This is a genomic window from Klebsiella pneumoniae complex sp. WS1778 (genome assembly GCF_049472055.1).
GTDB classification, from domain to species: domain Bacteria; phylum Pseudomonadota; class Gammaproteobacteria; order Enterobacterales; family Enterobacteriaceae; genus Klebsiella; species Klebsiella quasipneumoniae.
In genome coordinates, this window is record NZ_JBKGTJ010000001.1 from 1684668 (window position 1) to 1742338 (window position 57671).

Annotated in this window: 49 protein-coding genes and 1 tRNA gene (2 of these 50 cut by a window edge); 26 read left to right on the top strand and 24 right to left on the bottom strand. The window is 58.6% G+C overall.

Annotation, left to right across the window (positions count from 1 at the left end):
- From cirA to yieE, 3 genes are all read right to left on the bottom strand, one after another.
- Positions 1–1522 carry the 5' portion of a catecholate siderophore receptor CirA gene (gene cirA / locus ACLEXF_RS08480; RefSeq protein WP_023318747.1) on the bottom strand. Its footprint begins 452 nt before the window's first position, so only the first 1522 of its 1974 coding nucleotides appear in the window; the start codon lies at positions 1520–1522; its stop codon lies off the left edge, out of view.
- Positions 1523–1822: 300 nt separating this feature from the next.
- Positions 1823–3292, bottom strand: coding sequence for an amino acid permease (locus ACLEXF_RS08485; protein ID WP_004201637.1), 1470 nt, complete (start codon positions 3290–3292; stop codon positions 1823–1825).
- Positions 3293–3473: 181 nt separating this feature from the next.
- The gene (gene yieE / locus ACLEXF_RS08490) at positions 3474–4340 is read right to left on the bottom strand and encodes a DNA-binding transcriptional regulator YeiE (RefSeq protein WP_004201638.1); all 867 of its coding nucleotides are present in this window, start codon (positions 4338–4340) and stop codon (positions 3474–3476) included.
- A 265-nt stretch (positions 4341–4605) separates the two neighbouring features.
- Here yieE and ACLEXF_RS08495 point away from each other — a divergent pair, with 265 nt between their 5' ends.
- Together ACLEXF_RS08495 and nfo are read left to right on the top strand one after the other, a co-directional pair.
- Entirely contained in the window at positions 4606–5655 is a 1050-nt protein-coding gene (locus ACLEXF_RS08495) for a YeiH family protein (protein ID WP_064189967.1), read from the top strand.
- 71 nt (positions 5656–5726) lie between these two features.
- On the top strand, positions 5727–6581 hold the full coding sequence (gene nfo / locus ACLEXF_RS08500; protein WP_023318749.1) for a deoxyribonuclease IV: 855 nt from the start codon (positions 5727–5729) through the stop codon (positions 6579–6581).
- 53 nt (positions 6582–6634) lie between these two features.
- Here the strand turns inward: nfo and fruA are convergent, their stop codons facing one another.
- The 3 genes from fruA to fruB are packed head-to-tail and all read right to left on the bottom strand — an operon-like array spanning position 6635 to position 10415.
- Positions 6635–8329, bottom strand: coding sequence for a PTS fructose transporter subunit IIBC (fruA, locus tag ACLEXF_RS08505; protein WP_004201641.1), 1695 nt, complete (start codon positions 8327–8329; stop codon positions 6635–6637).
- A 16-nt stretch (positions 8330–8345) separates the two neighbouring features.
- Complete coding sequence (gene fruK / locus ACLEXF_RS08510) at positions 8346–9284, bottom strand: 1-phosphofructokinase (protein WP_002912941.1); 939 nt, start codon at positions 9282–9284, stop codon at positions 8346–8348.
- Entirely contained in the window at positions 9285–10415 is a 1131-nt protein-coding gene (gene fruB, locus ACLEXF_RS08515; RefSeq protein WP_043520320.1) for a fused PTS fructose transporter subunit IIA/HPr protein, read from the bottom strand.
- A 336-nt stretch (positions 10416–10751) separates the two neighbouring features.
- Here fruB and setB point away from each other — a divergent pair, with 336 nt between their 5' ends.
- A complete protein-coding gene (gene setB / locus ACLEXF_RS08520) occupies positions 10752–11933 on the top strand; it encodes a sugar efflux transporter SetB (RefSeq protein ID WP_064178383.1) in 1182 nt (393 codons plus the stop codon).
- 34 nt (positions 11934–11967) lie between these two features.
- Here setB and ACLEXF_RS08525 read toward each other — a convergent pair whose 3' ends face one another.
- Together ACLEXF_RS08525 and ACLEXF_RS08530 are read right to left on the bottom strand one after the other, a co-directional pair.
- Positions 11968–13104, bottom strand: a complete 1137-nt coding sequence (locus ACLEXF_RS08525) for an HlyD family secretion protein (RefSeq protein WP_004201644.1) — start codon at positions 13102–13104, stop codon at positions 11968–11970.
- A gap of 1 nt (position 13105) precedes the next feature.
- Complete coding sequence (locus tag ACLEXF_RS08530) at positions 13106–13450, bottom strand: DUF3302 domain-containing protein (RefSeq protein WP_049093647.1); 345 nt, start codon at positions 13448–13450, stop codon at positions 13106–13108.
- 213 nt (positions 13451–13663) lie between these two features.
- Here ACLEXF_RS08530 and ACLEXF_RS08535 point away from each other — a divergent pair, with 213 nt between their 5' ends.
- Positions 13664–14596: a LysR family transcriptional regulator gene (locus ACLEXF_RS08535; RefSeq protein WP_049004214.1), complete on the top strand. Its 933-nt coding sequence runs from the start codon at positions 13664–13666 to the stop codon at positions 14594–14596.
- A 2-nt stretch (positions 14597–14598) separates the two neighbouring features.
- Here ACLEXF_RS08535 and ACLEXF_RS08540 read toward each other — a convergent pair whose 3' ends face one another.
- Entirely contained in the window at positions 14599–14853 is a 255-nt protein-coding gene (locus ACLEXF_RS08540; protein ID WP_004201647.1) for a YkgJ family cysteine cluster protein, read from the bottom strand.
- A gap of 147 nt (positions 14854–15000) precedes the next feature.
- Here ACLEXF_RS08540 and yeiP point away from each other — a divergent pair, with 147 nt between their 5' ends.
- Positions 15001–15573, top strand: coding sequence for an elongation factor P-like protein YeiP (gene yeiP, locus ACLEXF_RS08545; RefSeq protein WP_002912951.1), 573 nt, complete (start codon positions 15001–15003; stop codon positions 15571–15573).
- 71 nt (positions 15574–15644) lie between these two features.
- Here yeiP and uxuA read toward each other — a convergent pair whose 3' ends face one another.
- On the bottom strand, positions 15645–16835 hold the full coding sequence (gene uxuA, locus ACLEXF_RS08550; protein WP_407259687.1) for a mannonate dehydratase: 1191 nt from the start codon (positions 16833–16835) through the stop codon (positions 15645–15647).
- A gap of 207 nt (positions 16836–17042) precedes the next feature.
- On the opposite strand from uxuA, the gene ACLEXF_RS08555 reads away from it, so the two are divergent.
- From ACLEXF_RS08555 to yejF, 9 genes are all read left to right on the top strand, one after another.
- The gene (locus tag ACLEXF_RS08555) at positions 17043–18509 is read left to right on the top strand and encodes a mannitol dehydrogenase family protein (protein ID WP_048295214.1); all 1467 of its coding nucleotides are present in this window, start codon (positions 17043–17045) and stop codon (positions 18507–18509) included.
- Between the two features lie 120 nt (positions 18510–18629).
- The gene (locus ACLEXF_RS08560; RefSeq protein WP_048295215.1) at positions 18630–19607 is read left to right on the top strand and encodes a CobW family GTP-binding protein; all 978 of its coding nucleotides are present in this window, start codon (positions 18630–18632) and stop codon (positions 19605–19607) included.
- 37 nt (positions 19608–19644) lie between these two features.
- The gene (locus ACLEXF_RS08565) at positions 19645–20358 is read left to right on the top strand and encodes a phosphatase PAP2 family protein (RefSeq protein WP_004201651.1); all 714 of its coding nucleotides are present in this window, start codon (positions 19645–19647) and stop codon (positions 20356–20358) included.
- 426 nt (positions 20359–20784) lie between these two features.
- A complete protein-coding gene (mepS, locus tag ACLEXF_RS08570; protein WP_004201653.1) occupies positions 20785–21354 on the top strand; it encodes a bifunctional murein DD-endopeptidase/murein LD-carboxypeptidase in 570 nt (189 codons plus the stop codon).
- A gap of 187 nt (positions 21355–21541) precedes the next feature.
- A complete protein-coding gene (locus ACLEXF_RS08575) occupies positions 21542–23104 on the top strand; it encodes a cyclic di-GMP phosphodiesterase (RefSeq protein WP_064178380.1) in 1563 nt (520 codons plus the stop codon).
- A gap of 68 nt (positions 23105–23172) precedes the next feature.
- Positions 23173–24978 carry an extracellular solute-binding protein gene (locus tag ACLEXF_RS08580; RefSeq protein WP_126494208.1) on the top strand — a complete coding sequence of 602 codons (1806 nt, stop codon included), beginning with the start codon at positions 23173–23175 and terminating at the stop codon, positions 24976–24978.
- A 9-nt stretch (positions 24979–24987) separates the two neighbouring features.
- Positions 24988–26082, top strand: coding sequence for a microcin C ABC transporter permease YejB (locus ACLEXF_RS08585; protein ID WP_004201658.1), 1095 nt, complete (start codon positions 24988–24990; stop codon positions 26080–26082).
- The gene (locus ACLEXF_RS08590) at positions 26082–27107 is read left to right on the top strand and encodes a microcin C ABC transporter permease (protein ID WP_017899313.1); all 1026 of its coding nucleotides are present in this window, start codon (positions 26082–26084) and stop codon (positions 27105–27107) included. The genes ACLEXF_RS08585 and ACLEXF_RS08590 overlap by 1 nt, the downstream gene beginning before the upstream one ends.
- Position 27108: 1 nt before the next feature.
- A complete protein-coding gene (gene yejF / locus ACLEXF_RS08595; RefSeq protein ID WP_407259686.1) occupies positions 27109–28698 on the top strand; it encodes a microcin C ABC transporter ATP-binding protein YejF in 1590 nt (529 codons plus the stop codon).
- Between the two features lie 3 nt (positions 28699–28701).
- On the opposite strand, the gene ACLEXF_RS08600 is transcribed toward yejF, so the two are convergent.
- From ACLEXF_RS08600 to rsuA, 3 genes are all read right to left on the bottom strand, one after another.
- Positions 28702–29046 carry a YejG family protein gene (locus ACLEXF_RS08600; protein ID WP_002912974.1) on the bottom strand — a complete coding sequence of 115 codons (345 nt, stop codon included), beginning with the start codon at positions 29044–29046 and terminating at the stop codon, positions 28702–28704.
- Positions 29047–29376: 330 nt separating this feature from the next.
- Positions 29377–30573, bottom strand: a complete 1197-nt coding sequence (locus ACLEXF_RS08605; protein ID WP_276417419.1) for a Bcr/CflA family multidrug efflux MFS transporter — start codon at positions 30571–30573, stop codon at positions 29377–29379.
- Complete coding sequence (rsuA, locus tag ACLEXF_RS08610) at positions 30570–31289, bottom strand: 16S rRNA pseudouridine(516) synthase RsuA (RefSeq protein WP_276417420.1); 720 nt, start codon at positions 31287–31289, stop codon at positions 30570–30572. Before rsuA ends, ACLEXF_RS08605 begins: the two co-directional genes overlap by 4 nt.
- Before the next feature lie 147 nt (positions 31290–31436).
- Between rsuA and ACLEXF_RS08615 the strand changes: the two genes are divergently transcribed.
- Positions 31437–33194, top strand: coding sequence for a DEAD/DEAH box helicase (locus ACLEXF_RS08615; protein WP_017899311.1), 1758 nt, complete (start codon positions 31437–31439; stop codon positions 33192–33194).
- A 136-nt stretch (positions 33195–33330) separates the two neighbouring features.
- Complete coding sequence (gene rplY, locus ACLEXF_RS08620; RefSeq protein WP_004201664.1) at positions 33331–33615, top strand: 50S ribosomal protein L25; 285 nt, start codon at positions 33331–33333, stop codon at positions 33613–33615.
- Between the two features lie 58 nt (positions 33616–33673).
- Here the strand turns inward: rplY and ACLEXF_RS08625 are convergent, their stop codons facing one another.
- Positions 33674–34561, bottom strand: coding sequence for a LysR family transcriptional regulator (locus ACLEXF_RS08625; protein WP_065697564.1), 888 nt, complete (start codon positions 34559–34561; stop codon positions 33674–33676).
- 103 nt (positions 34562–34664) lie between these two features.
- Between ACLEXF_RS08625 and ACLEXF_RS08630 the strand changes: the two genes are divergently transcribed.
- Positions 34665–35951: a serine hydrolase domain-containing protein gene (locus tag ACLEXF_RS08630; protein ID WP_064178374.1), complete on the top strand. Its 1287-nt coding sequence runs from the start codon at positions 34665–34667 to the stop codon at positions 35949–35951.
- A 20-nt stretch (positions 35952–35971) separates the two neighbouring features.
- On the opposite strand, the gene ACLEXF_RS08635 is transcribed toward ACLEXF_RS08630, so the two are convergent.
- Positions 35972–36583: an NUDIX domain-containing protein gene (locus ACLEXF_RS08635; RefSeq protein ID WP_423265754.1), complete on the bottom strand. Its 612-nt coding sequence runs from the start codon at positions 36581–36583 to the stop codon at positions 35972–35974.
- Between the two features lie 81 nt (positions 36584–36664).
- On the opposite strand from ACLEXF_RS08635, the gene ACLEXF_RS08640 reads away from it, so the two are divergent.
- Positions 36665–37432 (top strand): DeoR/GlpR family DNA-binding transcription regulator, encoded by a 768-nt coding sequence (locus ACLEXF_RS08640; protein ID WP_004201668.1) that lies wholly within the window; start codon positions 36665–36667, stop codon positions 37430–37432.
- Between the two features lie 14 nt (positions 37433–37446).
- Here ACLEXF_RS08640 and yejK read toward each other — a convergent pair whose 3' ends face one another.
- The gene (yejK, locus tag ACLEXF_RS08645; RefSeq protein ID WP_004144267.1) at positions 37447–38454 is read right to left on the bottom strand and encodes a nucleoid-associated protein YejK; all 1008 of its coding nucleotides are present in this window, start codon (positions 38452–38454) and stop codon (positions 37447–37449) included.
- A 186-nt stretch (positions 38455–38640) separates the two neighbouring features.
- Between yejK and ACLEXF_RS08650 the strand changes: the two genes are divergently transcribed.
- The 5 genes from ACLEXF_RS08650 to eco all read left to right on the top strand — a co-directional run bounded on the left by ACLEXF_RS08650 (position 38641) and on the right by eco (position 42760).
- Positions 38641–38868, top strand: coding sequence for a YejL family protein (locus ACLEXF_RS08650; protein ID WP_004195346.1), 228 nt, complete (start codon positions 38641–38643; stop codon positions 38866–38868).
- 18 nt (positions 38869–38886) lie between these two features.
- Complete coding sequence (gene yejM / locus ACLEXF_RS08655; RefSeq protein ID WP_004201669.1) at positions 38887–40647, top strand: LPS biosynthesis-modulating metalloenzyme YejM; 1761 nt, start codon at positions 38887–38889, stop codon at positions 40645–40647.
- Positions 40648–40723: 76 nt separating this feature from the next.
- A tRNA-Pro gene (locus ACLEXF_RS08660) sits at positions 40724–40800 on the top strand.
- A 185-nt stretch (positions 40801–40985) separates the two neighbouring features.
- Positions 40986–42095 carry an AI-2E family transporter gene (locus ACLEXF_RS08665; protein WP_004201670.1) on the top strand — a complete coding sequence of 370 codons (1110 nt, stop codon included), beginning with the start codon at positions 40986–40988 and terminating at the stop codon, positions 42093–42095.
- Positions 42096–42268: 173 nt separating this feature from the next.
- Positions 42269–42760 (top strand): serine protease inhibitor ecotin, encoded by a 492-nt coding sequence (gene eco / locus ACLEXF_RS08670; protein WP_004201671.1) that lies wholly within the window; start codon positions 42269–42271, stop codon positions 42758–42760.
- Between the two features lie 55 nt (positions 42761–42815).
- On the opposite strand, the gene mqo is transcribed toward eco, so the two are convergent.
- Positions 42816–44450, bottom strand: a complete 1635-nt coding sequence (mqo, locus tag ACLEXF_RS08675) for a malate dehydrogenase (quinone) (protein WP_017899305.1) — start codon at positions 44448–44450, stop codon at positions 42816–42818.
- A gap of 280 nt (positions 44451–44730) precedes the next feature.
- On the opposite strand from mqo, the gene ACLEXF_RS08680 reads away from it, so the two are divergent.
- Positions 44731–45969 carry a SulP family inorganic anion transporter gene (locus tag ACLEXF_RS08680; RefSeq protein ID WP_064150957.1) on the top strand — a complete coding sequence of 413 codons (1239 nt, stop codon included), beginning with the start codon at positions 44731–44733 and terminating at the stop codon, positions 45967–45969.
- Here ACLEXF_RS08680 and mgtE read toward each other — a convergent pair.
- The 6 genes from mgtE to ompK36 all read right to left on the bottom strand — a co-directional run bounded on the left by mgtE (position 45932) and on the right by ompK36 (position 53300).
- On the bottom strand, positions 45932–47368 hold the full coding sequence (mgtE, locus tag ACLEXF_RS08685) for a magnesium transporter (RefSeq protein ID WP_004201674.1): 1437 nt from the start codon (positions 47366–47368) through the stop codon (positions 45932–45934). The genes ACLEXF_RS08680 and mgtE overlap by 38 nt on opposite strands.
- Positions 47369–47516: 148 nt before the next feature.
- Positions 47517–49160: a multidrug ABC transporter permease/ATP-binding protein gene (locus tag ACLEXF_RS08690; RefSeq protein ID WP_043520285.1), complete on the bottom strand. Its 1644-nt coding sequence runs from the start codon at positions 49158–49160 to the stop codon at positions 47517–47519.
- Positions 49161–49234: 74 nt separating this feature from the next.
- The gene (gene alkB, locus ACLEXF_RS08695) at positions 49235–49888 is read right to left on the bottom strand and encodes a DNA oxidative demethylase AlkB (protein WP_023318764.1); all 654 of its coding nucleotides are present in this window, start codon (positions 49886–49888) and stop codon (positions 49235–49237) included.
- Positions 49888–50952 carry a bifunctional DNA-binding transcriptional regulator/O6-methylguanine-DNA methyltransferase Ada gene (ada, locus tag ACLEXF_RS08700; protein WP_407259685.1) on the bottom strand — a complete coding sequence of 355 codons (1065 nt, stop codon included), beginning with the start codon at positions 50950–50952 and terminating at the stop codon, positions 49888–49890. The genes alkB and ada overlap by 1 nt, the downstream gene beginning before the upstream one ends.
- A 73-nt stretch (positions 50953–51025) precedes the next feature.
- On the bottom strand, positions 51026–52078 hold the full coding sequence (apbE, locus tag ACLEXF_RS08705) for an FAD:protein FMN transferase ApbE (RefSeq protein WP_049116721.1): 1053 nt from the start codon (positions 52076–52078) through the stop codon (positions 51026–51028).
- Positions 52079–52181: 103 nt separating this feature from the next.
- The gene (gene ompK36, locus ACLEXF_RS08710) at positions 52182–53300 is read right to left on the bottom strand and encodes a porin OmpK36 (protein ID WP_004149145.1); all 1119 of its coding nucleotides are present in this window, start codon (positions 53298–53300) and stop codon (positions 52182–52184) included.
- A gap of 772 nt (positions 53301–54072) precedes the next feature.
- On the opposite strand from ompK36, the gene rcsD reads away from it, so the two are divergent.
- Both rcsD and rcsB read left to right on the top strand, forming a co-directional pair.
- Positions 54073–56730 (top strand): phosphotransferase RcsD, encoded by a 2658-nt coding sequence (rcsD, locus tag ACLEXF_RS08715; RefSeq protein ID WP_423265755.1) that lies wholly within the window; start codon positions 54073–54075, stop codon positions 56728–56730.
- Between the two features lie 15 nt (positions 56731–56745).
- Positions 56746–57396, top strand: coding sequence for a response regulator transcription factor RcsB (gene rcsB, locus ACLEXF_RS08720; protein WP_004201684.1), 651 nt, complete (start codon positions 56746–56748; stop codon positions 57394–57396).
- Between the two features lie 45 nt (positions 57397–57441).
- Here the strand turns inward: rcsB and rcsC are convergent, their stop codons facing one another.
- Positions 57442–57671, bottom strand: the end of a protein-coding gene (rcsC, locus tag ACLEXF_RS08725; RefSeq protein ID WP_017899297.1) for a two-component system sensor histidine kinase RcsC. Its footprint extends 2611 nt past the window's final position; the window shows 230 of its 2841 coding nt (coding positions 2612–2841); the start codon falls outside the window, past its right edge; the stop codon is at positions 57442–57444.

The following is a 57671-nucleotide window of genomic DNA, read 5'->3' on the forward strand; positions in this document are numbered from 1 at the left end:
CGTTGACGGTTTTCCAGCCGACAAAGTTCGGGTAGCCCGGCGCTTCGCTGGCGCTGGAGGTGCGCAGAACATCGATCATGTCGTCGACATTATTCTGGAAGGTGGTGATGCTGCCTTCGACATTTTCAAGCCAGCCCTCTTCCCCGCGGTAGTAGAGACCGAGCTCGAAGCTTTCGCTGGTTTCCGGTTTTAGATCCGGGTTACCAACGATGCTGCACGAGCCGCGGCAGGAGTTGGTGGTCCAGTCGGGATTAAGCTGCAGCAGGGACGGGGCTTTAAACGCCGTCGCCCAGCCGCCTTTAACGGTGACGGTATCGGTGGCGTTATACACCAGATAGGCGCGCGGGCTCCAGTGATCGCCATAGGTCTGATGGTCGTCCATACGAATGCCGGTGGTCAGCGCCAGCGGCTCGATGATGCGCCATTCGTCTTCAATAAACAGGGCGTACTGGCTGGCCGACGTTGACTGACCGCCGCTGCTCAGGTTGACCGGATCTTTCAGCTTGTCGTGGCGCCATTCGCCGCCGAAGGTCACCAGCTGGTTAATCATGTCCAGCGGCAGAACGTACTTGCCGTCGATGGCATTGCTTTCCGAAGTGATGGTCCCATTCTGCCCCGGATTTTTGTTATCCACCTTTTCGCCGTAGAACTTGAGCTCGCTGTTGCCCATATCCCAGCGGCCGTTATGGCTCAGGGAGTAGTTCTCACGCTCAAGGCGGTTGCGGTCAAGGGAATCGGAGTCGCGATCCTGGCGGTCAAAGCCATAGCCCGCGGTGAAATCGTGGCTGTCGTTCGGCGTCCAGGCGAATTCAACATTGCCATCGCGGCTGGTGAAGCCCTCGATGCGCGGCGTTTCGCCGGTGGCATTGCTGGAGGACTGCGGATCGTCCTTGGCGCGTTTCGCCAGGCTGCCGTAGGCCTTCATCCCGAGCACGCCGTCGATCAGCGGGCCGCTGGTGAAGAACTGGCCGTTCCAGGTATCCCCGCGGTCGCGGTGCTCCTGGATGGTGGTATCAGCACTCAGCGTCCCGGTCCATTTCTGGCCGATTTTTTTGGTAATAATGTTGACCACGCCGCCGAGCGCATCGGAGCCGTACAGGGAAGACATCGGGCCGCGCACCACTTCGATACGTTCGATGGCATCCACCGGGATCCAGTTAAGGTCGAAGTCGTTGTGGCGGAAGACGGCGTTCCGCGAGTTGACGCGCTTGCCGTCAACCAGGATCAGGGTATAGCTGCTGCTCAGACCGCGGATGCTGACGCCTTTGCGGTTATCCCCTTCGTTGGTGAGCTGGACCCCGGGCACATCGCGCAGTACGTCTTTCAGGTTCTGGACCGGCTTGCGCTGCAAATCCTGCTGAGTGATGACACTGATGCTCGCCGGCGCGTCTTTGACGCTCTGTTCAGTCGCCGAGGCGGTCACCACCAGCGTTTCTTCATTCACGTCGGCCAGGGCCGGAAACGCCAACGATACGACGGACGCAGACAATCCCGCCCGGATAAAAGGGTTTAACCTGAACATTCCAAATCTCCATGAGGTGTACAACCAAACAAACAAAAAAGGTGCTGCTCACACGCGCTGGCGGCCTGCCGCTCTGTCGGCGGTAGACTCGCTGTTTTCTTGTCGATGTGGCTGGTCGCCCGATGTCAGTCTGTACACATGGCAGAGACGGGGGAGTGGCTTCATCCGTAATGGTCGGAAATGATAAAGATAATGATTTCTATTATCAATATAATTATGAAGAATTGTGTCAGGCTGTAACTGCGCGGACATAAAAAAAGCCCTCTGTATCAGAGGGCTTATGCTGTATCACCGCCGGGATTAACGCTTAAAGCGGTCCGGGAAGGTCATATCGCTGTAACGAACGAAGCGGGTGCCTTTCGCCAGTTTGTAGCCAAACCAGATGACGAGGAACAGCGGAATACCGATGTAGGTCGCCGCCACACCGCCCCAGTCAATGGTGTCCTTGAGGAACGCTTCATAGTTCTGTCCCAGGGTGATGATGAGGCACAGCACGAAGGCGAAGATCGGCCCCAGCGGGAAGAACCCGGAACGATACGGCAGGTTATTGAGATCGTTACCCTGCAGGACGTAGCCGCGACGGAAACGGTAGTGGCTGATGGCAATCCCCAGCCAGGCGATAAAGCCCGTCATCCCGGAGGTGTTCAGCAGCCACAGGTACACCGTCTGGTTACCGAACATCGAAGTCAGGAAGCACAGCGCCGCGATAACGGTGGTCGCGTACAGGGCGTTGCGCGGCACGCCGCCACGCGACAGCTTCGAGAAGATGCGCGGCGCTTTGCCGTCGCAGGCCAGGGTATACAGCATACGCGTAGAGGCGTACATCCCCGAGTTACCCGCCGACAGAACGGCCGTCAGGATAACGGCGTTCATGATCGCCGCCGCCGACAGCAGACCGGCGTGCTGGAAGACCAGCGTGAACGGGCTGACGGAGATATCTTTAACGTCGTTGCGCAGCAGGCTCGGATCGGTATATGGAATGATCAGGCTGATAATCAGGATCGCGAAGACGTAAAACAGCAGGATACGCCAGAAGACCTGGCGCACCGCGCGCGGAATGTTCTTCTCCGGGTTCTCAGACTCACCGGCGGCAATACCGATAAGCTCGGTGCCCTGGAAGGAGAAGCCGACAATCATCGCCACGCCGATCATCGCCGAGAAGCCGCCGGCAAACGGCGCATCCGCGATCCCCCAGTTGCTCCAGCCGGCAGGCTGCGCCCCTTTGAAGATGCCGACAATCATCATCACGCCGACGATGATAAAGATAATGACGGTGGCCACTTTGATCAGCGAGAACCAGTATTCCGCCTCGCCAAAGCCGCGCACCGAGATCCAGTTCAGCAGGAACATAATGCCGAGGAACAAGGCGCTCCAAATCCAGCCCGGGGTGTCAGGGAACCAGTAGCTCATCACCAGCTGCGAGGCCACCAGATCAACGGCGATCGTTACCGCCCAGTTGTACCAGTAGTTCCAGCCCAGCGCGAAGCCAAAGCCCTCTTCAACATAATTCTGCCCGTAGGTGGCGAAGGAACCGGACACCGGCATAAACGCCGCCAGTTCGCCCAGGCTGGTCATCAGGAAATAGACCATCAGACCGATCAGAATATAAGACAGCAGCGCCCCGCCGGGACCTGCTTGCGAAATTGTTGCGCCAGAGGCAACAAAAAGACCCGTACCGATGGAACCGCCGATGGCGATCATGGTCAAGTGGCGCGCCTTCAGTTCACGACGTAGCGTGGGCGCTTCTGTGGTTTTAGTTTCCGAAACCATGTGATAATGCTATCCATCCAAAAAATGAGGCGCGATTGTAGCAGACGATCGGGGTTCCATCCGGTACAAATGCAAAGTTATAAGAGAGCTTCATGATCGACCGCAAATTATTAGTAAAGCACTAACCTGCGGAATTGCCAGCAAATTCCCCCCACCATTATCAGGCGATAAAGCCGGATCGCTACACCTGGCAATACTGCAGAAAACGTTGTAATGCTTTAGAAATATGCTTCTGCCGGTGGTGGATCCGCCATAGCGTGCGCGTCAGCCGGGGCAGCGGCACTTTCAGCTCCGCCAGCGTGCCGGAGGCCAGCTGTTCGGCAATCACCCGCCGCGATAAGCAGCTGATCCCCAGCCCATGGCGTACCGCGTGTTTGATCGCCTCCGAGTTGCCGAGCTCCATCCCCAGATGAAACGCCGGCAGATGCGACAGCAGAACGTAATCGACAATCTCCCGGGTGCCGGATCCATGCTCGCGCAGGATCCACGGCGCCTCGGCCAGTTGCTGCAGGGTCACCTCCCCCGCCAGCAGCGGCGAGTCAGGCGCGGCAAACACCACCAGCTCATCTTCGAGCCACGGCTCGGCAATAATATCGGCGGCATGACACGGCCCCTCGATCAGACCGAAATCCACCCGCAGGTCGGCAACGGCGTTGATCACGTCCAGGCTGTTGCCCACGCTCAGCTCAACCGGCAGATCCGGGAAGTCATGGCGATAGCGGGCGATGATCTCCGGCATAATATAGTTGCCGATGGTGCTGCTGGCGTAGACCCGAATCGCCCCGTTGTCGCCGCGAAACAGCTGCTCGATCTCCAGGGCCCGCTCCAGCAGCGCCAGGGCGCGCGGATAGAGCAACCGTCCATGCTCATTGACCACCAGCCGCTTGCCGACGCGGTCGAACAGCTGTACGCCGAGCTGCCCTTCCAGATCGGTCAGCGCGGCGCTGACCGCAGATTGCGAAAGCGCCAGCATCTGTGACGCCTGAGTGGTCGACCCACTCTTGTGGACTTCGGCGAACACTTCCAGCTGCCGCAGCGTAATATGCATAACCCACCCGTTGAGTAATCCAGTCTGAATAACCTTTCTTACTATGGTGACACAAATCGAGGCGGCTGATGGAAGGAAAATCCCCTTACGTCACAAAATCATCGTCTTGCTGACAAGAACAGCTCGCCTCCGCGCCTCACTCCCCTGCCCCATTGTCACCGGCGAAGCGGTCATTAACCACTTATTACGATTGATTATAAACATATAATCAATTTTATATTTAATCCCGCGCGGCGTAACCTTTAGGCAGACAAAGGAGAAGGTTATGACAGCACTCACTTTACCCACCAAACATCGTTCCCTGTGGCATTTTGTCCCAGGCCTGGCGCTGACCGCCGCCCTGACCGGCGCCGCCCTGTGGGCCGGTAGCTTTCCGGCCATTGCCGGGGCGGGCTTCAGCGCCTTGACCCTCGCTATCCTGTTCGGGATGGTCGTCGGTAACACGATCTATCCGAAAATCTGGCAACCCTGCGACGGCGGGGTGATCTTCGCCAAACAGCATCTGCTGCGCCTGGGGATCATCCTCTACGGCTTCCGCCTGACGTTCGCCCAGATTGCCGACGTCGGCGTGAGCGGTATTTTGATTGACGTTCTGACGCTCTCCAGCACCTTTTTCATCGCCTGCTTCCTGGGCCAGAAAGTGTTTGGGCTCGATAAGCACACCAGTTGGCTGATCGGCGCCGGCAGCAGCATCTGCGGCGCTGCAGCTGTGCTCGCCAGCGAGCCGGTGGTCAAAGCCGAAGCCAGTAAAGTGACCGTCGCCGTCGCCACGGTGGTGATCTTCGGTACCATCGCCATCTTCCTCTACCCGGCGATGTACCCGCTGCTGGCGCACTGGTTTACCCCGGAGACCTACGGCATCTATATGGGTTCCACCATGCATGAAGTGGCGCAGGTCGTCGCCGCCGGCCATGCGGTCAGCCCGGATGCGGAGAACGCCGCGGTTATCGCTAAAATGCTGCGTGTGATGATGCTGGCCCCGTTCCTGCTGTTCCTGGCGGCGCGTGTTAAACAGCTGACCCCGGCGGGTAACGGCGAGAAAAGCAAAATCACCATTCCGTGGTTTGCCATTATGTTCATCCTGGTGGCAGTGTTTAACTCCTTCCATCTGCTGCCGAAAGCGGTAGTGGATATGCTGGTGACGCTGGATACCGTCCTGCTGGCGATGGCCATGGCCGCTCTTGGGGTGACCACTCACGTCAGCGCGCTGAAAAAAGCCGGGGCGAAACCGCTGCTGATGGCGCTGATGCTGTTCGTCTGGTTGATTGTCGGCGGCGGGGCCATTAACGTCGCGATTCACAGCCTGATGGCATAAAGCACTACATCTTTCTCCAGTTAAGCCGCTATCATTACCCACCCCCCAGCGGCTTTAACTGGAGTTTTTTTATGAAATACGTAGGAGCGCACGTGAGCGCCTCAGGTGGACTGGCCAATGCCGCCATTCGCGCCGCCGAAATCGAAGCAACCGCCTTCGCCCTCTTCACCAAAAACCAGCGCCAGTGGCGCGCCGCGCCGCTCAGCGACGAGACCATCGCCGAATTCAAAGCCGCCTGTGAAAAGTATCACTTTGGCCCCGGGCAGATCCTGCCGCACGACAGCTACCTGATTAACCTCGGCCATCCGGTGGAAGAAGCGCTGGAAAAATCCCGTGATGCCTTCATCGATGAGATGACCCGCTGCCAGCAGCTGGGGCTGACGCTGCTCAACTTCCACCCCGGCAGCCATCTGCAGCAGATCCCGGAGGAGGAGTGCCTGGCGCGCATCGCCGAATCGATCAATATCGCGCTGGCCAAGACCGAAGGCGTCACCGCCGTGATCGAAAACACCGCCGGCCAGGGCAGCAACCTCGGCTTTAAGTTCGAGCATCTCGCGGCCATCATCGATGGCGTGGAAGATAAAACCCGTGTCGGCGTCTGCATCGATACCTGCCACGCCTTCGCCGCCGGCTACGACCTGCGCAGCGCCGAAGCCTGCGAGAAGACCTTTGCCGACTTCGAGCGTATCGTCGGCTTTCAGTATCTGCGCGGCATGCACCTCAACGATGCCAAGAGCGCCTTTGGCAGCCGGGTTGACCGTCACCATAGTCTGGGGGAAGGCAACATCGGCCACGACTGCTTCAGCTGGATCATGCAGGACAGCCGCTTCGACGGCATTCCGCTGATTCTGGAAACCATCAACCCGGATATCTGGGCGGAAGAGATAGCCTGGCTGCGGGCGCAGCAGATCGCCGAAGTGGCGTAAACAGAGACATAAAAAAAGGGCCGAACAGTCGGCCCTTTTTTATTGCGGAGAGATTATGCCGCTTTTTCGACTTCCGCTACCTGCGCTTCCGGGCGTTTCAGCACCGCGTAGGAGAGGCCCGCCACCAGCGTCCCGGCGACAATCGCCAGCAGGTAGCCCAGCACTGGCGTAATCGCCCCCGGGATCAGCAGAACAAACAGCCCGCCGTGCGGCGCCATCAGTTTTGCGCCAATTGCCATCGAGATAGCGCCGGTTACCGCGCCGCCGACGATACAGCAAGGCAGCACGCGCATCGGGTCACGGGCGGCAAAAGGAATCGCCCCTTCAGAGATAAAGCACAGGCCGAGAACCAGCGCGGCTTTGCCCCCTTCCCGCTGCCCTTTGTCGAACTTATTGCGGGCAACCAGCGTCGCGACACCCATCGCCAGCGGAGGCACCATACCGGCCGCCATGATCGCCGCCATCGGCGCGTAAGTCTGGGTACTCAGCAGGCCAACGCCGAAGGCATAGGCCGCTTTGTTCACCGGGCCGCCCATGTCGGTACACATCATCGCGCCAAGGATCGCGCCCAGCAGAACCGCGTTGGCGGTGCCCATGGTTTGCAGCCAGTGGGTCAGCCAGGCGAGGATACCGGCGACCGGTTTACCGATCAGGTAGATCATCGCCAGGCCCACGATCAGGCTGGAAACCAGCGGAATGATCAGGATTGGCTTCAGCGCTTCCATACTCTGCGGCAGTTTCAGCTTAGTGCTGATGGCTTTCGCCACGTAACCGGCAAGGAAACCGGCGATGATCCCGCCGATAAAGCCGGAGCCGCCGCTGACCGCCAGCATACCGCCGATAAGACCCGGGGTCAGACCCGGACGGTCGGCAATAGAGAAGGCGATAAAGCCCGCCAGCACCGGCACCATCAGCGCGAAGGCCGAGCCGCCGCCGATTTGCATCAGCGCCGCCGCCAGGGTGTCTTTTACTTCAAACGCTTTGATCCCGAAGGCAAAGGAGAGCGCGATACACAGGCCGCCCGCCACCACCATCGGCAGCATGTAGGAGACGCCAGTCAGCAGGTGGCGGTAGGCGCCCGCCGACTCTTTTTTACCTTCGCCAGCAGCCTGAGGTTTCCCGGAAGGCTGGTACGGTTTGGCTTCCACCACCGCTTTGTCCAGCTCCTGGGCGGTTTTCTTCAGCGCCAGACCGGTGGTAGTGCGATACATCGGCTTGCCGGCGAATTTCGCCAGGTCGACTTCGATATCAGCGGCGACGATCACTAGATCCGCCTCGGCCACCTCTTCCGGGGTGATAGCATTGCCCGCGCCGACGGAGCCGCGAGTTTCCACTTTCACCCACCATCCGCGTTTTTTCGCTTCGGTTTCAATGGCTTCAGCGGCCATAAAGGTATGGGCAACGCCGGTCGGACAGGCGGTGACCGCGACAATACGTTTCGGTCCGCTGGTGGCCGCCGGGACTGCCGCGGCGGCAGGCGCCGCGTACGGCGTCGCATGGCCCTTGGCTTCGCTCAGGAACAGCTCCGGGTGCGCCACGGCGCGATTAATATCGCCGAGGAAAACCTGTTTGCCGTTCAGCGCGCTGTCAGTGGGCAGCGCCGACCCGAGAACAATCACCAGTTCGGCGTCGTTGGGGTTATCAATCAGTTCAAGGTGCGCTTTTGGCGCGGCGGCGCCCAGCAGGGTTTTCGCCATATAGGCGCGCGCCTGTCCGAGTCCGGCATCAATAATCAGCAGCGTTTTCATTATGCCTCTCCTGCTGTCAATTAAAGGGTTGTAAGTCGACGCGCGCCATCATCGCGGCCAACTGGGTACGGTCGGTGATCCCTACATTGCTCTGGCTGACGGCCAGGGCAGCGACAGCGGTCGCCAGGCGCAGGGTATGTTCGCTGGATTCACGCATCAGCAGGCCGTAAATCAGGCCGCCGACCATCGAATCGCCGGCGCCAACGGTGCTGACCACTTCGACTGAAGGCGGCTTGGCAATCCACTCGCCGGAGGCGTTCACCCACAGCGCGCCCTCTTCGCCCAGGGAAATCACTACGTGAGCGATCCCCTGCTCGCGCAGCGCATGGGCGGCGTCGATAACGTCTTTCATCTCCGGCAGCTTACGGCCAGCCCAGATTTCCAGCTCACGACGGTTCGGTTTCACCAGCCACGGCGCCGCTTTCAGTCCGGCAACCAGCGCTTCGCGGCTGCTGTCGAAAATGATGCACGGGCACTGGCTGCGCAAACGGGTCATCCAGTCGGTAAAGGCCTCCGGGCTGACGCCGGACGGCAGACTGCCGCTGACGCAGACCATATCGAACTGCCCGAGCCAGCTCAGGGAGTCGTTGACGAAGCGTTCCCAGTCGCCCGGGGTCACTTCGAAGCCGGAGAAGTTGAAATCGGTCACTTCGCCATCTTTTTCCGTCAGCTTAACGTTGATGCGGGTCCGGCCCTGCACCACCTGGAAACGGTTGGCGATCCCCAGCTCGCTGAACAGCTGCTGAAAGCCATCCTGGTTGTCTTTCCCCAGGAAGCCGCCGACGGTGACGTCAATGCCAAGATCTTTCAGCACTTTCGCCACGTTGATGCCTTTCCCGGCGGCGTGCAGGCCGGTGGTACGCACCAGGTTCACTTCACCGCGCTCGATCTCCGGGGTGAAGCCCACCAGATCGTACGCCGGGTTTAAAGTAATGGTTGCTACACGTCTGCTCATTTATGCGCCCTCCCCAAGGCCTGCGGCGATCGCTTCGCCAATCGCATCCAGCGCTTGTTGCGCATCTTCACCCTGCGCGGTAAAGCGCAGACGGTGACCTTTTTTCACACCCAGCGCCACGACCTTCATCAGGCTACGACCGTTGGCCGGCTTGCCGGAACCGTCGAGGTTAGTGACGGTGACGTCACTGGAAAATTGTTTAATGGTGTTGACCAGCATGGTGCCCGGACGGGCATGCAGGCCATGCTCATTGCGCACCACAAATTCGGCGCTCAGCACATCTTCGGCAATCGCGTCGTCGCTGGTCAGCAGCGCCAGCACGGTGGCGGCGTCGGCTTTCAGCAGATGCTCAGCTTTCTTGTCCAGCAGCAGCTTGCTCAGGCGGTTCAGCACCGCGGTTGGCTGCTCGTCGGTCATCGCCACCGTGACCAGCAGGGAAACCGGCTGATCGTCGCGGGTGAAGGCGGTGGCGGCGCGGCTGACCGCCACGGCGCTGCGCAGATTGCCTTCAGCGCTGTCGTTCAGCCAGATGCCCTGACCGAGGTTCAGCGGCGTATCGTTAATGACGTGGCTAACGAAGGCGGAATCCACCGCGCCTGCTTCTTTCAGACGCGCGGCGTTCAGCGCCTGCAGGGTTAGCAGATCGCTGGCCGCGACGTCGAGACTGAGGGTCTCGTTGTCCAGCTTCAGCGCTTCGCTCTGTTTCTCTCCCATCAGCAGCGCACGCAGCTCTTCCGCGGTGGTGGCGGACTGCAGCTGGGCGGCGACGGCGTCATCGCTCAGCACGTGGGTCAGCTGACGCAGCAGGCCGAGGTGTTCATCTGAGCTGGCGGCAATCCCGATCGCCACATAGGCGGTCTGCCCTTCGCCCCAGGTGACGCCCTGCGGGAACTGAAACACCTGAACGCCGGTCTTCAGCACCTGATCACGCGTATCCGTCGTGCCGTGCGGGATCGCGATCCCGTTGCCGAGGAAGGTCGAGGTCTGCTGCTCGCGGGCCAGCATGCCGTTCACGTAGCCATCGGCCACGTTGCCGGCGCTGACCAGCGCGGCGGCGACCTGCCGGATGGCCTCTTCTTTATTACCGGCCTGCTGGCCGGGATGAATATCCTGCACAGATAACTGGAACATGGTTCTCCTCTCCTGCTGAATTGAATCGTTTCAGCTAACTTGAGAAAAAAGGCGCCATCTGACGGTGAACGATATGTCGAATGACGCTGAAACGTTTCAAGAATTTTGTACCTTTCTTGCTCAATGCGCAAGGTACGTCAGCGACTTGATTGCAGAACTTAGAGGTACTGCACACTTTTGCTGAAGCCCTGGCGCCTGGCTGGGGTAAGCGTCAGCTTTTTGCTGAACCTTGTATTTTGAAACGCCTTTTTAATTATTCGTGCCATACTACTGTTTATTTTCAGCCAGCAGGCGTAAACTCCGCGCCGTCTCCTGAAACTACAGAAAACCAAACACATGGAAAACCGAAGCGCCGCCCTTCCCCGACGCGGATTCGATGTAACCTCTTCCGCCTTCCTGATCGTCGCCTTTCTGACGGGCATTGCCGGGGCGTTGCAGACGCCGACCCTGAGCCTGTTTCTGACCAATGAAGTACACGTCCGCCCGGCGATGGTGGGTTTCTTTTTTACCGGCAGCGCCGTCATAGGCATTCTGGTCAGCCAGTTCCTCGCCGGACGTTCTGACCGTCAGGGCGACCGCAAGCAGCTGATTGTCGTCTGCTGCCTGCTGGGAGTGCTGGCCTGCGTGCTGTTTGCCTGGAACCGGAACTACTTCATTTTGCTGTTCGTCGGCGTCTTCCTCAGCAGCTTTGGTTCGACCGCCAACCCACAGATGTTCGCCCTCGCGCGCGAGCATGCCGACAAAACCGGCCGCGAAGCGGTAATGTTCAGCTCCATTTTGCGCGCCCAGGTTTCCCTGGCATGGGTGATTGGTCCCCCGCTGGCCTATGCGCTGGCCATGGGGTTTGGCTTTACCGCGATGTACCTCAGCGCCGCGGCGGCGTTTATCGTCTGCGGGATTATGGTCTGGCTGTTCTTGCCCAGCATGCGCAAAGCGAAGGCGGTGGCGACCGGCCGGCTGGAGGCCCCGCGCAAGCACCGCCGCGATGCGCTGTTGCTGTTCAGCATCTGCACGCTGATGTGGGGCACGAACAGCCTGTACATCATTAATATGCCGCTGTTTATCATTAACGAGCTGCATCTGCCGGAGAAGCTGGCCGGCCTGATGATGGGAACCGCCGCCGGGCTGGAAATCCCCACCATGCTGATTGCCGGTTACTATGCCCGGCGCTTCGGTAAACGCTTTCTGATGCGCCTCTCCGCGGTGGCTGGGGTGCTGTTTTATGTGGGCATGCTGACGGTGCATACGCCGGGGCTGCTGCTGGCGATGCAGGTGCTGAACGCCATCTATATTGGGATCCTCGCCGGGATTGGCATGCTTTATTTCCAGGATTTGATGCCCGGGCAGGCAGGCGTTGCCACCACCCTCTACACCAATACCACCCGCGTCGGTTGGATCATCGCCGGCTCACTGGCGGGCGTGGTGGCAGAGATCTGGAGCTATCATGCGGTGTTCTGGATTGCGCTGGTCATGGGGATCGCCACGCAGGCCTGCCTGTGGCGGATCAGGGACGTCTAGATAAGGCTGCCCGGCCGGAGCCGGGCAATGGGGATTAATGATCCAGATAGAGATAATGCAGCCAGCTGGTCATGCGCAGCAGCACTTTGCGCATAATCGACACATGGGCAAAATAATCGGTATACACCGCCGCCTGGGCGCTGACCCCGTCCGGTAAATGTTCCACTTCCGGATGGGGATCGAGGTCGATCAGCACGTAAATGCCCTCTTTCCCTGCCCCGGCGTTCAGTCCTTGCAGGGCGCCGCTGGCCTGGTAGCTGCCGTCCGGGACGGTCGGCAACACCCGCGATACCTTACCGCTGTAGACGCTGCCCGGCAGACCGTTAAACACCACCTCCGCGCTATCCCCGGCCGTCAGACGCAGGACCGAATTCTGGCGGAATACCGCCACCACCTGGCGCTTTTGCTGGGGAATAAACACCAGCACCGGCTTGAAGGGCAGACGCACCGCGGTCATCCCCGGCCGCGCCAGAAGCTGGGTGACGTAGCCGTCGCTCGGCGCGCGAATCACGGTTTGCGCCAGATTATACTCCGCTTCAAGGATCTGCGATTTCAGGCTGGCAATATTGGCATCCAGCCCGTGGTAGCGTCCGGATACCTGCTCTCGGGCGTTTTGTAATTGCGCTTTCGCCGCCTGCAGTACCGCCGACTGGATCTGCACCTGCTGCCTGGCATGAGTCACATCCTGTTCCGAAAAAGGATTCACCGGCATGGCCGCTCCCTGGGCATAGCGCTGGTAGTCGCGGGTGACCCGGTCGTACTCCGCCTGCGCCTGCTGTACTCTGGCGCTGGCATCGTCAATGGTTGCCTGCTTCGCCCGCAGCGTGGCCTCCTCGGCCGCCAGATCGGCTTTCAGCTTGTTCAGGCGTGCGCGGTAGCGGGTATCGTCGATGCGAAACAGCAGTTCGCCCTTCTTCATTAACACATTGGTTTTACTGGTCACCTCCACCACCTCGCCTGATACCTGCGGCACCATCGGAATGGAGACGACAATTTTTTGCGCTCGCATCGTATAGGGGTGGTTATAGTTCATCGTTAATATTAGCGCACCGACGATCACTATTCCGCCTAATATAGCGGTGGGGATCGTCCATTTATTTACTGGAATGCGAAATATTTTAAACACGCCCCAGGCAATGGCGACATAGCAAAGGATAATTAACAGATCCATATTATTTCTCGCTATTCTCCACCGACGCCTGCTGGCTGTTTTTTAATGCCGCTTCAAGTAACGCAATGCGTTTCTCCAGTTCCGCTCGCTGCTGATGTCCTCCGGTCTGTGAGGCCATCCCCCAGCCACGATCAGGCCGGTACAACGTGGCCCAGATCCACAGAAAAGGCCAGATAGCATGCAGGGTAAACAGGCTTATCCAGCCTGCTACATGAATCGCGTCCTGATGGGGATGCTGGCGTTTTTGCGCGATGTGATAGGGAATATCGTGGATAATAATAACTCCATAAAACAATATGAGAAATACCAGTATTAATACAAACAAAGCAAAATAATTAAGCAGCATGGTGCATATACACTCAGTAAGCCAGCGGGAAGATCGTTATTTTTAATCACGTCGAGAACCACAAAAGAAGCAATAAAACGCACAGATTTCCTTAAATAAACGACTGTTCAACGCAAAGGCCATCATACGTTCAGCGGATCAATAAATCACATGGCAATTCAGCCAAACTGGTATATCATTTTTGATATACCATTAATATCAGGCAGCGATAAGATGTTGAAAGACTTTAAAATGGACGAGCTGAGGATCCTCTGCGCCATCGCCGAAACCGCCAGCGTAAGCCGGGCAGCCCAGCGCCTGAATATGCCCCAGTCTAACGTCTCACGGACGCTGACCAGCGTGGAGCGGAAAGTCGGTCTGGCTATTTTTCTGCGCACCGCCAGGGAACTGGTGCGTACCGAGTTCGGCGAGCAGTTTATTCACGCCAGCAGCGCCGTTCTTGCGCAGCATGAGCAGCTTATCAACCTCGCCGACCGTTATAAGAACACACTGCAGGGCGTTGTCACCCTTGGAGCGCCCATCGGCATCCACCAGTTTCTCGGGCGCTATATTCTGCCAGCGCTAAGAAAAACGCTGCCGGAACTGCAGATCAATCTGGTCACCCGCAACGCCAGCGAGCGGGAACAGAAATACGGCGCCATTTTCAATAGCGACTGCGATCTGCTGATAAGCCCCTTTAAGCCACAGAATGAAAACCTCATCGCCCGCCCGTTTACCCGCTTTCGTACCGGCGTCTTCGCCTCCCCAGATTACCTCGCGCAACACCCTATCGCCGAACCGGAGGCGCTGGCGGATCATGAGTGCATCACCCTGCGTATGCTGGGCGGCAGCGACAATATCTGGACCTTCAAAAGCAAAAACGGCAAACCGCTTAATCTCACGGTAAAGGGGGGATTCGTGTGCGATAACACGCTGCCGGCGGTGGAGCTGGCGAAGCTGGGGATGGGGATCGTTTATGCGCCCTACTATTCACTCGCCACCGAGCTGGCGGCAGGACAGTTGGTTCCCTGTCTGAAAAAGGAGCGCTGTATCGATCTGCAGGCCTGGCTTATCTACCAGCGACGGGACATTCTTCCGCTGCGCGTCCAGGCGCTGCTGGACGGCCTCAGCGTCCATATCAAAAACCTGTCTCATTTGCTGCTTTAAGCTCAGGGCGCGGTGGCCAGCTCAAGCGCCAGCAGCCAGGTAATGGCTTCATCACGATGAGTCAAGCACATCTCCGGCGAGGGCTGCAGGCTTGCGCACACCTTCGGGCGCAGTGGGGAACCGAAAATGAGGCACAGATTGTGCTCGGAGAGCTGAATACAGCGAGTGTTGGCCGGCTTGCCCTGCGGCATACCGGGGATCGGCGATGATATAGAGGGGGCGATGCAACATGCGCCACAATCAGTACGACATTCCACAACCCAGCTCCCGAACGCTCATTTTGCGCCACAGCCTAAACGTTTTGCCAGAAGATAGCAAAACTCGCGAATTCCACTTGCCTGAACGCCCGGGCGCGAGTAGTTTTACGCGATATTTTTGACTCGTTAAGTGACAGGATTACTGCAATGCCAAGAGCGAATGAAATTAAAAAAGGTATGGTGCTGAATTACAACGGCAAGCTGCTGATTGTGAAAAATATCGATATTCAGTCACCCAGCGCCCGCGGTGCTGCGACACTGTATAAAATGCGCTTCTCCGATGTGCGTACCGGCCTGAAAGTAGAAGAGCGCTTCAAAGGCGACGATATCGTCGATACCGTGACCCTGACCCGCCGTTTCGTTGACTTCTCTTATGTCGATGGCAACGAATACGTGTTCATGGATAAAGAAGACTACACCCCTTACACCTTCACAAAAGAGCAGATCGAAGAAGAGCTGCAGTTTATTCCGGAAGGCGGCATGCCGGATATGCAGGTGCTGACCTGGGATGGGCAACTGCTGGCGCTTGAGCTGCCGCAGACCGTGGACCTGGAAATTATCGAAACCGCGCCGGGGATTAAAGGGGCATCCGCCAGCTCCCGCACCAAGCCCGCCACCATGAGCACTGGCCTGGTGATTCAGGTGCCGGAATACCTGACCACCGGTGAGAAAATCCGCATTCATATCGAAGAGTGCCGCTATATGGGCCGCGCGGATTAATCTTCCGTGACGAGTTGACCAGAAAAAAGGACAGCCGCTGGCTGTCCTTTTTATTATCCCCATTGCCGCGATTACAGCAGTTCAGGGTATTTGGTCATCTTCAGCGCCAGCTCCACGCCGCGTACTTCCGCCATCCCCTTGAGACGGCCAATCGCCGAATAGCCTGGGTTGGTTTTCTTGCGCAGATCGTCGAGCATCTGATGACCATGATCCGGACGGAAGGGGATCGGGCGCAGATCGCCGGCCTGTTTACGCCGCTGCTCTTCACGCAGAATCGCATCCACCACCGCCACCATATTAACGTCGCCGCTAAGGTGCGCCGCCTCGTGGAAGGTTTTCGGGTTCGCTTCACGGCAGGTGGAGCGCAGATGGGTAAAGTGAATGCGATCGCCAAAGGTCTCCACCATCTTCACCAGATCGTTATCGGCGCGGACGCCATAGGATCCGGTGCACATGGTAAAGCCATTATTAATGCTGTCCACTGTCTCTTTCAGCCACTGCATATCTTCAATGGTCGAGACGATACGCGGCAGGCCAAGGATCGGCCGCGGCGGATCGTCCGGATGCACAGCCAGACGGATCCCCACCTCTTCGCACACCGGCACGATGGCCCGCAGGAAATAGGCCATATTTTCGCGCAGCTGCGCTTTATCGATGTGGTCATATTCCGCCAGACGCGCGCGGAACTGGTCGAGGGTGTAACCCTCTTCCGCTCCCGGCAGGCCGGCGATGATATTGCGGGTTAGTTTCTCAATGTCCGCTTCGCTCATCGCCTTGTAATACGCCTCGGCCTGGCGCTGCTCTTCTTCGCTGTAATCCGCTTCCGCCCCCGGGCGTTTGAGGATATGCAGTTCAAAGGCGGCGAAGGCGATCTGATCGAAACGCAGCGCCCGGGAGCCATCCGGCAGCTCATATTCCAGATCGGTGCGCGTCCAGTCGAGGATCGGCATAAAGTTGTAGCATACGGTAGCGATGCCGCAGGCCGCGAGGTTGCGGATACTCTGCTGATAGTTGGCAATCCAGGTCGCATACTGCCCGCTGTGGGTTTTAATATCCTCGTGCACCGGAATGCTTTCGACCACCGACCAGGTCAGCCCTTTCGCCGCTAACAGCGCCTGACGCTCTTTAATCTCGTCGACCGGCCAGACCTGACCGTTTGCAATATGGTGCAGCGCAGTGACGACCCCGGTCGCTCCTGCCTGCCGTACATCATCAAGCGATACCGGATCGTTCGGCCCATACCACCGCCAGGTTTGCTCCATCGCTATGCCCTCACAAAAGTTGTTATACCAATAATGGCGACACTCATGACGACTACCATACATGTTTCTCAGCAGGCTGCAAACAGTGCCGGCGCATTGATTGATCCAGCTCACAGTCAGCGGATAATTTCGGCTTACCAATTTAATTTCCTGTCATATAACTTTAGACTGGCAATGTTAATAAGCAGTTAAACAGGTGTGTAAAGAATGACAACAATTGCAACCGCTACGCTACCGGAAAACGTGCAACGTCCTCAGTACGATCGCAGCCAGCTCCGCTCGCGTATTGTCCATTTCGGCTTTGGCGCGTTTCATCGCGCGCACCAGGCGCTGCTGACCGATCGCGTGCTGAATAACATCGGCGGCGACTGGGGGATCTGCGAAATCAGTCTGTTCAGCGGCGATACGCTGATGAGCCAGCTGCGCGAACAGGACCACCTGTTTACCGTACTGGAAAAAGGCGCCGACGGTAATCAGCCCATTATTATCGGCGCAGTGCACGAATGCCTGAACGCCAGGCTCGATTCGCTGGCGGCGATTATCGAGAAATTCTGCGAGCCGCAGGTGGCGATTGTCTCGCTGACCATCACGGAAAAAGGCTATTGCATCGATCCGGCGACCGGCAAGCTGGATCCGACGCATCCGCGCATCGTTCACGATCTGGAAAATCCGACGCTCCCGCAGTCGGCTCCCGGTATTTTAGTTGAAGCGCTGGCCCGCCGCCGGGAACGCGGCCTGCCGCCCTTTACCGTGCTCTCCTGCGATAACATTCCCGATAACGGCCACGTGGTGAAAAATGCCGTCCTCGGCATGGCGGAAAAACGCAGTCCGGCGCTGGCGAGCTGGATCGCCGACAACGTTAGCTTCCCGGGCACCATGGTGGATCGCATTGTTCCCGCCGCCACCGCCGAGTCGCTGGCAGAAATCGCCGCCGTGCTGGGAGTGGAAGATCCCTGCGCCATCAGCTGCGAACCCTTCATTCAGTGGGTAGTCGAAGACCACTTTGTCGCCGGGCGCCCCGCCTGGGAGACGGCAGGCGTGCAGATGACCGACGACGTGCTGCCCTGGGAGCAGATGAAGCTGCGGATGCTCAACGGCAGCCACTCTTTCCTCGCCTGGCTTGGCTATCTGGCAGGTCATGCGCACGTCAGCGACTGCATGCAGGATGAGGTCTTCCGCCGTGCCGCCCGCCAGCTGATGCTTGACGAACAGGCCCCGACGCTGACCATTACCGGCGTCGACCTGGCGGCCTATGCCGACAGCTTAATCGCGCGCTTCAGCAACCCGGCGCTCAAACACCGTACCTGGCAAATCGCCATGGACGGCAGCCAGAAGCTACCCCAGCGCATGCTCGATGGTATTCGCGTGCATCTTGAGCGCGGCAGCCGCTGGCCGCTGCTGGCCCTCGGCGTGGCCGGCTGGATGCGCTACGTCAGCGGCACGGACGATGCCGGTCAGGCCATCGACGTGCGCGATCCGCTGGTGGACAAGATCCAGCAGCGGGTGGCGCAGAGCGATGAGCAGCAGCGTGTTGACGCCCTGCTGGGTCTGGAGGAAATATTTGGCCGCGACCTGCCGCGCAACGCCCTGTTTGTCGCCGGGATCCGCGCCGCCTGGCAGCAGCTGGCGATGCACGGCGCCCGCGAGGCAGTTGCCCGCGCGCTCGATTCTTAACAATATTTGCGCTTATGCGGACAGAATTCCCTTCTGTCCGCCTCAGGACTTCTCTTTTCCCTCTTTTTTCGTCAGGATAGGCATAACTGTTACAACATTACATTTATCCTGGAGAAAAGAGTGACCAGAACCAATTTGATCACCGGCTTTCTCGGCAGCGGTAAGACGACCTCGATTCTTCATCTGCTGGCGCAGAAGCCTGCGGATGAAAAATGGGCCGTACTGGTTAACGAGTTTGGCGAAGTCGGGATAGACGGCGCGCTGCTGGCCGACAGCGGCGCCCTGCTCAAAGAGATCCCCGGCGGCTGCATGTGCTGTGTCAATGGCCTGCCGATGCAGGTCGGACTGAACACCCTGCTGCGCCAGGGGAAACCCGATCGTCTGTTGATCGAACCTACCGGACTTGGCCATCCAAAGCAGATCCTCGATATTCTCACCGCGGCGGTGTATGAACCCTGGATCGATCTGCGCGCGACCCTGTGCATCCTCGATCCGCGTCAGCTACTGGACGAGAAAGCGGTCAACAACGACAACTTTCGCGACCAGCTGGCGGCGGCGGATATCATCGTGGCCAATAAAAGCGATCGGGAAACGCCCGAAAGCGCTCAGGCGTTTGCCGACTGGTGGCAACGCTGGGGCGGCGAGCGCCGCCAGGTGTCGGCGACCCAGGGGAATATCGACCTCGCCCTGCTTGATGAGCCACGACGGAACACCGCCCCACTGCCGGCGAGCGGGGAGCACGCCCATCGCCATCCCCCAACAGCCGGTCTCGCCGCCCTTAGCCTGGCGGAACACCAGCGCTGGCGCCGCCACCTTAACAGCGGCCAGGGCTATCAGGCCTGCGGTTGGATCTTCGACGCGGAAACGGTCTTTGACACCATCGCCCTGCTGGAGTGGGCCCGGCTGGCGCCGGTGGCGCGCGTCAAAGGTGTGCTGCGCATTGCCGAAGGGGCGGTGCGGATCAACCGCCAGGGTGAGGATCTGCATATCGAGACCCTCAGCGTTGCCCCGCCCGATAGCCGCATCGAGCTTATCTCCGCTAATGAAGCCGACTGGAACGCGCTCCAGACCTCATTGTTGAGGCTTCGTTTAAGTTAAGGCGGCTAAGGTTGCCGCCGACTGTCACAAAATCGCAATGGCTATGATGAAAAACCGAATTCCTTTAATCTTGTTGCTAAACATCGCGGGTGTGGCGCTATTTTGCTCCTGGTATCTGCCAGCCAACCACGGCGCGTGGGCGCCTGTTGACTCCGCGATCTTCCATTTCTTTAACCATGGCGTCAGCGTCAGCCGCGCTTACGCTTGGCTGCTGGCGATCATCAACAATCGCGCCTTCGACGCCTGCTCGCTGCTGGCGATGGGGTGCCTGATGCTTAGCTACTGGCTCAAGGCGCCAGCGGCAGGCCGTCGTCAGATCGCCATTATGGGCCTGGTGATGCTGCTGGCGGCGGTGATCATCAACCAGCTGGCGCAGCACCTGATGCCGGTTCAGCGCGCCAGCCCGTCGCTGTTTTTCAGCGATGTGACCCGCGTCAGCGACGTCGTTAACTTCCCCACTAAGGATGCTTCCAAGGACAGCTTCCCCGGCGATCATGGGATGATGCTGCTGATCTTCGCGAGCTTTATGTGGCGCTATTTTGGTCGCCGCGCGCTGGCCGTGGCGCTGGTGATATTTGTGGTCTTTGCTTTCCCGCGGGTGATGATTGGCGCCCACTGGTTCAGCGATATTGCCGTCGGCTCGCTGACCGCCGTGCTGATTGGCGCGCCCTGGGTATTGATGACTCCCCTGAGCGATAAACTGATCGCCTTTTTCGATCGCTACTTACCCGGTGGAATATCAGCCAAATAATGTCTCCGGCAGTCGCCAGACTCATTATCTATAAGGGGACCTTTTGGGTCCCTTTTTTTCAATTGTCCTTTTTTTCTACATCACGTTCATCTTCTTGTCACATTAATCCCGTGACAAATGAAGGAATTGTCTGTTTTTTGCCCGATATTGTCGCTATTTTGGCCTTTCCCGATGATTCACTTTTTGTCACCAAAATACTTATAAGAAATCGCGCAAAACCGCTCGCCATGCGGCGTTTGATAGGGTAATCTCGTTCTCGTTTTGCCTTTTCCGCAACATTAATTCAAGGCATGAATAAAATTGTGCGTGACTGCACAAATTTAAGCTTAAGGAATTGTCTCATTGCGGATGGGTATTTAGGCTCTAACACGTTTGGCATTTTTATAACGACATTGTCGTTAAGGACAACAAGGGAAAATAAACAGCATGGTCAAATCTCAGCCGATTTTGAGATACATCTTGCGGGTAGCCCCCGCGATTGCAGTAGCGGTTCTGCTTTCCGCGTGTAGTTCAACAAGTACCGCCAGGAATATGCATTCTGAGACGCATGCTGTGGGTAGTGGCGATTTATCATCACTGCAAGCCTCTCAGGATGAATTTGAAACGATGGTCCGTAACCTGGACGTGAAGTCCCGTTTAATGGATCAGTATGCCAGCTGGAAAGGCGTGCGTTACCGCCTCGGCGGCAGCACCCGCAAAGGTATCGACTGCTCGGCGTTCGTGCAGCGCACCTTCCGCGAACAATTTGGTCTGGAACTGCCGCGTTCAACTTCTGAACAGCAGGAAACCGGAAAATCGATTTCCCGTACCCAGCTGCGTACCGGCGATCTGGTTCTGTTCCGTGCCGGTTCTACCGGCCGCCATGTAGGGATCTACCTCGGCAACAACCAGTTTGTTCACGCCTCTACCAGCAGCGGGGTGACTATCTCCAGCATGGATGAGCCATACTGGAAAAAGCGCTACAACGAAGCGCGTCGAGTCCTGAGCCGCTCGTAAACTGTCCTCTACCGCCGCCGGTTATCCCTTGGCTGGAAGCGGGATAAAAAACACTGCCCCGGCAGTGTTTTTTTTTGCCACCTGATTCTGAACGACGCAAAATAAGCTATGTCTTTTAAGTGGGAATGAGAAAAACGACGACTGACAACCCGTTGCTGCGCATCAATAACACGGAAAGATTATAGCTATGCTGACTCGCTACTTTTCGCCCCAGCGTAAAACCTGGCTAACCAGCCTGTGCGTGGGAATTATCGTCGCGCTACTGGCCGGCAGCATTCAGTTTATGGTGATTTACCATAACCGGGCGGAGCGTTTCGACGCCATTATCAACAACGTTAATACCTATCTGAAGAGCTACTTTCACGACCTGCGGCAGACCATCAACGGCCTGCAGCCGCTGGTGGACCAGCCCTGCGAGAATATTGACTCCGGGCTCACCTCCCATGCCGCTTTCAGCCCTAACGTCCGCGCCTTTCTGCTGGTCAAAAACGGCGTGGCCTTTTGCTCCTCGGCAACCGGCGCCATGGATACCCCCCTCACCCAGCTGATCCCGGCCATTGATATCCGCAAACCCCTTGATATGGCCATTTTGCCGGGCACGCCGATGATGCCGAAGAGCGCGGCGCTGGCGTTGTGGGTAGGAAAACCTGGTGATAAAAACAGCGGCATTTTCGTGTCGATTAACGCCAATCTCACACCGTATATCCTCTATTCTGCACGGCAGAATGATTTTAGCGGCATTGCGCTGGCCATCGATCACACCGCCATCTCCACCTTCAGTAACCGGCTGGTGGATCCGCAAACGCTGCATGACGCGCCGATCCGCCAGACACAGATCGAGGGTTTACCGCTGAAGGTCTACCTATATGCCAACAGCTGGCTGGCGGAAAATACGCAGTTTGCTCTGCTGCTCGGGGTGGTGTGCGGCCTGCTGGCGGGGCTGCTCTGCTATTACGTGCTGACGATCAAATCCGATCCGCGAAAATCCATTCTCCTGGGGATCAAAAACAACCAGTTCTACATCGTCTATCAGCCGGTGGTGAATGCTCAGACCTTGCGGATCATGGGCGTGGAGGTTCTGATGCGCTGGCGCCATCCGGTGGTGGGCGAAATCCCGCCTGACATCTTTATTAACCTGGCCGAAACCCAGCAGATGATCGTGCCGCTGACCCATCATCTGCTGGCGCTGATCGCCCGCGATGCTGCGGTGTTGAAGCGTATTCTGCCGCGCGGCGTCAAGCTGGGGCTGAATATATCCCCTGCCCATCTGCAGGCCGACAGCTTCCGCGACGATATGCTGCGCTTCGCCGCCGCGCTGCCCGCCGGCCATTTTCACGTGGTGCTGGAGGTGACCGAGCGGGCGATGATTGATAAAGAAAAATCGATGGCTAACTTCGCCTGGCTCCACCGCCAGGGATTCGAAATCGCGATTGATGATTTTGGCACCGGGCATAGCGCGCTGATCTACCTTGAGCGCTATAACTTCGACTATCTGAAGATCGATCGCGGTTTTGTGCAGGCGATTGGCACCGAAACCGTTACCTCGCCGGTGCTGGATGCGGTACTGACCCTCAGCCGCCGGCTGAAATTAATGACCGTCGCCGAAGGGGTGGAGACCCAGGAGCAGGCGGAGTGGCTCCGCGCTCAGGGGGTTCATTTCCTGCAGGGGTACTGGATCAGCCGGCCGCTGTCGCTGGCGGCGCTGGTGGCCGCGCACGATGAACCCGCGAACTATTTCACAACGCGTTAAGTCTCACTTATGATGCGGGAACAGAAGTCGGCCATGGGGGCCGGCTATGACGGGGTATTCTGCCGCCTATGTATGCGCGACTTTTTCTGCTTCTGCTTGCTCTGTTTAGCCTGAGCGCTAACGCGCAATCCATTCAGGAAAGCGTCGCCTTCGCGATTATCGGCGAACCCAAATACGCCGCCGGTTTCAGCCATTTTGATTATGTTAATCCACAGGCGCCGAAAGGCGGCACCCTCACCCTGGCGGCGATTGGCACCTTTGACAACTTCAACCGCTACGCGCTGCGCGGCAATCCCGCGGTACGCACTGAGGCGCTCTACGATCCCCTGTTCACCACCTCGGATGATGAGCCCGGCAGCTACTATCCGCTGATTGCCGAGCGGGCGCGCTACGCCGGGGACTATTCATGGATGGAGATCGCCCTCAACCCGCGCGCCCGTTTTCACGACGGCACGCCGATCACCGCCCGCGATGTCGCTTTTACCTTCAATAAGTTTATGACCGAAGGGGTGCCGCAGTTCCGCCTCTTTTATAAAGGCACCACCGTGAAGGCCATCGCGCCGTTGACCGTGCGTATCGACCTCGGCCAGCCCGGTAAAGAGAACATGCTGAGCCTGCTGAGCCTGCCGGTGATGCCCGAGGCGTTCTGGCGCCATCACAAACTCAGCGACCCGCTGTCAAAGCCGCCGCTGGCCAGCGGGCCCTACCGCATCAGCGCCTGGCGGATGGGACAGTATATTACCTATTCCCGGGTCGCAGACTACTGGGCGGCCGACCTGCCTGTCAACCGCGGTCGCTGGAACTTCGATACGCTGCGCTATGACTATTATCTTGACGACAACGTCGCTTTCGAAGCCTTTAAAGCCGGGGCCGTCGACCGCCGGGAAGAGACGGTCGCCAAAAACTGGGCCACCCGCTACGTCGGCCGCAACTTCAGCCGCGGCTACATCATCAAAGAGGAGTATGCCAACACCTCGGCGCAGGATACCCAGTGGCTGGCGTTCAATATCCAGCGCCCGGTATTCGCCGATCGCCGGGTGCGGGAGGCTATTACCCTGGCGTTTGATTTTGAATGGATGAACAAAGCGCTGTTCTACAGCGCCTATCAGCGCGCCAATAGCTATTTCCAGAACACCGAATATGCCGCCCGCAGCCTGCCCGACGCGGCCGAACTGGCCCTGCTGACGCCGATGAAAAACGAACTGCCCCCCGAGCTCTTCAGTCAGGTTTACCAGCCGCCGGTCTCCCGCGGCGATGGCTTTGACCGCGCCAACTTACTCAAAGCCGACGCCCTGCTCAACGCGGCAGGCTGGACGGTGAAGAACCAGCGCCGGGTTAACGCCGCCACCGGCAAGCCGCTGCGCTTTGAGCTGCTGATGCCGGCCGGAAGCAATGACCGCTGGGTGCTGCCGTTCCAGCACAACCTGCAGCGCCTGGGGATCGTCATGGATATTCGTCAGGTGGATAACTCGCAGTACAGCAACCGCCGCCGCAGCCGCGATTACGACATGATGCCAAGCCTGTGGCGTGCCATGCCCTGGCCGGGGACCGACCTGCAAATCTCCTGGGCGTCAGACTATATTCACTCCAGCTACAACGCGCCGGGGGTGCAGAGTCCGGTGGTAGATAAACTGATTGCGCAGATCCTGCAGTGGCAGGGTAATAAGCAGAAGCTGATCCCGCTCGGCCGGGCGCTGGACCGCGTCCTCACCTGGAACCACTATATGTTGCCGATGTGGTATATGGCGCAGGACCGCACCGCGTGGTGGAATAAATTCTCGTTCCCGAAAACCCGCCCCATTTATTCGTCCGGCCTTGATACCTGGTGGTATGACGCGAACAAAGCGGCCACCCTCCCCGCGGACAGACGCTAAGGACATACCATGGGCAGTTACCTGATCCGCCGTTTGCTGTTAGTGATCCCCACCCTGTGGGCCATCATCACCATTAACTTTTTTATTGTGCAGATCGCCCCCGGCGGCCCGGTCGACCAGGCCATCGCCGCCATCGAATTTGGTCAGCACGGCGGAATGCCAGGCGCCGGCGACGGTGGGATGGGCGCCAGCCATGCCCGCACCGGCGCCGGCAATATCAGCGAGGGGCACTATCGCGGCGGGCGCGGCCTCGATCCGGAAGTCATCGCCGAGATCACCCACCGCTACGGCTTCGACAAACCGCTGCATGAGCGCTACCTGAAGATGTTGGGCGATTATCTGCGCTTTGATTTTGGCGACAGCCTGTTTCGCAGCGCCTCCGTGCTGCAGCTGATTAAAGACAGCCTGCCGGTCTCGGTGAGCCTCGGGCTGTGGAGCACGCTGATCATCTATCTGGTCTCCATTCCGCTGGGCATCCGCAAAGCCGTCAGCAACGGCAGCCGCTTTGACATCTGGAGCAGTACGCTGATTATCATTGGCTATGCGATCCCCGCCTTTCTGTTCGCCATCCTGCTGATCGTGATTTTTGCCGGCGGCAGCTATTTCGACCTTTTCCCGCTGCGCGGTCTGGTCTCGCCAAACTTCGACACCCTGCCGTGGTATGAAAAGATCCTCGACTATCTGTGGCACATCACCCTGCCGGTGCTGGCGACGGTGATCGGCGGCTTCGCCGCCCTGACCATGCTGACCAAAAACAGCTTCCTCGACGAGATCCGCAAACAGTATGTGGTTACCGCCCGCGCCAAAGGCGTCGGGGAGAAACAGATCCTCTGGGGACACGTGTTCCGCAACGCCATGCTGCTGGTGATCGCTGGTTTCCCGGCCACCTTTATCAGTATGTTCTTTACCGGCTCGCTGCTGATCGAAGTGATGTTCTCGTTGAATGGTCTGGGGCTGCTGGGCTATGAAGCGACGGTCTCCCGCGACTATCCGGTGATGTTCGGGACGCTCTATATTTTCACCCTGATCGGCCTGCTGCTTAATATCGTCAGCGATATCAGCTATACGCTGGTCGACCCGCGTATTGATTTTGAGGGCCGCTAATGTCGTTCTTCAGTCCCGTTAATCAGGCCCGCTGGGCGCGCTTTCGCCACAACCGTCGCGGTTACTGGTCGCTGTGGCTGTTTTTAATTCTCTTCCTCTGCAGCCTGGGGGCTGAGCTGCTGGCTAACGATCGGCCGCTGCTGGTGCAGTACCGAGGCCAGCTGTACGTCCCGGTATTAAAAAACTACACCGAGCAGACCTTCGGCGGCGCATTCGCCACCGCCGCTGACTATCAGGATCCGTGGCTGCAGCACCAGCTGGCCAGCCACGGCTGGGCGCTTTGGCCGCCGGTGCGCTTCGGCGCGACGACGATCAATTTTGCCAGCACGGTTCCTTTTCCCTCGCCGCCCTCAGCCAGCAACTGGCTCGGCACCGACGCCAACGGCGGCGATGTGCTGGCGCGGATCCTCTATGGGACGCGCATCTCGGTACTCTTTGGCCTGCTGCTGACGCTGTTCTCCAGCGTGCTGGGGGTGCTGGCCGGGGCGATCCAGGGTTATTACGGCGGTAAAATCGACCTCTGGGGGCAGCGTTTTATCGAAGTCTGGTCCGGCATGCCGACGCTGTTTCTGATCATTCTGCTCTCCAGCGTGGTGCAGCCGGGCTTCTGGTGGCTGTTGGCGATCACCGTCCTGTTTGGCTGGATGACACTGGTGGGCGTGGTGCGCGCTGAATTTCTCCGCACCCGCAACTACGACTACATCCGGGCGGCGCAGGCGTTAGGGGTCAGCGACCGGCAGATCATCCTGCGGCATATGCTGCCCAACGCGATGGTGGCGACCCTCACCTTCCTGCCTTTTATTCTCTGCAGCTCTATTACCACCCTGACGTCGCTGGATTTTCTCGGCTTCGGCCTGCCGCTTGGCTCGCCCTCACTCGGCGAGCTGCTCCTGCAGGGCAAAAACAACCTGCAGGCGCCCTGGCTGGGTATTGCCGCGTTTCTTTCAGTCGCCGTGCTGCTGACGCTGCTGATTTTCATCGGTGAAGCGGTTCGCGACGCCTTTGACCCCAGTAAGGCGGTGTAATATGACCCACCCGCTGTTAGCTATCGACAATCTCTCTATCGCCTTTCGCCAGCAGGGCGAGACGCAGACCGTCGTGCATAATCTGTCGCTCGAGGTGGCGGTCGGCGAAACGCTGGCCCTGGTGGGAGAATCCGGCTCCGGTAAGAGCATCTCCGCCCTGTCGGTGCTGCGGCTGCTCCCTACCCCGCCGGCCAGCTACCCCAGCGGCGATATCCGTTTTCATGGCCAGTCGCTGCTGCATGCTGATGAGGCGACCCTGCGCGGCGTGCGCGGCAACCGGATCGCGATGATCTTTCAGGAGCCGATGGTGTCGCTCAATCCCCTGCACACCCTGGAAAAACAGCTCTACGAGGTGCTGTCTTTACACCGGGGAATGCGCAAAGAGGCGGCGCGCGGGGAGATCCTAGACTGTCTGGAGCGCGTCGGGATCCGACAGGCGCCGCGGCGGCTGGCGGACTATCCGCACCAGCTCTCCGGCGGCGAGCGCCAGCGGGTGATGATCGCCATGGCGCTGCTGACGCGCCCTGAGCTGCTGATCGCCGACGAGCCGACCACCGCTCTCGATGTGTCAGTGCAGGCGCAAATTCTGCAGCTGCTGCGCGAGCTGAAGCGGGAGCTGAACATGGGGATGCTGTTTATCACCCATAACCTGAGCATCGTCCGCCAGCTGGCTGACCGGGTGGCGGTAATGCAGAACGGCCGCTGCGTGGAGCACAATCACTGTCGGGCGCTGTTCAGCGCGCCGGCTCATCCCTACACCCAACGCCTGCTGGATAGCGAACCGGACGGTGAGCCGGTGCCGTTGGCCGTCGATGCCCCGTTGCTGCTGCAGGTGGACGATTTAAACGTGGCATTTCCTGTTCGCAAAGGGATCCTGCGCCGGGTTGTCGATCACCATCGGGTGGTCAACAGCCTCAGTTTTCAGCTACGCGCCGGCGAGACGCTGGGGCTGGTGGGCGAATCGGGATCGGGGAAAAGCACCACCGGTCTGGCGCTGCTGCGCCTGATCTCATCCCAGGGCAGGATAACCTTTGCCGGTCAGCCGATTCAGGGGCGTAACCGTCGACAGCTGCTGCCGCTGCGCCGGCAGATGCAGGTGGTTTTTCAGGATCCGAACTCGTCGCTCAATCCGCGCCTGACGGCGCAGCAGATTATTGAAGAAGGATTGCGCGTCCACCAGCCGACGCTGACGGCAGTCGAACGCGAACAGGCGGTAATCCTTGCCATGCAGGAGGTCGGGCTCGATCCGGCCAGCCGCCAGCGCTACCCGGCGGCATTCTCCGGCGGCCAGCGCCAGCGTATCGCCATCGCCAGAGCGTTAATCGTCAAGCCGCAGCTGATCGTCCTCGACGAGCCGACTTCCTCGCTGGATAAAACCGTTCAGGCGCAGATCCTGAATCTGTTGAAAGCATTACAGCTGAAGCATCAGCTGGGCTATATTTTTATCAGCCATGATTTAGGCGTGGTGCGCGCGCTGTGTCACCAGGTGATGGTGCTGCGGCAGGGAGTGGTGGTTGAACAGGGCGAGTGCCAGTCCGTCTTCAGCGCGCCCAGGCATGAGTATACCCGCCAGCTGCTGGCGCTAAGCTGACGGTCAGAAAGGGTTATTGCCGGAGAAGGGCTCGGCGATCGCCACGCCAAAATTTTTCAGACGACAGGTGGCGGCAAACTCATCCTGCAGATTAACGAACAGGCAGGGTTCGCCTTCGCACTCAAGAACGGAACAGTCGACTTCGATGTCGCTTAACGCCTGGCTGAGCTTATGCATCACCGGCCAGGCTTTTTCACCGTCCGGACTCAGCAGTTTCAGGGCGACGAGACTGTTTTCGTTCTGCGCGCCGTTTTGCGGAATCGGTTCAACTCTGGAACCCGCAAAACCGGCCAGCCAGCGATAGCTCTGCGGCAGACGGTGTACGATAGAGAGTTGTTGTGTATTCACGTGGTTTCCCCGGAAGCAAAAGGCTTCACAATAAATTTACATCAATATTAACACACTGTTGACAAATAGTCCTGCTCAGACGCAGAAAACGTTTACAGCCGCGTCGGACCAGGGTTAAGCGCTTATATTCCAGCGTGTTATTTTTTAACCCGGCAAGCCGATTGGCGCTATATGTACCCGTTTCTGTGATCCAAAACAACTTTTTTATCGCAACAATGCGACTTTTTACACTAATTGATTTTACATAAAGGAAACAAATCACAGAACCCTGAAGCCCATTGCGGTTGACATGCATCAAGAAAGGGGCGATTTCGCCCCTGAAAATGTGACCTAGCGTGCGATTTTTCGCCGGCGTGAAGCGTAAAGCGAGAAGAAAATAGAGCTGGTGGCGCAGAAGGCGATAGAGATCAGCATCGGCCAGGCGGTGGTAAAGGTCGCCATCGACAGCAGCGCGCCGATAATCGCCCCGATACCAAAGCGGAAAGTCCCCGCCAGCGACGAAGCGGTGCCCGCCATATGCGGAAACTCATCGAGGATCACCGCCATAGCGTTAGACGACACCATCGATACGCAGCCAACGAAGGCCGCCACGCCGATCACCAGCGACCAGAAACCGACGTCGAGCAGCGCGCAAACCACCATCCACACCGCCATGGCAAACTGGATCCACAGCCCGGCGCGGAACATGCGCAACGCCCCTAGCCGCCGCACAAACCGGCTGTTGAACATGGTCATCAGGAATAAAAAGACAATGTTCAGCGCAAAATAGTAGCCAAAGTGCTGAGGCGCAACGTGGTTAATATTGATATAGACAAAAGGCCCGGCGCTTAGGAAAGAGAACATGCCCGCGAAGCTGAAGCCGCTCGCCAGCATATAGCTCAGGACCCGCTTATGGCGGAACAGGGTGGCAAAGTTACCCAGCGTGGTGCGCAGGTGGAACGGCTGACGCCTTTCAGCCGGTAGCGTTTCGCGGATAAACAGGCCGATCATCAGCGAGGCCAGCAGGGCCACCAGGGCAAGGATCCAGAAAATGGCATGCCAGCTGAACCAGACCAGCACCGCCCCGCCGACCATCGGCGCCACCAGCGGCGCAATGGTCGTCACCAGCATGACAAACGACATCATCCGCGAAAACTCATCTTTCGGATAGATATCGCGCATCAGGGCGTTGATCACCACGCTGGCCGCCGCGGCCGCCAGACCGTGGAAGAAGCGCATGGCGATCAGCATCTCGATGGTCTGCGACAGGGCGCAGGCCACCGCCGCCGCGGCGAAGACCAGCGTTCCGCCGAGGATCACCGGCTTGCGGCCAAGGCTGTCGGCCATCGGACCGTACAGCAGCTGCCCCAGCGCAAAGCCGAGGATATAGGTGCTGAGGGTCATCTGCGCGCTGCCGTCCGGCACGTGGTACTGGGCAGCGATCACCGGCAGGGCCGGGAGGTACATATCGATCGACAGCGGCATCAGCATGGCCAGCAGGCCAAGGATAAAGACAATCCCCAGAGACGAATTTTGCTTCAGCGTCACGTTTTGCTCCGTGGCTGCGGAGCGCCCACGCTGGCGATTTCCGCTTCCGTCAGCGGACGATATTCACCCGGCGCCAGAGATTCATCCAGCAGGATGTCGCCGATGCGTTCCCGATGCAGGCCAACCACGTGGTTGCCCACGGCGGCGAACATGCGTTTCACCTGATGGTAGCGGCCTTCGCTGATGGTGAGGCGCACTTCGGTCGGAGTGATAATTTCCAGCACCGCCGGTTTGGTGAGATCTTTTTCGTTATGCAGCTGGACCCCTTTGGCGAACAGCTCCGCGGTCCCTTCCGCCAGCGGGCTTTCCAGCGCCACCAGATAGGTTTTTTCACAATGGTGGCGTGGCGAGGTAATGCGGTGCGACCACTGGCCGTCATCGGTCATCAGCACCAGTCCGGTGGTGTCGATATCCAGCCGTCCGGCGGCGTGCAGCTTATGCGCCACCGGCTCGTCGAGGAAATAAAGGATAGTCGGATGATCGGGATCGTCGGTGGAACAGACGTACCCTTGCGGCTTGTTGAGCATAAAATAGCGCGGGCCGTTCTGCTGGGTCAGCGTGTTCCCGTCATACTCCACCTCGTGCTCCGGCTGAAGCTTAAAGGAAGCATCTTTTACAATGTCGCCGTCCACGGTAACGCGGCTGCCGCGGATTTCACGCCCGGCAATAGCCCGGCTGACGCCAAGCTGCTGAGCGATAAACTTATCAAGTCGCATGAGATTTTTTTAGCCTGTCAAAGTGCTGGAGCGGGCAAATCGCCCGAAAAAGAAGAATTTCACTGGCTAGTATAACGGGCTCTTAACACCACTCAAGGGAAAAGATTCATGGCATACTATTCGCGAGTTAATTAGCCCCGTGAATTCATGACTTTTACATTACGTCCTTACCAACAAGAAGCCGTCGATGCCACCCTCGCCTGGTTCCGTCGCCATACCGAGCCGGCGGCGATTGTCCTGCCCACCGGCGCGGGCAAAAGCCTGGTGATCGCCGAGCTTGCCCGCCTGGCCCGCGGCCGCGTGCTGGTGCTGGCCCACGTCAAAGAGCTGGTGGCGCAGAATCATGCCAAATACTGCGCCCTTGGCCTTGAGGCGGATATCTTTGCCGCCGGTCTGCAGCGAAAAGAGAGCCACGGCAAAGTGGTGTTCGGCAGCGTACAGTCGGTGGCGCGCAATCTCGACCAGTTTCGCAGCGAATTTTCGCTACTCATCGTCGATGAATGCCACCGCATCAGCGATGATGACGACAGCCAGTATCAGCAGATCATCGGCCACCTGCGGCAGGTTAATCCGCAGATCCGGCTGCTCGGCCTGACGGCTACTCCGTTCCGCCTTGGCAAGGGCTGGATCTATCAGTTCCACTACCACGGGATGGTGCGCGGCGATGAAAAGGCCCTGTTCCGCGATTGCATCTATGAGCTACCGCTGCGCTATATGATTAAGCACGGCTACCTGACGCCGCCGGAGCGCCTCGATATGCCGGTGGTGCAGTACGATTTCAGTCGCCTGCAGGCGCAAAGCAACGGCCTGTTCAGCGAAGCCGATCTTAACCATGAGCTGAAAAAACAGCAGCGTATCACCCCACATATCGTCAGCCAGATCGTGGAGTTCGCCGAAAGCCGCAAAGGGGTGATGATCTTCGCCGCCACCGTGGAGCACGCCCGGGAAGTGACCGGCCTGCTACCGGCAGGCCAGGCGGCGCTGATCACCGGGGAAACCCCGGGTCCGGAACGGGATCGCATCATCGAGGCGTTTAAAGCGCAGGAGTATCGCTATCTGGTGAACGTCGCGGTGCTGACCACCGGCTTCGACGCCCCGCACGTCGACCTGATCGCCATCCTCCGCCCCACCGAGTCGGTGAGTCTTTACCAACAGATCGTTGGCCGCGGCCTGCGCCTGGCGCCGGGAAAAACCGACTGCCTGATCCTCGACTACGCCGGCAACCCGCACGACCTGTACGCCCCGGAAGTGGGAACGCCGAAGGGTAAAAGCGACAACGTGCCGGTGCAGGTCTTCTGCCCGGCCTGCGGCTTCGCCAATACCTTCTGGGGCAAAACCACCGCCGACGGCACCTTGATTGAACACTTTGGCCGCCGCTGCCAGGGGTGGTTCGAAGATAACGACGGCCACCGCGAACAGTGCGACTTCCGCTTTCGCTTCAAAAACTGTCCGCAGTGCAACGCGGAAAACGATATCGCCGCCCGCCGCTGCCGGGAGTGCGACACCATTCTGGTTGACCCGGACGATATGCTGAAGGCGGCGCTGAAGCTGAAGGACGCGCTGGTGCTACGCTGCAGCGGCATGGCCCTGCAGCACGGCGGCGACGAGAAAGGCCCGTGGCTGAAAATCACCTACTACGATGAAGACGGCGCCGACGTCAGTGAGCGCTTCCGTCTGCAGACGCCCGCCCAGCGTACCGCCTTTGAGCAGTTGTTTATTCGCCCGCATACCCGCACGCCGGGGGTGCCGCTGCGCTGGATAACGCCGGCGGATATCGTGGCCCAGCAGGCGCTGCTGCGCCATCCGGACTTTGTCGTCGCCCGCATGAAAGGCCAGTACTGGCAGGTGCGGGAAAAAGTGTTCGATTATCAGGGGCGTTTTCGCCGCGCCAACGAGCTGCGTTAATCACCCGAAAGCTGAGGTTTTGATTGCCCGGGTGTCGTTTGGCGGCTATAATGCCGCCCGCTTTTGCATTCGCAAAGCAGATAATCCGCCTGTTGCTGGGTCGCCTGTAGCAGGCTTTATATATAGAGAGACATCAATGTTTACTATCAACGCAGAAGTACGTAAAGAGCAGGGTAAGGGTGCGAGCCGCCGCCTGCGCGCAGCTAACAAGTTCCCGGCAATCATCTACGGTGGCGAAGCTGCTCCGGTTGCTATCGAACTGGACCACGACAAAGTTTGGAACATGCAGGACAAAGCTGAGTTTTACGGCGAAGTTCTGACCGTCGTGGTTGATGGCAAAGAAGAAAAAGTCAAAGTTCAGGCTGTTCAGCGCCACGCGTTCAAGCCGAAACTGACTCACATCGACTTCGTTCGCGCGTAATCGCCGATAGCAAGTTGTATGGCAAGCGCCCCGGGGTCTTCGGCTCCGGGGCGTTTTGTTATCCGCGCCGCCAAAGCTCCGGCGCCTTGTCCACGATGTCGCTAAGCATCCGGTGCTTATTCATTCCGGGCAGCCAGAGCATCACCATGGTGACGTTCAGCCCCTGACTGCCGACCTCCGTCGCGATTTCACTGACTCCCTGCCACTCGCCTGGCCGCAAATGGTCCGGTAAAAACCCCCAGCCCCTCCCCTGCTCCAGCGCATGGCGCAGCAGAGTAATTTCGTTCATATACAGCGTATGGCCGGAGATCTGCAGCCGGCGGGCAATCTGATCGTCACTGCGCCGGTGCATCACTAACTGCGGCGTCAACGAAAGATTCAATAGCGTCAGCGGCCGCGGAGCGTCGTGGAACAGGCTGTCCGCCGCGTAGAAACGCAGATCCACGGTGCCGAGCGCCCGCCACTCCATTTCGCTCCCCAGCGTGCGGTTGTTAGCCTGGCACAGCGCCATATCCGCCACGCCATCGCTCAGCGCCTGCTCGGCTTCGCGCCGCGAGGCGCTCCAGCAGCTCAGGCGGATCTGCCGCCGGGCCAGCGTATCGGCCAGCGCGCAGAGAAAATCACGTGGGATAAAGGGATCGTACACCAGACGCAGCGCCTGTCCGGTGGTTTGCGGCAGCGTTTGCGCAAAAGACTCGAAAGCCTGCGCCTGGCGCAACAGCAGATGCGCCTGACGAAAAAGCTGCTCGCCTTCGGCGGTTAAGGTCAGGGTACGCCCTTCCCGGTTGAACAGATGGTACCCCAGCGCGTCTTCCAGATAGTCCAGCAGATCGCGCAGCGTGGTTCGGTCTTTACCTAAACGAATGGCCGCCCGCGACAGGCTTCCGGTCTCGGCGATGGTGGCGAATGCTTCAATCTGCGCGAAAGAATATTGCAGGGTTTTCATCCTTCTCTCCCTTACGGGGGAAAATCCCCCCTGGGCTGATTTTAGCCGGCGCGCGCCGATTTATATACTGCGCAGCGAATCTATGGCAAACGAGGAAAGGAAGATGATAAGAAAACCACTGGCCCTGGCGTTAATCCTGGCGGCGCTGCCGGCGGCGGCAATGGCGCAAAACTGCGGCGGCCTGACGCTGGATGTCTGCCCAACGCCTTACGATCAAACGCTACCCGCGGCCAAAGACATGCTCAGCTGGGATCAGACTTCACGCGTGATTGGCTTTCGCAATGACTATCGCAACTATGCCGGGGATGTCTTCCACCACGGCGCCTCAGTGCCGCTGGAACGCGCTGAAAAACAATTGACCGATGCCCGCTATACCCTTAACGGCCACACCTGGACCCTGCAGGATTACCTGAAGCGCGAGAACGTCAGCGGTATGCTGGTGCTGAAAGACGGCAAAGTCGCCTGGAAATATCTTGGCGACGGCAACACCGATACCACCCTGTGGACCTCACGCTCGGTGGGAAAATCGGTGGTCTCGACGCTGGTGGGCATCGCCATTCAGCAGGGTAAGATCCACTCCCTCGATGATCTGATTACCGTTTATGAACCCGAACTGAAAGGCACCGCCTGGGACGGCGTGACGCTGAAGCAGTTGATGCAGCACACCAGCGGTGTGGAATGGAATGAAGACTACACCGACCCGCAGTCGCACTTCGCCCGCCTGACCCAGTGCGAGGCGCAGCCCGGCGCCTATGCCTGCGTGCGCAAGATCGTCACCGGCCTGGCGCGCCAGCATCCTGCGGGCGAGCAGTGGTCCTACTCTTCCGGCGGCGCCTGGCTACTGGGCGATATCCTGGAGCGCGCCACCGGTATGCCGCTGGCCGCCTGGCTTGAGCAGTCGCTGTGGCAGCCCGCCGGGATGGCCCACGACGGCGTATGGCATGCTTATCAGCAAGGGAAGCATGATGTTGGCGCCCATGGCTTTAACGCCACCCTTGAAGACTGGGGCCGCTTCGGCGAATTCGTCGCCCGCGATGGTCGGTTAAGCAACGGCAAACAGCTGGTGCCTGCGGGCTGGTTCGATCAGGCCGCAAGCTGGACCACAGCGCTGAACTCGGTCTCGGCGGCGCATCCGCAAGGTATCTACGGTTATCAGTGGTGGAATAACGCCATTCCGGCGAATGCGCAAAACGTCCAGCCGACGCCGCAGGAAGGGCTGAAGGACTCGCTGTGGGCGCTGGGTATCTACGGCCAGGTGATCATGGTGAACCGCGCGGAACACCTGGTGATCGTCCAGTGGTCGACCTGGCCGCAGGCGGAACCCTCCTTTAACGCCCAGCCGCTGGAAGCGGCGCTGATGTACAGCGCCATTGCCCGCGAGCTGCGTTAACCCCCCCAGCTCCTTGCCGCTCAGCCGGCGAGGATCGTGTCGGCATTCAGCGCCAGGTGCTGCAGCAGGATAATGGTTTTGGCATCCATGATCTCGCCATCGCGAATGGCCTGCAGCGCCCGCGCCAGCGGCCACTCCAGCACTTCAATGTCCTCACCTTCCGCCGCCAGCCCGCCGCCATCTCCCTGCCGGTCATCGGCCTGCCGGTCATCGGCCTGATATTCGGCGATAAAAAAGTAGAGTTTTTCGGTGACAGATCCGGGGCTCATAAAGACGGTGAAGACGGGCTCGATGCGCGTCACCCGAAAGCCGGTCTCCTCTTCCGCTTCGGCAACGATCCTCGCCTCCGGCGAGGCGTTATCCAACAGCCCGGCCGCCGCTTCAATGAGATATCCGTCGTGACCGTGAGTAAACACCGGAAAACGGAACTGACGAGTCAGGACCACCGTTCGCTTTTCCCGGTTGTAGAGTAAAATGACCGCGCCGTTGCCGCGATCGTAGGCCTCGCGGCTCTGCTCCTGCCAGCGTCCATCCCGGCGCTGCAGTTCAAAGGTATATTTTTTCAGCGTGTACCAGTTATCAGAGAGCAGCGTCTCGCGAATGTGGCGGACGTGCGGTGCATGAGTTTGCATGTTATATCCCCTTTAAGATGACAGCAGGCACCATAACATGCATAATCGTGCACAAACAAGATCACTCGTGAAGGAAAAATCATGCTCGCCAGTCAACGAAAACAGCAAATCCTGCAGATTCTTGCGGAGGAAAAACAGGTGATGTCCGGGGAGCTGAGCCAGCGGTTTAACGTCTCAGAGGACTCCATTCGCCGCGACCTGCGCGAGCTGGCGGCGGAAGGAAAACTGCAGCGGGTCCACGGCGGGGCGCTGCCGGTCTCCGCTGCCATCGCCCCTATTGAAACACGCAAAAGCGTGCAAATCGCCTCCAAGCAGGCGGTAGCGCGCGCCGCCGCCGCCCTGATCCAGCCTGGACAGGTGGTGATTGTCGATGGCGGCACCACCACCGCGGCGATGATCGGCTTCTTACCCGCCGACCTCAGCTGCACGGTGGTCACCCACAGCCCCGGCATCGCCGTGGCGCTGGTCGATCACCCGCGAATCGAGGTGATCCTGCTTGGCGGCAAAGTGTTTAAGCATTCAGTTGTCGCCGTCGGCCCCGAAACGCTGGAAGGAATGGCGCGGATCAACGCCGATGTGTTCTTTATGGGGGTGACCGGCGTCCACCCGCGAGCGGGTTTTACCACCGGTGATTATGAAGAGGCAGGCATCAAGCGCGCGCTGGCGGCCAGGGCCGCGGAAACCGTGGTGATGGCCTCCCGGGAAAAGCTCAACGCTGCGTCGGCCTTTGCCATCGGCGAGCTGAACCTCGCCAGTACGCTTATCGTCGATGGGGATCCCGACGCCGCGCTGCGCCAGCAGCTGGTGCAGCGCGGCGTGGAGATCGTCCCCGTTCAGCGGTCGCGCTGAACGGGGCGCGGCGCTTAGTTGCCGCCGGAGGTCCGGCGCTGCAGCTGGTCGCGCAGGTTCGGCGGGGTGCCCTTAATGGTCAGAGTATCGGTGGCGGGATCCCAGAATACGCGTTCGCCCAGCAGCATCGCGTCGAAGTTAATGGTTAAACCGCCGCCGCTGCCGGCAAACTTGGTCAGCTGACGTAAGGTGCTGCGATCCGCCGGGAAGCTCTCTTCCAGTTCGTAACCCTGTTCGGCGGTGAATTCCTGGAAGCTCTTTTCGCTGACGCCGGCCAGCTCTTTGGACAGCGATTCCAGCTCAATCTCTTCCCCGGCCTGCAGCTGTTCGTTGCAGTACGCATAGACCTGCTGACGCACATTCTGTCGCTCGGATTTATCAAGCTGCGCGTCGGCGGCGAAGTCGTCCACCGCCTGCAGCAGGCCGCGGTTCTGCGCTTTGGCGTTGAGGCCTTCGCTGGCCCCGAGGAAATCCATAAAGAAATCGGCCACTTTGCGCCCCACCCGCCCTTTCAGGAAGGTTAAGTAGCGGGTCGACTCCGGGTTGGTTTCCCACTCGGTCAGATCGATGCGCGCGACGATATCGGCATGGTTAATATCCAGATAATGGGTCGAGCGGATATCCAGCTCTTCGTTGACGCGCATACTGCTCAGGTTATTGAGCACCGCCACCAGCAGATACTCGACCGCCAGGTAACGATACTGGCAGAAGAGGACAATGCCCCCTTCGGCGAACGGGTATTTCGCCAGCTCATCGCGTAGGCGGCCGGTCGCCGCGCGGCTGAACGCCAGAAACTCCTCTTCGCCCTGACGCTGCAGGCGCAGCGCCTGCGCCAGTTCGCTCTCTTCATTGAACAGCCCATAGGCTTTGCTTTTGGCGCTATAAACCCGGTGCAGTTCAGCCATCATCTCGACGACCGTCGCGTTCGGCTCCAGCAGTGACTCGCGCAGCACCAGCTCCAGATTTTGTTCATCACGTTTGATTAACTGATGCAGGGCAATCTGGTCGATATCCAGACTCATGTTAAACTCTCCTTTTAGACCGGGCGGTATTCAACCACCGCCGGGTAGCCGACGCAACTGGCGCCACACATTTCGACGTCATGACTGACGATCGGTGCGCTTTTGCGCCGCGGCGAAAAAATGCGGAAAAAAAGCTGCTGCTACGGTAATATGTTGCCCTTTCACGAACAAACAGATTTTGAGTTTATGCCGCAAATTTCCCGCTATAGCGATCAACAGGTCGAACAGTTGCTCAGCGAGCTGACGAACGTCCTGGAATCACACAAAGCCCCGGTTGACCTTTCACTGATGGTGTTAGGCAATATGGTGACCAACCTGATCAACAGTAGCGTCGCGCCGGCGCAGCGTCAGGCCATCGCCCGTTCTTTCGCGCAGGCTTTGCAATCTTCGATTAACGACGATCCAGCGCATTAAGGATAACAGCAACAGTATATGGTGACTCTACGTCAGCCCTACCGAGAAAAAGTCTCCCAGATGGTTAGCTGGGGGCACTGGTTCGCCCTGTTCAACATGTTGTTGGCCATGGTGCTCGGCAGCCGCTACCTTTTTGTCGCCGACTGGCCGACGACGCTTGCCGGACGACTCTTTTCGTACGTCAGTCTCGTCGGGCACTTCAGCTTCCTGGTGTTTACCAGCTATGTGCTGATCCTCTTTCCGTTGACCTTTATCGTGGTCTCGCAGCGCCTGATGCGCTTCCTGTCGGTGATCCTTGCCACCGCCGGGATGACGCTGTTGCTGATAGACAGCGAGGTCTTTACCCGCTTCCATCTTCATTTAAATCCGGTGGTCTGGGAGCTGGTCATCAACCCTGACCAGAATGAGATGGCGCGCGACTGGCAGCTGATGTTTATCAGCGTCCCGGTCATCTTTTTGATTGAAATGCTCTTCGCCACCTGGAGCTGGCAAAAGCTGCGCAGCCTGACGCGCCGCCGCCATTACGCCCGCCCGGTGGCCTGGTTCTTCTTTTTGTCGTTCGTCAGCAGCCACCTGGTCTATATCTGGGCGGACGCCAACTTCTATCGCCCGATCACCATGCAGCGAGCGAATCTACCGCTTTCCTATCCGATGACCGCCCGCCGTTTCCTTGAGAAACATGGCCTGCTCGACGCCCAGGATTATCAGCGTCGCCTGGTGGAACAAGGGGCGCCGGAGGCGGTATCGGTCCAGTATCCGCTCAGTAACCTGCGCTACCGCGACCTCGGCGCGGGCTATAACGTGTTGCTGATCACCGTCGACAACCTGAACTACTCGCGGTTTGAAAAGACGATGCCGGCGCTGGCGGCGTTTGCCAAAGAAAACGTCAACTTTACCCAGCATATGAGCTCGGGCAATACCGCCGACAGCGGCCTGTTTGGCCTGTTCTACGGCATTTCGCCAGCCTATATGGACGGTGTCCTCTCGGCGCGTATTCCCGCAGCGCTGATCACCGCCCTCAACCAGCAGGGCTACCAGCTGGGGCTGTTCTCTTCCGATGGGTTTAGCAGCCCGCTGTATCGCCAGGCGCTGCTCTCCGACTTCTCGCTGCCGAGCGCGAAGACCCAGAGCGACGAGCAGACCGCCAATCAGTGGATCAGTTGGCTGGACCGTTACGCGCAGGATGAGAATCGCTGGTTCTCGTGGATCTCGCTCAATGGCACCACCCTCGACGACACGCAGCAGCAGAACTTTGTCCGCCGTTATAGCAAGGCGGCAGGCGACGTTGATGCCCAGATCGATCGGGTGCTGACCGCGCTGCGCGAAGCCGGCAAGCTCGATAATACGGTGGTGATTATCACCGGCGGCCACGGCAAGCCGCTTAACGTCAAACACGACTCATTCGACTGGTCGCGCGAGCAGCTGCAGGTGCCGCTGGTTATTCACTGGCCGGGCACGCCAGCCCAGGAAATTGCCACCCTGACCGATAACAAAGATGTGATGACCACGCTGATGCAGCGCCTGCTTCACGTTTCGACGCCGGCCAATGAGTATTCGCAGGGTGAAGATCTGTTCAGCGCCGCGCGGCGTCGGAACTGGGTCACCGCGGCCAACGGCGATACGCTGGCCATTACCACCCCGACCATCACCGTGGTCCTCAACCATAACGGCACCTACACCACCTGGAGCCGCGACGGCGAGAAAATCAAAGATCAGAAACCGCAGCTCAGCCTGTTGCTGCAGGTCCTGACCGACGAAAAACGCTTTATCGCTAACTGATTGATTAATTATGAATCAATCGCGCGCGACCCGCTTGCATTCGCCTGGGGAACGGGTAATATTGTTCCCCACGCGTCGGCACGTAGCGCAGCCTGGTAGCGCACCGTCATGGGGTGTCGGGGGTCGGAGGTTCAAATCCTCTCGTGCCGACCAAAAATCCCAGAGAAACCAGCCTTTTAAGGCTGGTTTTTTTATGTCTCTCTTTTACGCCCGTCCCCCACCTCATTGAAATTGTGCCCTTTCCGCGCCACAGCGTATAGAGTACGACTATCCTGATGGTAAATTACGTCGTAGCATCTATTATTCGACCGTATGACTCATAAGCAGGAGCGGATGACATGAGAGTTAATGGACTTACCAAAGGATTTTTCATCCTTATCGTCTTCATTGTAACCCTGGCCTTTTTTGATGTTCTCTCACCCTACTATTCCGCCATTCTCTGGGCCGCGATCCTCGCGGTGATTTTTAATCCGGTCAAAAACAAAATTCGCACCCGCCTCGGAGAGCGTAATGGCCTGGCGGCGCTGATGACCATCGTCATTATCTGCCTTATCGTGTTTACGCCGCTGGCGATTATCCTGTCGTCACTGGCCTACGAGCTGAACGTGGTGTACAGCAAACTGCAGCATAACGATACCCAGTTCCCGACGGTGGTCGCCAGCCTGATTGCCCACCTCCCCGGCTGGGCCAGAAGCTTCCTGGCAGAACATAACCTTGATAGCGCGCAGCAGATCCAGCAGCAGCTCTCCGATGTCGCCCTGAAAGGTGGCCAGTATCTGGCCGGCAGCGCGTTTCTGATTGGCAAAGGGACCTTTGGCTTTACCGTCAGCTTCGGCATCATGCTGTACCTACTGTTTTTCCTGCTGAAGGATGGACCTTACCTGGTGCTGTTGATCCTCGAATCTCTGCCGTTATCCAGCTATGTGAAGCAGCACCTGTTCGCTAAGTTCGCCGCAGTGGCCCGCGCCACGGTAAAAGGCACCGTCGCCGTGGCGCTGGCGCAGGGGGCGCTGGGCGGCTTAGCCTTCTGGATCGCCGGTCTGGACGGCAGCATTCTCTGGGGGGCGCTGATGGCGTTCCTGTCGCTTATCCCGGCGGTGGGCTCGGCTATTATCTGGGTGCCGGCGGCTATTTACCTTTTTGCTACCGGCCAGTTGTGGCAGGGCGCCTTTATCGTGGGCTTCTTTGTCGTTGTGATTGGTCTGGTGGACAATATTCTGCGTCCGCTGTTGGTGGGCAAGGATACCAAGATGCCGGACTACTTGATCCTGATCGCCACTTTAGGCGGCATGGAGATCTACGGTATCAATGGATTCGTGATCGGGCCACTGATCGCCGCCTTGTTTATCGCCTGCTGGAATTTGCTGTCGGGACGGGAACATGCTGGCAACACCGATGAAATCGATGAAGAGTTTATTGAGGAGGCGAAAAATAGCCGTACTGAATAGCTTCTCCGGCAGGCGTCTGGCGGCCCGCCAGCGCCTCTGTTGCGCTCTGAACGCTGCCCTTTTGCCAGTAGATAACACTGTTCACTTTGCAAAAAATGGTAAATAAATCTTAACATTCAGCTAAGTAATGATAGGCTATCCCTGTCAGGAACGAAAATAAAGGATGATCAACCGTGAAAAAAATCACTACGCTAGCCGTTTCTCTGCTCACCGCCGCCTGCATGTCTGCCGGCGCCCTGGCCGCAGACCAGCCGCTGGAAAAAGTCGCGCCGTTCCCGAAAGCGGAAAAAGGCATGAAGCGTCAGGTTATTCAGCTGCCGCAGCAGCAGGATGAGTCGGCGTTGAAGGTTGAGCTGATGATCGGCCAGACGCTGGAAGTCGACTGCAACCACCATCGTTTTGGCGGGCAGCTGGAAAGCAAAACCCTGGAAGGCTGGGGTTATGACTACTATGTCTTTGATAAGCTGAGCGGCCCGGTATCCACCATGATGGCCTGCCCGGACGGCAAGAAAACGAAGAAATTTGTTACTGCCGGCCTCGGCGATGACGCTATGCTGCGCTACAACAGCAAGCTGCCGATCGTTATCTACACGCCGACTAATGTCGATGTAAAATATCGCATCTGGCGCGCCGACGAGACTATCGGCAACGCCGAGATCCGCTAAGGCGCGCAATTGAATCAGCAATAAAACAACGGCAGCCCGCAGGCTGCCGTTTTTGTCAGAGCGCGATGTCCGCCATCGGCTTGCCGCCGCTCAGCGGCTTCAGCTCCGCCTGCGGAGCTTCATCCGCCGCCGCGGCCGGCTCATATTTCAGCTCCAGCACTTCACTGGTCCACGCCAGCGCTTTCTCAATCTCCGCCGGGTTGCCATCAAGGCGAATACCGTAGGTCGGGATGATCGCCTTCAGCCTGGCCTGCCATTCGGGCGAATTCACTTTGTCTTTAAACACTTTTTCCATCAGCTGCAGCATGATAGGCGCCGCGGTGGAGGCGCCTGGCGATGCGCCGAGCAGCGCCGCGACGGTGCCTTCGTCATCGCTGACCACTTCGGTGCCCAGGCGCAGTACCCCGCCCTTCTTCGCATCGCGCTTGATGATCTGCACGCGCTGACCGGCCTGCCACAACCGCCAGTCCTCTTTCCGCGCTTCCGGATAGTATTCGCACAGCGCGGCCAGACGATCTTTATCTTTCTGCATCACCTGGCTAATCAGGTATTTCACCAGATCGAAGTTGTCCAGGCCGACGTTAAGCATCGGCAGGATATTCGAGGTATTGGTCGAGGCCAGCAGATCCCACAGCGAACCGTTCTTCAGGAAGCGGGTCGAGAAGGTCGCGAACGGCCCGAACAGCACCACGCGTTTACCGTCGATAATACGGGTATCGATGTGCGGCACTGACATCGGCGGCGCGCCCACTTCGGCCTGGCCGTAAACCTTCGCCAGATGGTGGTTTACTACCTCCGGATTTTCGCAGACCAGGAACTGGCCGCCGACCGGGAAGCCGGCATACTCTTTGGCCTGCGGAATGCCGGTTTCCTGCAGCAGGGTCAGCGCCGCGCCGCCGGCGCCGATAAAGATAAATTTGGCTTTAATAACCCGCTTCTGACGACGGTTGTCGGCATCCGCGAGGGTCACCGTCCAGCTCTTGTCGGCGTTGCGCTTGAAGCGACGCACCACGGTGCCCAGCTGCAGGGAGAAATTATCATGCTTTTGCAGGCTGGCGATCAGCTGGCGGGTGATTTCGCCATAGTTGACGTCGGTTCCCATTTCCGTACGGGTGGCGGCCACCTTTTGCAGCGGGTCGCGGCCTTCCATCACCAGCGGCGCCCAGGCTTTGATCTGCTGATGGTCTTCAGAATAACGAATGCCGCGGAACAGTTCGCTCTGCTGCAGCGCCGCATAGCGCGCGCGCAGGAAGTTGACGTTATCTTCGCCCCACACAAAGCTCATGTGCGGCACGCTGTTAATGAATGATTTTGGTTTGTTCAGGACGCCGCGCGTCACCTGATGCGCCCAGAACTGACGCGAGATGTGGAAGGCTTCGTTGATGTCGACCGCTTTGTCGATATTGATGCCGTTGGCGGTCTGCGGCGTATAGTTCAGCTCCATCAGCGCCGCGTGGCCGGTACCCGCATTGTTCCACCCGTTTGAGCTCTCTTCCGCCACGCTGGACATCTGCTCAACCATGGTAATAGACCAGTCTGGCTCAAGCTCCTGCAGCCAGGTTCCCAGTGTGGCGCTCATAATGCCGCCGCCAATCAACAATACATCCGTCTCTTGCTCATGGCGGGTGTTGGTCCGAGTGCTGTTGGGACCAACCGCCTGTGAGCGTGGTACGGCCATCTTTTTATTCATCGGATTTGAGCCTTACTTTACTCGCTGTTTTATTTAGCGCAGGTGATACGATTGTCACCCCTCACGTTACCACCGAAGCTCAAAAATTTAAATATTGTTTAAATTTTAAGTTCTGTTTTGAGATCCGTTATAAAAATGTTTAATAAATGTATACACCAAATCACTTTTTGTACTGGTGCCCTGGCAGATTCCGCGCTATCATCCCTGGTTTTGTGACAGACCGCACGGAAGCAGGGCCTGACACCGCTCCTCCTTTTTTTATAATCTGCGAACTTTTTTTATGCCCCCAGTTTCAGACCCCGCCGCTTCCGGCAACCTGCGTCCAATCCTTCGTTCTCCGTCGCTGCTGACGCGCGAAGTCCTGGCCGGCGTGCTCACCGCCCTGGCGTTAATTCCTGAAGTGATTTCGTTTTCGGTTATTGCCGGCGTTGACCCGCAGGTGAGCCTGATTGCTTCCGTCGTGCTCTGTCTGGCGATGTCGCTACTCGGCGGACGCCCGGCGATGGTCACCGCCGCCGCGGGATCAGTGGCGCTGGTCATTGGCCCGATGGTGCATCAGCACGGCGTGGGTTACATTCTGCCAGCCGTCATTCTGGCGGGTATGATTCAAATTTTGTTTGGTCTGTGCGGCATGGCGCGCCTGATGCGCTTTATTCCCCCGGCGGTGATGACCGGGTTCGTCAACGCCCTCGGGATCCTGATTTTCTTCGCCCAGGTGCCGCACTTCTGGAGCCGCCAGCCGCTGATCGTCGGCCTGTTCGTCCTGACGCTGCTTATCGTTCTGTGGGCGCCGCGCTTTATTAAGACTATCCCGGCGCCGCTGATCGCCATCGTCGCGCTCACTCTCTATACCGCGACCACCGGCCAGCTGCTGCCGACCGTGGGTGATGAAGGGTCAATGAGTGGCGGCCTGCCGGGGTTCACCGCCCTGACCGTTCCCCTGAACCTGACCACCCTGCAGATAATCTGGCCGTGCGCCCTCAGCATCGCCTTTGTCGGCCTCATGGAGTCTCTGCTGACGGCTAAGCTGGTGGATGACCTGACCCATACGCCGTCGAATAAATCGCGGGAGAGCGCCGGGCTGGGGATCGCCAACATCCTTGCCGGCTGTTATGGCGGTATCGCCGGCTGCGCGATGATCGGCCAGACTATCGTTAACGTGGAAATGGGCCGGGCCCGCAGCCGTCTCTCAACGGTTATCGCCGGCCTGGTGCTGCTCCTGCTGGTGACAGCGCTCAGCCAGGTGATGGCGAAGATCCCGATGGCGGTCCTGGCCGGGGTGATGGTGATCGTGGCGGTGAAGACCTTTAGCTGGCACAGCATTCTCCCGGGCGAGCTGGCGCGCAATCCGTGGCCGGAAACGCTGGTGATGCTGGTGACCGTCGCCGCGACGGTGGGAACCAGCAATCTGGCGATTGGCGTGCTGGCGGGGATTGTCGCGATGGCGATCATCCCCCGCCGCCTGCGGGCAAAAGCGCAGGCTACATCAGAAACAGCGTCGCCAGACCCAGAAAAATAAAGAAGCCGCCGGTGTCGGTGATAGCGGTGATCATTACGCTGGAGCCGACCGCCGGGTCACGCCCCAGCTTCACCATGACCATCGGGATTATCACGCCCATCATCGCCGCCATCAGCAGGTTGAGCATCATGGCCAGCGTCATCACCCCGCCAAGCTGTGGATCGTCATACAGCCACCAGGTGATGGCCCCCATGATCCCGCCCCACACCAGGCCATTAATCAGTGCAACGCCCATTTCACGCAGGATCAGAAAGGTAAAGCTGCCGGGCTGGATCTGCTGCAGCGCCATCGCCCGAACGATCATGGTGATCGTCTGGTTGCCGGTATTGCCGCCGATCCCGGCGACGATCGGCATCAGCGAGGCCAGCGCCACCAGCTGTGAAATGGTATGTTCGAAGCCGTCGATGACCCTGGAAGCGATAAACGCCGTACACAGGTTCACCGCCAGCCACGCCCAGCGCGTTTTCACCGCTTTGCTGACCGGGGCGAAGACATCTTCTTCATCGCTCAGGCCGCCCATCCGCCGCAGATCGTTGTCGGTCTCTTCATAGACCACATCGACGATCTCATCGATGGTCAGACGGCCGATCAGTTTGCCATCGGCATCGATAACGGCGGCGCTGAGCAAGTCATCACGCTCGAAGGTGCGCGCCACCTTCTCCGCTTCTTCATGCGGCTGAAAGGTGACCGGATCGCCCTCCATCACCTCCCCCACCCGCTTCTGCGCATCGTTGAGCAGAATGGTCTGCAGCTCCAGCTCGCCGAGCAGCAGCTTATTGCGGGTGGTGACGAACAGTTTATCGGTGTTCTCCGGCATTTTCCCGAGACGCCGCAGATAGCGCTGGACCGCCGCCAGGGTGGCCTCCGGCCGCACCGTAATGACCTCAAACTCCATGATCGACCCGACGCTGTTGTCGGCGTAGCGCATAATCTGGCGAATACGGGCGCGCTTCTCAGCCGGCAGGGTCGCCAGCAACCGTCCGGTCAGATTGCGCGGCAGATGCTGCAGCAGGTAAACCTGTTCATCGATATCCAGCGGCTGCATCGCCTGCAGCAGCTCGTGGTCGCTCATCTTATCGATGAGGTCGCCCCAGACGTTTTCTGAAGCTTCCAGCAGCACTTCGCCGCGTTTATCGTCGGGCACCAGGCACCACAGCGCGGTGCGGGCGTCATAGGGGAGCGCTTCCAGCGCATCGGCGAGATCCGGCGGCGGCAGATGCGAGACCAGCATTTCCACTTCAGCCAGGTCATCGGCCAGCGTCCCTTCATCGTAACGTTCGGCCAGCGTCAGTTTGCCCAGCAGCGCGGAGGTCACCGCTTTATCGGTGCTCAAGAGCCAAATCAGACGGGCGCGCTCTTCGTCACGCAAGCGGGCGCTTTTTTTATGCAAAACGGACATCGGTCAGGCAATCCTTTTGAGAATAGTGAGCCGGCCTGCGGGCCGGAAGCCTTAAGCATAGCGCGAGGAGGGGGAAATAATAACCGTCAGCACTGTAGACGCTGAAAATTTCAGCGGCGCCCGGCTTTCCCCGGGCGCGCAGCGTGAATCAGGCCGTGCGGGCCACCGCATCGCGGGAGGCCTGCGCCCGCTCTTCGCCAGTGAGCTCGGACAGCTGCCCTGCACGCATCTCCAGCAGGCGATCGGCGTGCTGGAAGTAGTGATCGTCATGGCTGATGGCAAACACGGTTTTCCCCATCTGCTTCATCAGCGGCAGCAGGACCTGGTAGAACTCGCGGCGGAAATGCGGATCCTGATCCGCTGCCCATTCATCCAGCAGAATGATATCCCGGGACTCGGCCAGCGCCAGCAGGAGCGCCACGCGCTTCTTCTGCCCTTTCGACAGCCGCAGGTCGCCGATCTTACCGTTTTCCAGCTGCAGCTTGTGGGCCATTTGCAGACGCTCCAGCCACGTTGCCACCAGCGCCGGATCGGCCTCTTCGCCCTGCGGCCCGAGCAGACGGTCGAACAACCAGACGTCAGTAAACACCGCGGAGAACAGTTTGCGGTACGCCTCCGGTTTATCCGCCGCCAGCGGCTGGCCGTCCACCAGAATCTGACCGGAAATCGGCTGATACAGGCCGGTCAGGAGCATCGCCAGGGTTGATTTGCCGCTGCCGTTGCCGCCGATGAGAAACACCAGCTCGCCGCGTTTTAGCGTCAGATTAAGCGGCCCTACCGCAAAGCGCTGGTCCGGATAATGGAAGGTGACATCGCGCAGCTCCAGCGTCTGCCAGTCAGCCTGCGGCTGCGGCCGGGGGAAATCCGCCCGGTAAGGGGCGAGCGAGAACTGGCGCAGCTTGTTGAACGCCACCTGGGCGCTAAGCAGCGTGGGCAGCGCGCCGACGGCGGAGAGCAGCGGCGTGCGCAGAAATAGCAGCGTCAGGGAGTAGGTCGCCGCCACAGCGGTATCGGCCCAGCCGAGGCTGTTGGCCATCCAGAACACCAGCCCGATGGCGCCAAGCATCATAATATTCGACCAGTTGACCGCGCTGAGATGGAAGGTATCGGCGCGAACGATGTGGTGCCGGTAGTCGCGGGCGTCCGGGAGATAGAGCTGATTAAACACATACTCCGCGCGCTCCCGGTTGAGGGTCAGCTCTTTGCGCCCTTCCAGCACCGTCTGGTAGTCGTGATAGAGCTTATCTTCCGTTTCGCGCAGGCTGGCCATATGTTTGTACACCCGCGACACCAGCACAAAGCCGCCCCAGATGGTGAGCGCCATCCACAGCGCCGTCACCAGCATCATTTTTCCTGACAGCCAGGCCAGATAAGCGGCGGAGCCGAAGGTGAGAATGATCCCCTGCACCAGCTCAGGGAGGCGTACAAAGGCGATGGTAATATTGCGGATATCGCTGGTCAGCCCGGCAAGCAGCGACGCGCTGCCGATCTTCTCCACCTGTTCAATCTGGGTATCGAGGATGCGTTTCACAAACTCGCCGCGCAGGCGAAAAACAAAATGGTGGCCGAGGGTGGTCAGCGCCAGCTGCGAGCCCAGGGTCACCGCCATTAACAGCCCCAGCAGGCCAAGAAATTCCGGCAGCACCCGCAGCGAGGTATCGACAGTGGCGATCAGGCGCATGTTAATAAAAGCGATTAAGCCGATACCCAGCGCGGCGCTGAGCAGGCTAAGGGCAATAACGCCCAGAAACGGCCAGCGATACTGGCGCCAGACGAGAGAAAGAAGTTCCATAACAGGCTATCCGGAAAAGCAAAACAGCCAGCAGTTTAAACGGCTCGCCGGTGACATCAAGAATAATTCTTATTTTAATCGCCGGGACGGCCCGCCTGCCGAAAGGTGAGGTTATATCGACAGTCGCCGGTCTCGGGATGATGGCCCGCTTTCAGCGGCTGAATGCCATGATAAAACAGGCGCGACTCCCCGCCCCAGACCACCACATCGCCATGCTCCAGCAACAGCCGCTGCAGCGGGTCGCTGCGCTGCAACCCGCCAAACTGAAAGATGGCCGGCAGGCCCAGGGAGACCGAGACGATCGGCGCCCGCAGATCCTGTTCATCTTTATCCTGATGCAACGACAGCTTTGCGCCGGGCTGGTAGCGGTTAATCAGACAGGCGTCGGGGGAAAAGCCCGGATAGCCGCCGGCCGCGGCTGCCGCCAGCGCCAGTTCACGGAATACGGCCGGCATCAGCGGCCAGGTGTGACGGGTGACCGGATCGACCGGGGCGTAGAGGTAGCCGTGGCGATCGGTGGTCCAGCCCAGCCGGCCGCAGTTGGTCATCGCGACCGACATGGTGTACCCGCCCGGCGTGACCATCTGGCGAAACGGCGACTGGCGGGCGACGTCGGCAATCGCCTGCAGCAGCCCTGGGGCACGCTCGCGGGCAAAGCGGCGAAGCACCACCGCGCCGGGGGCCAGCGGCTCCTGCCACGGTGGGGTATCGCTAAACAGATCGAGCATTACTCCTCCTCTCGTTGCGCCTCGCGCGCCAGCAGCTGCGCTTTTCGCGCCGTTCCCCAGCGATAACCGGATAGTGCGCCATCTTCACGCACCACCCGATGGCAGGGAACGATCACCGCCAGTGAATTCGCCGCGCAGGCGCCGGCCACGGCTCTTACCGCCCGCGGCTGGCCAATATGCTCGGCCACCTGGCGGTAGCTGCGGGTCTCCCCCGCCGGGATCTGCCGCAGCGCCTGCCAGACCTGCAGCTGGAACGCGGTGCCCCGCAGATCCAGCGGCAGCGACACCGGCCGCCGGCTGTCGTCGAGGTGGGCGAAAATCTCCGCCATCTGACGACGAAACTCAGGGTCGCCCTGACGCAGCTCGGCGCGGGGAAAGCGCTGGCGCAGGTCGCCGAGCAATGCAGCATCGTTATCACCCGGCAGCACAGCGCAGACGCCGCGTTCACTTTGCGCCACCAGGCAGCGGCCCAGCGCGCAGTCGCCCGTCGTCCAGGTCACCACGGTGGCGGCGCCGCCGCGACGAAACTGGCTGGCGGTCATCCCTAATGCGGCATCGGCCTGGCGATAATAGCTGCTGCTGTCGGGAAAGCCGGCCGCCAGCGCGGCGCGGGTCACCGGTTTCCCCTGCTCCAGCGCCTCGCGCAGGCGTCGCGCGCGCCACGCCTGCTGCCAGGCTTTCGGGGTCATGCCGGTGACGGATTTGAATAAACGGTGGAAATGAAACGGGCTGACCGCCAGCTCGCGCGCCAGCGCCTCGAGGGTCAGGGGCGCCTCCTGCTCCAGCAGCCGACAGGCCTGCGCCACCTTGTCGATCCTTTGCTGCTGCGGAGAGTCTTTATCCGGCTGGCAGCGTTTGCAGGGGCGGAATCCCGCCGCCACGGCAGCAGCGACGTCGGCAAAAAAGCGCACGTTTTCCCGCCGCGCGCGCCGCGAGCGGCAGGAGGGACGGCAGCAGACGCCGGTGGTCAGTACCGCAAAGACGAACTGACCATCGGCCCGGGTATCACGCTCGCAGACCGCCTGCCAGCGGCGGTCATCGGTATCGGCAACTATCGGTTTCATCACGGGTCTCCTGCTGTAAGTGTATCCTCAGTCTGCGGTAAAGCCCGCAGCAAAAAACCCGCAATCTTGCTTTTTAATTTTTTTCGCCGACGAGGAAGGTACGGAACTGCGGCGACATCCAGGTTTTAAAGCCCTCCCCCTCTTTGACGATCATGTAGACCGCCAGGCCCTGCTCGCGCACCACCTGCTGCGCTTTTTCCGGCCCCAGCACCATCAGCCCGGTATCCCAGCCGTCCGCCTCCAGCGCCGTTGGCGCAATGACGGTCACGGAGACCAGCTTATGGGTTATCGGCTGCCCGGTCTGCGGATCGATGACGTGCGAGATACGTTTGCCATCGAGTTCATAGTAGTTGCGATAGCTGCCGGAGGTGCTGATGCCGTGACCATTGATGTCGACAATCGCCTGAACGGCGTTTTCCTGGTCGGTCGGTTTCTGGATCGCCACCCGCCAGGGCTTACCTTCGCCGTTCATCCCGCGGCTCACCAGCGCCCCGCCCACCGACACCAGATAGCGGGAGATCCCTTCCTGCTCCATCAAGCGCGCGAGGTGGTCGGCGGCATAGCCTTCCCCCACGGTGGAGAGGTCGACAAACAGATCGGGAATATCTTTTTGCAGGAACTGCCTGCCGCTCTGATTGATAACCTGCAGATGCTGCAGGCCGGTGCGCGCTTTCGCCGCGGCGATCGCCTGCGCATCCGGAGTGGCGACCGGCTGTTTATCCGGGCCAAAGCCCCACAGATTGACCAGCGGCCCGACGGTGATATCCATCGCGCCATGCGTTTTTGCGCCAATCCGCAGCGACAGGGTCACGATGTCCGCCATCGCTTCGCTCACCGGCCAGGGCCGGGTATCCGCCGCGTGGTTGAAACGCATCAGCGCCGAGTCGTTTTTCCAGGTCGACAGCAGGCGATCGTCGGCGTCCAGCTGGGCCTGAACCTTGGCGCGCAGCGCCTGGGCCTTTGCCTCATCCACGCCGATAACGCTGACCCGCCAGAAGGTGCCCATTGTTTTACCATCTAGCACGGTGGCCGTTGATGCGGGTGTCGCGGGAGTGGTGGCTGAATCGCAGCCAGAGAAGAGTACGCAGGCGCCCAACAGCGCGGCGCGAAAGAAAGTCATATCCATTAATCGAGGCTCCTCTTACCAGGGCGACAAGAGTATACCAGCGAGGTTAAACCGGACATAAAAAAAGGCGCCAGAGGCGCCTTTTTGTTATGCAGCTTGCAACTTAGAACTGGTAAACCAGGCCCAGTGCAACCACGTCGTCGGTAGAGATACCAGCGCGACGAGTGAAATCGTTTTCGTCCAGCAGGTTGATTTTGTAGTCAACATAGGTGGACATGTTTTTGTTGAAGTAGTAGGTCGCGCCAACGTCAACATATTTCAGCAGGTCCTGGTCGCCGTAACCTTCGATGTCCTTACCTTTAGACTGCAGGTAAGCTACGGACGGACGCAGACCGAAGTCGAACTGGTACTGAGCAACCACTTCGAAGTTCTGTGCTTTGTTAGCAAAACCGCTAATAGAATCAGATTCTCCGTTGCCGCTGAAACGAGTTGCGTTGTAGGTCTGGGTGTACTGAGTCGCCAGGTAAATGTTGTTGGCGTCGTATTTCAGACCACCGGTGTAGGTTTCAGCGTTGTCGCCACGGCCTTTATCCAAACGATTCTGATCGCCGTTACGTTTGGAGTGCGAGTACGCGAAACCAGCGCTGATGCCATCATAGATGTCATAGGTCAGAGAGGTACCGAAGCCGTCACCGTTCTGTTTCAGAGCGCCACGACCGTTGTTGGTCGGAGAAGTACCTTCACCGCTGACGCTGCCGTTTTTACCCTGATACTGCAGAGCAAAGTTCAGGCCGTCAACCAGACCGAAGAAGTCAGAGTTACGATAGGTTGCAACGCCGTTAGCACGGGACTGCAGGAAGTTGTCAGAACCGTAGGTGTCGCCGCCGAATTCCGGCAGAACGTCGGTCCAGGACGTTACGTCGTATACTACGCCGTAGTTACGACCGTAGTCGAAAGAGCCCGCGTCGCCAAATTTCAGACCGGCGAATGCCAGACGAGTCCATGCCTGATCGCTGGAGCTTTCAGTGTTGTTCGCCTGAACGTTGTATTCCCACTGGCCGTAACCGGTCAGCTGGTCGTTGATCTGAGTTTCGCCTTTCACGCCTACACGCATGTAGGTCTGGTCGCCGTCGACGCTCTTGTCGTCAGAGAAGTAGTGCAGACCGTCAATTTTACCGTACAGGTCTAATTTGTTGCCGTCTTTGTTATAAATTTCAGCCGCATTTGCTGCGCCTGCTACCAGCAGAGCCGGTACCAGGAGGGACAGTACTTTAACTTTCATGTTATTAACCCTCTGTTTGTTATATGCCTTTTATTATGCCACTGCTTACTGATTACCCTTCTAATCAGTCGGCTATTTCATTGTGCTGCAAAATGCAGAATAATCCAACAAGAATATGATACTAAAACTTCTAAGATGTTTCAAAGTTCCCACAAGATGTTTCAATTTGTAAATATGGCGGAACTTTTTTTTACCCCAAAATGGCCAGGGAAATACGCACTAATAATCAAAAAAATTATTTAGCCATTTAAAATCAACACGATATACAAAACTAAGTCTATAGCACTGAATGGTAAAACAAAATGATCATCGGTGACTAAAATAATAGTCGCTATCATCATTAACTTTATTTATTACCGTCATTCAGTTCTGAATGTCTGTTTACCCCTATTTCAACCGGATGCCTCGCATCCGGTTTTTTTTACCCTTCTTTACACAACTTTAATTTATCTGTGCTATAGCCAATGATTCCCTAACGACTATTAATCAATCAATTAGGCCGTCTTTTGCGCTTATTCTGCCAATGTCTTGTTATTTCGTGCGATTCCTGGCTTTTGTTTCTGTCAATATCGTCACTGGTCAGTCTTGCGGACGCGGTTTCATTTACGCTTCGTTTCTAAGATAATTCCTGGGCGGTATCGCGCCGCTGGCACCAATCTGTAGTATGGATTTACGCCATTAGCCTTTATACTGCCTGCAGCATCTGCTTTGTTGCCAGTTACTCTGGCGCTACATCCTGTTTACAAACAATGATGAGTCGTTCAGCCACAAGATGACCCCGAAAAAATTCTCTCTGATCCCCGGCAACATCAGCCGCTTCTTCATTTTGATGGTTATTGTCCTGCTGGCGACGATGGGGGTGATGATTCAAAGCGCCGTCAATGCCTGGCTGAAAGAGAAGAGCTATCAGGTAGTTGATGTCTCCCATGCCCTGCACCAACGCATTGATACCTGGCGCTATGCCACCTGGCAGATCTACGACAATATCGCCGCCACCTCCGCCAACACCGCCAGCGGCGGTCTGCAGGAGACGCGTTTAAAGCAGGACGTGTACTATCTGGAGAAGCCCCGGCGTAAAACCGAAGCCCTGATCTTTGGCTCCCACGACAGTTCGACCCTCGAGATGACGCAGAAAATGTCCGATTATCTGGATATTTTGTGGGGCGCGGAGACCATTCCGTGGTCGATGTACTATCTCAATGGGCTGGACAATAGCCTGATCCTTATCTCCACCCTGCCGTTGAAGGACCTCTCCTCAAGCTTTAAAGAGTCAACGATCAGCAGCGTGGTGGAATCCCGGCGCGCGGAAATGCTGCTGCAGGCCAATACCCTTGATGAGCGCGAGACCTTCTCGCCGCTGCGCCATCTTGCCTGGCAGAACGCGCACTACTTTACGTTACGTACTACCTTCAATCAGCCAGGACACCTGGCAACGGTGGTCGCCTTCGACCTGCCGATTAACGATCTGATCCCGCCGGGCATGGCGCTGGATAGCTTTCGTATCGAGCCTGATCCCACGCAAAATGTGGCCGCCAGCCCCGAGAAAGAGGCTAGCGATCATATCGGGATCACCTTCAACGGCATGCAGATTGACATCGCCACCGACATCAGCACCACCGGTATGCAGTTAGTGTGGACGGTACCGATGAGCACCATGCTGCTGGAATCCCTGCAAAACATTCTTCTGCCGCTGCTGCTTAACATTGGCCTGCTGGCGCTGGCGCTGTTCGGTTTCACGACCTTCCGGAATTATAAAGGTCGCAGCAGCACCTCGGGCGCCGGGCTCCCCTCCGCCGCCAATAGCGAACTGCGTTTACTGCGCGCCCTTAATGAAGAAATTGTTTCTTTGCTGCCGCTGGGGCTGCTGGTCCACGATCAGGAAGCCAACCGAACGGTGATCAGCAACCCGATTGCCGACCATCTGCTTCCGCACCTGAATCTGCAGAACATCACTAACATGGCGGACCAGCATCAGGGGGTGATCCAGGCCACCGTCAACAACGAACAGTATGAGATCCGCCAGTATCGCAGCCAGGTCGCGCCGCGCACGCAGATCCTGATTATCCGAGACCAGGACCGCGAAGTGCTGGTCAATAAAAAGCTCAAACAGGCCCAGCGCTTGTATGAGAAAAACCAGCAGGGCCGGACGACCTTTATGCGGCATATCAGCAGCGCCCTGAAGCAGCCAGCCCTTAACCTGGCGGCTGAGGCAGCGGCGCTCGACGGCGCGGAGAGCCGGACGCTGGCGCAGCATGCCGATGAGCTGGTCAAACTGATCGATGATATTCAGCTCGCCAACCTGCTGGAAAGCGATGCCTGGAAAACCAGCCAGTCGCTGTTCTCGGTGCAGGAGCTGATCGACGACGTCGTACCGGAGGTGCTGCCGGCGATGAAGCGCAAGGGGCTGCAGTTGCTTATCAATAACGCGCTGCCTGCCGGCGAGCAACGCTATGGCGACCGTGAAGCCCTGCGGCGCACGCTGGTACTGCTGATCCAGTATTCCATCACCACCACGCCTATCGGCAAGATCACCCTCGACGTCTGCCAGGAAGAGTCGGCCAGCGATCGCCTGACCTTCCGCATACTGGATACTGGCAACGGGGTCTCGGCAAACGAGATCGACAATATGCACTTCCCGTATCTCAATGAGACTCAGAGCGATCTGTACGGCAAAGCGAACGCCCTTACCTTCTGGTTATGTGACCGCATGACGCGCAAGCTGGGCGGGCAGTTGACCATCAAAGCGCGGGAGTCGCTGGGGACTCGCTATAGCCTGCATCTGAAAATGCCGGCCAGCGAAGAGGCGCCAGAGGCGGGAGAACATCTGCTGGATGACGTTATCGTCCTGCTGGATGTGACCTCCAGCGAAGTACGGCGGATTGTCACCCGCCAGCTGGAGAGCTGGGGGGCGTCCTGCATCACGCCGGACGATCGAGCGACAAGTCAAGCGTTCGATCTGTATTTAACGGATAATCCGTCTAATCTTACTGCTTCGGGCTTGCTTTTAAGCGATGATGAGGTTGGGATACGCAAAATCGGCCCGGGCCAACTGCGGGTCAACTTTAATATTAGCACGGCGATGCAGGAGGCTATCCTGCAGCTTATTGAGCAGCAGCTGGCGGAGGAGGCGGTTCAGCCCGCCACCTCAGGAAACGAGAGTAACGCCGAACTCCATGCCAGCGGCTATTACGCACTGTTTGCCGATACGGTACCGGATGATGTTCAGAGATTGTATACTGAAAACGAAGCGGGTGATTTTGCTGCTCTGGCGCAAACCGCCCACCGCCTCAAAGGGGCATTTGCTATGCTTAATCTGATACCCGGCAAGCAGTTATGTGAAACGCTTGAGCATCTGATTCGCGAAAAGGATGCGCAAGGCATAGAAAAATATATCAGCGACATTGACGCTTACGTCAAGAGTTTGCTGTAGAAGGTAGCCTTATACATGAACACTATGAACGTAATTATTGCCGATGACCATCCGATCGTACTGTTCGGTATTCGTAAGTCACTTGAGCAAATTGAGTGGGTGAACGTCGTTGGCGAGTTTGAAGACTCCACGGCCCTTATCAACAATCTTCCGAAGCTGGACGCCCATGTGCTGATCACCGATCTGTCCATGCCCGGTGATAAATACGGCGACGGGATCACGCTGATCAAATACATCAAGCGCCACTTCCCGGATCTGTCGATCATTGTTCTGACCATGAACAATAACCCGGCGATCCTCAGCGCGGTGCTGGATCTGGATATCGAAGGGATCGTCCTCAAGCAGGGGGCGCCGACCGATCTGCCTAAAGCGCTGGCCGCGCTGCAGAAAGGAAAGAAATTCACCCCGGAAAGCGTCTCTCGTCTGCTGGAAAAAATCAGCGCCAGCGGCTATGGCGATAAACGCCTGTCGCCGAAAGAGAGCGAAGTGCTGCGTCTGTTCGCCGAAGGCTTCCTGGTGACCGAGATCGCCAAAAAGCTGAACCGCAGCATCAAAACCATCAGTAGCCAGAAAAAGTCGGCGATGATGAAGCTGGGCGTCGAAAACGACATCGCCCTGCTGAACTACCTCTCCTCCGTCTCGCTGAGCTCGACGGACAAAGAGTAATCCCGACGCGCTCTCCGTCTCGCCCTGGCGAGACGGAGCTCCCGATTATTCCCGCCCTTTACGTACCCGCGCCGCATATACCGTCAGCGTTTGCTTCAGCACGTCAAGCGTCACCGGCTTGGACAGACAGCTGTCCATCCCCGATTCCAGACAGCGCTGCTTCTCTTCCGCCAGGGCATTGGCCGTTACGCCAATCACTGGCAGCGTCAGGCCAAGCTGACGAATGCGCTGCGTCAGGCGATAACCATCCATATTAGGCATGTTGACGTCGCTGA

Excerpts from the sequence above, each read along its gene's own strand:
- ACLEXF_RS08485 (WP_004201637.1), bottom strand. The coding sequence starts at position 3,292 with ATGGTTTCGGAAACTAAAACCACAGAAGCGCCCACGCTACGTCGTGAA.
- yieE (WP_004201638.1), bottom strand. The coding sequence starts at position 4,340 with ATGCATATTACGCTGCGGCAGCTGGAAGTGTTCGCCGAAGTCCACAAG.
- ACLEXF_RS08495 (WP_064189967.1), top strand. The coding sequence starts at position 4,606 with ATGACAGCACTCACTTTACCCACCAAACATCGTTCCCTGTGGCATTTT.
- nfo (WP_023318749.1), top strand. The coding sequence starts at position 5,727 with ATGAAATACGTAGGAGCGCACGTGAGCGCCTCAGGTGGACTGGCCAAT.
- fruA (WP_004201641.1), bottom strand. The coding sequence starts at position 8,329 with ATGAAAACGCTGCTGATTATTGATGCCGGACTCGGACAGGCGCGCGCC.
- fruK (WP_002912941.1), bottom strand. The coding sequence starts at position 9,284 with ATGAGCAGACGTGTAGCAACCATTACTTTAAACCCGGCGTACGATCTG.
- fruB (WP_043520320.1), bottom strand. The coding sequence starts at position 10,415 with ATGTTCCAGTTATCTGTGCAGGATATTCATCCCGGCCAGCAGGCCGGT.
- setB (WP_064178383.1), top strand. The coding sequence starts at position 10,752 with ATGGAAAACCGAAGCGCCGCCCTTCCCCGACGCGGATTCGATGTAACC.
- ACLEXF_RS08525 (WP_004201644.1), bottom strand. The coding sequence starts at position 13,104 with ATGGATCTGTTAATTATCCTTTGCTATGTCGCCATTGCCTGGGGCGTG.
- ACLEXF_RS08530 (WP_049093647.1), bottom strand. The coding sequence starts at position 13,450 with ATGCTGCTTAATTATTTTGCTTTGTTTGTATTAATACTGGTATTTCTC.
- ACLEXF_RS08535 (WP_049004214.1), top strand. The coding sequence starts at position 13,664 with ATGTTGAAAGACTTTAAAATGGACGAGCTGAGGATCCTCTGCGCCATC.
- yeiP (WP_002912951.1), top strand. The coding sequence starts at position 15,001 with ATGCCAAGAGCGAATGAAATTAAAAAAGGTATGGTGCTGAATTACAAC.
- uxuA (WP_407259687.1), bottom strand. The coding sequence starts at position 16,835 with ATGGAGCAAACCTGGCGGTGGTATGGGCCGAACGATCCGGTATCGCTT.
- ACLEXF_RS08555 (WP_048295214.1), top strand. The coding sequence starts at position 17,043 with ATGACAACAATTGCAACCGCTACGCTACCGGAAAACGTGCAACGTCCT.
- ACLEXF_RS08565 (WP_004201651.1), top strand. The coding sequence starts at position 19,645 with ATGGCTATGATGAAAAACCGAATTCCTTTAATCTTGTTGCTAAACATC.
- mepS (WP_004201653.1), top strand. The coding sequence starts at position 20,785 with ATGGTCAAATCTCAGCCGATTTTGAGATACATCTTGCGGGTAGCCCCC.
- ACLEXF_RS08575 (WP_064178380.1), top strand. The coding sequence starts at position 21,542 with ATGCTGACTCGCTACTTTTCGCCCCAGCGTAAAACCTGGCTAACCAGC.
- ACLEXF_RS08580 (WP_126494208.1), top strand. The coding sequence starts at position 23,173 with ATGTATGCGCGACTTTTTCTGCTTCTGCTTGCTCTGTTTAGCCTGAGC.
- ACLEXF_RS08585 (WP_004201658.1), top strand. The coding sequence starts at position 24,988 with ATGGGCAGTTACCTGATCCGCCGTTTGCTGTTAGTGATCCCCACCCTG.
- ACLEXF_RS08590 (WP_017899313.1), top strand. The coding sequence starts at position 26,082 with ATGTCGTTCTTCAGTCCCGTTAATCAGGCCCGCTGGGCGCGCTTTCGC.
- yejF (WP_407259686.1), top strand. The coding sequence starts at position 27,109 with ATGACCCACCCGCTGTTAGCTATCGACAATCTCTCTATCGCCTTTCGC.
- rsuA (WP_276417420.1), bottom strand. The coding sequence starts at position 31,289 with ATGCGACTTGATAAGTTTATCGCTCAGCAGCTTGGCGTCAGCCGGGCT.
- ACLEXF_RS08615 (WP_017899311.1), top strand. The coding sequence starts at position 31,437 with ATGACTTTTACATTACGTCCTTACCAACAAGAAGCCGTCGATGCCACC.
- rplY (WP_004201664.1), top strand. The coding sequence starts at position 33,331 with ATGTTTACTATCAACGCAGAAGTACGTAAAGAGCAGGGTAAGGGTGCG.
- ACLEXF_RS08625 (WP_065697564.1), bottom strand. The coding sequence starts at position 34,561 with ATGAAAACCCTGCAATATTCTTTCGCGCAGATTGAAGCATTCGCCACC.
- ACLEXF_RS08630 (WP_064178374.1), top strand. The coding sequence starts at position 34,665 with ATGATAAGAAAACCACTGGCCCTGGCGTTAATCCTGGCGGCGCTGCCG.
- ACLEXF_RS08635 (WP_423265754.1), bottom strand. The coding sequence starts at position 36,583 with ATGCAAACTCATGCACCGCACGTCCGCCACATTCGCGAGACGCTGCTC.
- ACLEXF_RS08640 (WP_004201668.1), top strand. The coding sequence starts at position 36,665 with ATGCTCGCCAGTCAACGAAAACAGCAAATCCTGCAGATTCTTGCGGAG.
- yejK (WP_004144267.1), bottom strand. The coding sequence starts at position 38,454 with ATGAGTCTGGATATCGACCAGATTGCCCTGCATCAGTTAATCAAACGT.
- ACLEXF_RS08650 (WP_004195346.1), top strand. The coding sequence starts at position 38,641 with ATGCCGCAAATTTCCCGCTATAGCGATCAACAGGTCGAACAGTTGCTC.
- yejM (WP_004201669.1), top strand. The coding sequence starts at position 38,887 with ATGGTGACTCTACGTCAGCCCTACCGAGAAAAAGTCTCCCAGATGGTT.
- ACLEXF_RS08665 (WP_004201670.1), top strand. The coding sequence starts at position 40,986 with ATGAGAGTTAATGGACTTACCAAAGGATTTTTCATCCTTATCGTCTTC.
- mqo (WP_017899305.1), bottom strand. The coding sequence starts at position 44,450 with ATGAATAAAAAGATGGCCGTACCACGCTCACAGGCGGTTGGTCCCAAC.
- ACLEXF_RS08680 (WP_064150957.1), top strand. The coding sequence starts at position 44,731 with ATGCCCCCAGTTTCAGACCCCGCCGCTTCCGGCAACCTGCGTCCAATC.
- mgtE (WP_004201674.1), bottom strand. The coding sequence starts at position 47,368 with ATGTCCGTTTTGCATAAAAAAAGCGCCCGCTTGCGTGACGAAGAGCGC.
- ACLEXF_RS08690 (WP_043520285.1), bottom strand. The coding sequence starts at position 49,160 with ATGGAACTTCTTTCTCTCGTCTGGCGCCAGTATCGCTGGCCGTTTCTG.
- alkB (WP_023318764.1), bottom strand. The coding sequence starts at position 49,888 with ATGCTCGATCTGTTTAGCGATACCCCACCGTGGCAGGAGCCGCTGGCC.
- ada (WP_407259685.1), bottom strand. The coding sequence starts at position 50,952 with ATGAAACCGATAGTTGCCGATACCGATGACCGCCGCTGGCAGGCGGTC.
- apbE (WP_049116721.1), bottom strand. The coding sequence starts at position 52,078 with ATGGATATGACTTTCTTTCGCGCCGCGCTGTTGGGCGCCTGCGTACTC.
- ompK36 (WP_004149145.1), bottom strand. The coding sequence starts at position 53,300 with ATGAAAGTTAAAGTACTGTCCCTCCTGGTACCGGCTCTGCTGGTAGCA.
- rcsD (WP_423265755.1), top strand. The coding sequence starts at position 54,073 with ATGACCCCGAAAAAATTCTCTCTGATCCCCGGCAACATCAGCCGCTTC.
- rcsB (WP_004201684.1), top strand. The coding sequence starts at position 56,746 with ATGAACACTATGAACGTAATTATTGCCGATGACCATCCGATCGTACTG.